Raw genomic sequence first — 56,989 nt, 5'->3', positions numbered from 1 at the left:
GTTCGCTGACTATAGACCTGCATTGCCGGAGGCTGCCAGCACAGTGATGGCTCTAGACTGATGTCGAACTATGGTCTTTGCCGCCAGTAGCGCTAAACTCGAGATGGCTGTCTTTCTTGTCCACTCTGGCTGGAATCATAAAATGAAAAATAATAATAGCCCGCTACGCCACTTACCCTGGCTGCTGCTGGCAGTCGTAGGAGCGTGCGCCCTGGGCGTAGTGGCATTGCGTCGAGGCGAGGCGATCAACGCCTTGTGGATCGTTGTCGCAGCCGTCGCTATCTATCTTGTCGCATACCGCTACTACAGCCTGTTCATCGCTAACAATGTGATGCAACTCGATTCGCGTCGGGCTACACCTGCCGTAATCAACAATGACGGTCTGGACTACGTGCCGACCAATAAACACATTCTTTTCGGCCACCACTTCGCGGCCATCGCCGGCGCGGGACCGCTGGTCGGTCCGGTGTTGGCGGCGCAGATGGGTTACCTGCCCGGTACGCTGTGGCTGATTGCCGGCGTGGTGCTGGCCGGTGCGGTTCAGGACTTCATGGTCCTGTTCATGTCTACCCGCCGCAACGGCCGTTCCCTGGGCGACATGGTCCGTGAAGAAATGGGCCGTATCCCCGGGACCATCGCGCTGTTCGGCTGCTTCCTGATCATGATCATCATCCTCGCGGTGCTGGCGCTGATCGTGGTCAAGGCCCTGGCCGAGAGCCCGTGGGGCATTTTCACGGTGATGGCGACCATCCCGATCGCGATGTTCATGGGCGTCTACATGCGCTACATCCGCCCGGGCCGTATCGGTGAAATCTCGGTGATCGGCGTGGCGTTGCTGCTGGGTTCGATCTGGCTGGGCGGGCAGATCGCCGCTGACCCGGTGTGGGCCAAGGCGTTCAGCTTTACCGGGGTCCAGATCACCTGGATGCTGATCGGCTACGGTTTCGTGGCAGCCGTGTTGCCGGTGTGGCTGATTCTGGCGCCGCGTGATTACCTGTCCACGTTCCTCAAGATCGGCACCATCGTCGCCCTGGCGATCGGCATTCTGATCACCATGCCCGTGCTGAAAATGCCGGCATTGACCCAGTTCATTGACGGCACCGGGCCGGTGTGGAAGGGCGGGCTGTTCCCGTTCCTGTTCATCACCATTGCCTGTGGCGCAGTGTCGGGTTTCCATGCGCTGATTGCTTCCGGCACCACGCCGAAGCTGCTGGATAACGAAGTCAACGCTCGCTACATCGGTTACGGCGGCATGTTGATGGAATCCTTCGTGGCGATCATGGCGATGGTGGCCGCTTCGGTGATCGAACCGGGCGTGTACTTCGCCATGAACAGCCCGGCCGCGGTTGTCGGCGGTGATGTGGTGGCGGTAGCGACAGCGGTCAGCAACTGGGGCTTTGCCATCACGCCGGAAGCGTTGCAAGCGGTAGCCAAGGACATCGGTGAAACCACCGTCCTGGCCCGTGCCGGCGGTGCGCCGACCCTGGCGGTCGGTATCGCGCAGATCCTGCACAGCGTGCTGCCGGGCGAAAACACCATGGCGTTCTGGTACCACTTCGCGATCCTGTTCGAAGCACTGTTCATCCTCACCGCGGTCGACGCCGGCACCCGTGCCGGGCGTTTCATGCTGCAGGATTTGCTCGGCTCATTCGTACCGGCGCTGAGACGCACCGAGTCCTGGACCGCCAACCTGATAGCCACCGCCGGTTGCGTGGCGATGTGGGGCTACCTGCTGTACCAAGGCGTGATCGATCCACTGGGTGGCATCAACACCTTGTGGCCGCTGTTCGGTATCTCCAACCAGATGCTGGCCGGTATCGCGCTGATGCTGGCAACCGTTGTGCTGATCAAAATGAAACGCCAACGCTATATCTGGGTCACCATGCTGCCAGCCGTTTGGTTGCTGATCTGCACCACCACTGCAGGCTTCATCAAGCTGTTCGACGCCAACCCGGCGATCGGCTTCCTGTCGCTGGCCAAGAAGTACAGTGATGCCCTGGCCAGCGGTCAGATCCTCGCTCCGGCCAAGAGCATCGAGCAGATGCAGCACGTGATCTACAACGCCTACACCAACGCAACGCTGACCGCGCTGTTCCTGTTCGTGGTGTTCAGCATCCTGTTCTATGCGCTCAAGGTCGGTATTGCCGCCTGGGGCACCAAAGAACGCACGGATAAAGAATCGCCATTCCAGGCTCTGCCGGATGCGTAACCTGAGGATTGCACCATGTTCAATGACCTGAGCCGCCTCGGTAAATACCTCGGTCAGGCCGCGCGCCTGATGGTCGGCATGCCCGACTACGACAACTACGTCGAGCATATGCAAACCAAACACCCGGACAAACCGGTGATGAGTTACGAGGCGTTCTTTCGGGAGCGCCAAGAGGCTCGTTACGGCGGCAAGGGTGGACCGAAGTGCTGTTGATGTACGCGGTTTAGGTAACACACCACTGTAGGAGCAGGGCTTGTCGGCGAAGGCGATCTTCAAGATGCTTTCGCCGGCAAACCTGGCTCCTACAGTTTTTTTGCGTCCGGGAGATCTTATTTTGTTAGCGCCAATCCCTGTCACGATCCTCAGCGGCTTTCTCGGCGCTGGCAAAACCACCTTGTTGCGCCACCTGCTCAAAGCCGAGCACGGCCTGAAAATCGCCGTGATCGAAAACGAGTTCAGTGACGCCGGCATCGACACCCAACTGTTGGGCGACGAGCCAGTGCAAGTGATGACGCTGTCCAACGGCTGCGTCTGCTGCACCATCCACACCGATTTGACCAAAGCGCTGTATCTGCTACTGGAGCGCCTGGACAGTGGCGAAATCGCCTTTGACCGCCTGGTGATCGAATGCACCGGTCTGGCCGACCCGGCCCCGGTGGCGCAAACCTTTTTTATCGATGAAGAGCTGCGCGAGCGCTACATCCTCGACGGCATCATCACCCTGGTGGACGCGGCTCATGCCGAACTGCACCTGACCCAGACCATTGCCCAGGCGCAGATCGGTTTTGCCGACCGCTTGCTGGTGAGCAAACGCGATCTGGTGGATGAGCCGACCTTCACCGCCCTCAGCGAGCGCCTGACCCGGATCAACCGTCGCGCGCCGATTCGTGTGGTCGACCACGGCAAGATTGATCTGGCCGAATTGCTCGATGTGCGTGGCTTCAACCTCAATGCCGACCTCGGTGGTGGCGTGAGTTTGCGCCCGGTGAGCAAGGCGCCCTCCATCGATCGCATTTCCAGCCTGGTGCTGCGTACCGACAAACCGCTGGATATCGACAAGCTCAGCGAGTTCATGAACGAACTGCTGGAAGACCATGGCAAGCAATTGCTGCGCTACAAAGGCGTTTTGAACATTCTTGGTGAGCCGCGGCGCATGGTGTTCCAGGGCGTGCTGAAACTGTACGGCTTCGATTGGGATACCGAGTGGGCGGACGATGACACGCGCGAAAGCGTGATCGTGTTTATTGCCGATGAGTTGCCGGAGGAGAAGATTCGCGAGGGGTTTGCGCGGGTTGCGGCGCAGTAAGCCCCGACATTTTCAGCGGGCCCGATGCCGTCGTCGCAAGCAGGTCGAATCGTCGCACCGTCGCTCCCACAAGGGGATGCATTTCCAGTGTGGGATCGATCCTGCTCGCGATGGCAATCTACCCGGCAACACGATTCTGGCTGAGTACTGATCCGGAGTGCAGCAGTACCTCCTCAAGATGATCCAGATGCCGGTGCATCAACATTTCGGCCATCACCACATTCCCACGTTCCACCGCATCGACAATCCCCATGTGCTCCTGCCATCCGCAATAATCACCGGTCTGAGCGTCATACTGCGCAATCGCCAATGAAGTCAGCGGCACCAGACTGCCAAGAAAATGCGCCAGCGGTGCATTTCCCGCCATTTCGGCCAGTTGCAAGTGAAACTCCCCCGATAACCGGATCGCTGGACCACGCTCCTTGCATTGGCGTTCGCTTTCGATCAAGGCTCGCAGGCGCTTCAGGTTTTGCGCACGAGGTTGCTGGCAGGCAAGTTTCACTAGCGTGACTTCGGTCAGACGGCGAGCATGTAGCGTCTGACGGGTCTGTTCGGCATCGGGATCGGCGACCCGGGGGCGATGATTGGTCCGCAGGATGATGATCTGCTGATGGGACAGCTGCGTCAGTACTCCACGAATGTCACTGCGCCTGGCACCGAACATCTGCGCCAGGCTTTCTTCGGTAAAGCGACTGGCCGCATTGATGCGCTGTTCGAGAATGGCGTCGAAGATTCGCGAATAGAGATCATCCGCCGGCGGACGAAAGGGCAGGGCAACAAGCGTTTGTGGTGAGGCGAAGCTGTTCATGGCCTGTCTCCAGTTCGAAGAGGGGGTCAACTGCCGAGGTGGTCGTCCGGGATATTCAATTCGATGCCCATCCGTTGACCTTCCCGAAGGATGTGCCGACGCATTTCGGCGCTGGCCTGGGCGCTGTTTTTGCTGCGGATCGCTCGTACCATGGCTTCGCTTTCTTCAAGGCGCTCAGCCAAGTGCTCCGGAGAATTGCGCAGCACGTCGGCGCTTTGCTTGAGGGCATTGCTGGTCTGCTGCACCACGCTCTGGAAAATCGGGTTCGAGGTCAGGGTGAACAACTCTTCGTGGAACGCGATGTAGGCGTTCACACCGGCCTCGCTGTCATTGGCTTCCAGGGCCTCGCGCATGTCCATCAGGGTCAGGCGCAGTTGCCCGACTTCCTTGCTGCTGATGGACTGCGCCACCAGGCCGACGATGAACGGTTCGAGGGTGTAGCGCAGTTGCAGCACGTCTTCCAGGCTGGCCCCGGCGACTGCGCTGTCGTGGCTTTGGCTGTCGCTGAGATTGGCCTCCAGCACCACCACGCCTTTGCCCGGCATCGAGCGCACCAGGCCGAGGGTTTCCAGCACGATCACCGCTTCGCGCAGGCTTGGGCGGCTGATGCCCAGTTGTTCGGCCAGTTCACGCTGGCCCGGCAGCATGTCGCCGGAACGCCACTGACCGCGAGCCAGCGCGGCCCGTAGTTTTTCTACCACTGAATTTACGACGGTTGACGAGGTAATCACTGTTCGCTCCAAATCGCGATAAATGTGCCTGCCCGTGGGCAGGCACACGCTGTTTAAAATTCCTGCTGATGTGCCGGGACCACCGGTTTTCTCGGCTGGAAGGTATAACCCACCTGGCCGGACAGCACTTTGTTTGCCCGTTGGATATCGATGTCCTTTTCCCAGCGAGCAATGGCCACCGTGGCGACGCAGTTACCAATCAGATTGGTCAGCGCCCGACCGATGCCCATGAACCAGTCCACCGCCAGCACCAGCACCAGGCCCACCACCGGAATTGCCGGGATCGCCGTCAGGGTGGCGGCGAGAATCACCAGCGCCGAGCCGGGAATCCCGTGGGCGCCTTTGGAGGTGATCAGCGACACCAGCAGAATCGTCAGCAGGTCAGTCATGGCCAGCGGCGTGTCGGTGGCATTGGCGATGAACACGATGGCCAGGGTCAGGTAGATCGAAAAACCGTCAAGGTTGAATGAGTACCCGGTCGGAATCACCAGGCCGACCGTGGAGCTGCCGATGCCCAGATGCTCAAGCTTGCGCATGATTTGTGGCAGCACGGCGTCGGAAGAAGCGGTGCCCATGACGATCAGCAGTTCTTCACGCAGGTACTTGAGCAGTGGCCACATCCGCAGGCCCGAGAGGCGCATCACCAGGCCGAGAATCAGCGCCACGAATGCCGCGCAGGTCAGGTAAAACAGGCCGACCAGGCTGCCCAGGTGTTGCAGCGAGTCCAGGCCATATTTGCTGGTGGTGAAGGCGATGGCGCCGAAGACGCCGATCGGCGCCAGGCGCACGATCATGCCCATGATGCGGAAGATCACATGGCTCAGCTCGTTGATCAGCCGGGAAATACCCGACGCCGCTTCACCCACCAGATTCAGCGCGCTGCCGAACAGCACCGAAAACAGCAGGACTTGCAGGATGTTGTTGTCGGCGAAGGCGCCGATTACCGAGGTCGGAATCAGGTCCATCAGGAACTGCGTGGTGGTGTGCATGTGCTGACCGCGCTGGGCGATGTCGCCCATGTCGGCGGCGGAGAGCTGCTCCAGATGAATGTTCGCGCCGCTGCCGATGCCGGTTGTGAAGGCGAACACCAAGCCGATCACCAGGGCGATGGTGGTCAGTATTTCGAAGTAGATGACCGATTTGAGGCCGATGCGTCCGACCTTCTTCAGGTCACCGGCACCGCTGATGCCGCTAACCACCACGCAAAACACGATCAGGCCAATAAGCATCTTGATCAGTTTGATGAAGCCGTCGCCAAGGGGTTTGAGTTGGGCGGAGTATTCGGGAAGGGTCAGCCCGCAGACGATGCCGAGCACCAGTCCGAGAACCACTTGAAGGAAGATTGAACGCGAGCACCATCTGAGCATGGGAGGAATCCTGGTCGGTGTCCTGGCTGCCGTGCGCCAAGCGCATCAGATTCAGGACTTAATTATTGTGGTCTTACCGGTATGTCCAGTGCAGGCGCAGTCTACGCTGGATTTTTTCAGGATTACAAGGGGACGCAGCAAAATTGGCATGACCGGTCTGACCAGTGGTGCCGACCCCAATTGATCTTTATGGCGGACGAAAAAAAACCGGCCATCACTGGCCGGTTTTTTCATTGCTGCGGTTTAGCGGGGCAATTAAGCGCCGTACACCGGCAGTTTCTTGCAGATGGCCTTGACCTTCTCACGAACGGCGTCGATCACCGCTTCGTTGTTCAGGTCAGCCAGGATGTCGCAGATCCAGCCGGCCAGCTCTTTGCACTCGGCTTCCTTGAAGCCGCGAGTGGTCACAGCCGGGGTACCGAAACGCAGGCCGGAGGTGACGAACGGGGAGCGTGGATCGTTCGGTACCGAGTTCTTGTTCACGGTGATGAACGCTTTGCCCAGTGCCGCGTCGGCGTCTTTACCGGAGATTTCCTGCTTGATCAGCGACAGCAGGAACAGGTGGTTCTGAGTACCGCCCGACACCACGTCGAAACCGCGCTCGATGAACACGCCGGCCATGGCCTGGGCGTTTTTCACCACTTGTTGCTGGTAGGCCTTGAACTCAGGCTGCAGCGCTTCCTTGAAGCAGATCGCCTTGGCAGCGATCACGTGCTCCAGCGGGCCGCCCTGGGCGCCCGGGAATACTGCGGAGTTCAGCTTCTTCTCGATGTCGGCGTTGGCGCGAGCCAGGATCAGGCCGCCACGTGGACCGCGCAGGGTTTTGTGGGTGGTGGTGGTCACCACGTCAGCGAAAGGCACCGGGTTCGGGTAGACGCCAGCGGCGACCAGACCGGCCACGTGGGCCATGTCGACGAACAGGTAAGCACCAACCTTGTCAGCGATAGCGCGGAAGCGTGGGAAGTCCAGAACCTGCGAGTAGGCAGAGAAACCGGCCACGATCATTTTCGGCTTGTGCTCAACGGCCAGACGCTCGACTTCGTCGTAGTCGATCAGGCCATTGGCATCGATGCCGTACTGAACGGCGTTGTACAGCTTGCCGGAGGAAGAAACGCTGGCACCGTGGGTCAGGTGACCACCGTGAGCCAGGCTCATGCCCAGAATGGTGTCGCCCGCTTGCAGCAGGGCCAGGTAAACGGCGCTGTTGGCTTGCGAACCGGCGTGCGGCTGAACGTTGGCGTAATCGGCGCCGAACAGCTCTTTGGCGCGGTCGATGGCCAGTTGTTCGACGATATCGACGAACTCGCAACCACCGTAGTAGCGCTTGCCCGGGTAGCCTTCGGCGTACTTGTTGGTCAGTACCGAGCCTTGAGCTTCCATCACCGCAGGGCTGGTGTAGTTTTCCGAAGCGATCAGCTCAATGTGTTCTTCCTGGCGCTGAGCTTCTTGCTCCATGGCGGCAAAAAGATCGGCGTCGAACTTGGCAATAGTCAAATCACGGCTGAACATGGCGGTCCTCAAGGATCGGGGCAGAAAAGGGAGGCATTCTAACCCAACCGCTTTTAGATGGCATATGAAAGGACATCATGTCGCAGACAAGTGGGCTTCATGACGGGATCAGCGGTGATCGTGCGGGCCTCATCGCGGGCAAACCCGCTCCCACAGGGATCTTCAGTGGTCAAAAATCTTGGGTTCACCCAAAAAACTGTGGGAGCGGGCTTGCCCGCGATGGGGCCGTCCGCAGCACTCTGAAACTCAGTCGAACATGAACAACGCATCATTGCTGAACTGCGCTTCGAACCGGCCGGCCGGCATCGGGCGGCCGAACAGGTAGCCCTGAACCTCATCGCAGCCATGCTCGCGCAGGAAGTCGAGCTGTTCGTGGGTTTCCACGCCCTCGGCGATTACCGCCAGATTGAGGCTGTGGGCCATGGCGATGATCGCCCGGGCAATCTGCGCATCCTGCTCGCCCGACGGCAGGCCATCAACGAAGGTGCGGTCGATTTTCAGCACATCGATCGGGAATTGCTTGAGGTAGTTGAGCGATGAATAACCGGTGCCGAAGTCGTCGACCGCAATGCTCAGGCCGAGGTTTTTCAGTCCGGCGAGGATCTGCATCGCCTCGCTGACTTCACGCATCAGGATACTTTCGGTCAGCTCCAGCTCCAGGCACGCCGGCGGCAGGCCGGTTTCCCTGAGGATGGTGGCGATCCGCGTGCCGAGCTGCCCGTCGGAGAACTGCCGGGCCGAAATATTCACCGAGACCTTCGGCACCCGCACCTTGGCCTGGTGCCAGGTCTTGAGTTGACGACAGGCCTCACCGATCACCCAGTCGCCGACATCCACCACCAGCCCGAGCTCTTCGAGCACCGGAATGAAGTCCCCTGGCGGCACCAGGCCGCGGCGCGGATGGCGCCAGCGCAGCAGGGCTTCGGCGCCGGTCAGGCGTTTGCCGTCGCCGCTGAATTGCGGCTGGTAGTACAGCACGAATTCGTTTTGTTCCAGAGCGTGGCGCAAGTCGCTTTCCAGCTCCAGACGCTCCAGGGCGCTGGCGTTCATGTCGGCCTGATAGAACTGGAAGTTGTTCTTGCCGCGTTCCTTGGCGTGGTACATCGCGGTGTCGGCGTTCTTCATCAGCTGACTGAGTTCGCTACCGTCCTGAGGACTCAGGGCGATGCCGATACTGGCGGTGACGAAGAACTCGCGGCCTTCGAGCACGAACGGCTTCACCAGGCTGGCGAGGATCTGTTCGGCCACGTGAATGGCTCGGTTCAGCGCGATCTCGCGGTTGACCCGGGGTTGCAGCAGCAATGTGAACTCATCACCACCCATGCGCGCCACGGTGTCGTCATCGTCGACGCAGCCGAGCAGGCGCGTGGCCATTTCCTTGAGCATGCGGTCGCCGGCGGCATGACCCAGGGAGTCGTTGATCGGCTTGAAGTGGTCCAGGTCGAGGAACATCAGCACCACCCAGGACTTCTGCCGTTCGGCCGATTGCAGCGCGGTGTGCAGGCGATCCTGGAACAGCGTGCGGTTGGGCAGGTGGGTCAGGGCGTCGTAATAGGCGAGGCGGTGAATCCGTTGCTCACTGGCCTTGCGTTCGCTGATGTCGCTGAAGAAACACACATAACTGGCCAGATCGCCTTCGTCGTCGAGCACCGCCGTAATCCCGACCCAGGCCGGATAGTGCTCGCCGTTGCGACGCTTGAGCCAGACTTCGCCTTCCCAGGTGCTGTGCTGATGCAATTGCTTGAGCACGTAGCGCAGATGAGTTTCCTGCTGCTCGTCGACGGTGAGCATGTTCGGCAACTGATCGAGCACCTGGGACACCGCATAGCCGCTGACGCGACTGAAGGCCTCGTTGGCCTGGACGATGTAGCCGGCCGGGTCAGTGATCAGAATCGCCGAGGTCGAGTGCTCGAATACCGTGGCCGCCATGCGCAGGTCTTTCTCGGCCCGGCGTTGCTGGCTGATGTCGCGACCGACCCCGAGCACACCTTCGAAGGCGCCGTGTTCGTCCCAGACCAAAACCAGACGCAACTCGATAGGAATCTTGCGTCCGTCGGCCCGCAGGCAGTCGAACAAAAACAGTTGGGTCTGCACCTGAGTGCGCAGCAGTGTCAGTTGATCGGGTTTATCCAGCGCTTTGCTGACCCGGTCCATGAGGCTGTAGATGCCGCTCAGTTGTTGCGGGTTGGCGATGGTCGATTGCCAGCCGTTCTGGAATATCCAGTCGGCGTCGAAGCCCAGCACCGCTTGCACCGAAGGGCTGACGTAATTGAGCGCCATCTTGCTGTCAGTGGAGAAAATCACGTCGCTGATACTTTCGGCGAGCATCCGGTAGCGCTGCTCGCTGTCGCGCAGGGATTCACTGGCTTCGATCTGCTCGGTGATGTCCTTGGCCACACCGATGATGCGCGTGACCTGATCGTGCTTGTCCCGCGCCAGGGCCTGTTCGCGAATATCGAAACGCCGCCATTTGCCATCGCGATGACGGAAGCGCAGCTGGCACTGCAGCAATTGGGTGTAACCCGCCTGACGCTGGGACTGGCGCGAGCGGTGGTAGTAGTCGGCATCTTCCGGGTGCAAGAGGATTTCCCAGAAGTACTCGCCCATCTGGTGCAGCTCGGTGCGGTTGTAACCCAGCGTCTGCCCCAGGTGATGGTTGCTGAAGATCATCCGCTGGCTGATCACGTCTTGCACATACAGGTGATCCGGCACGGTACGCACCACATCGGACCAGAATCCTTCGCGCTCCAGCAGCGAAAGCTCAATGAGTTTGCGGCTGGTGATGTCGCTGATGCTCAGGATCACCGCTCTATGGTCGGGCTGATCTTCCGGCAGGCGCAGCACGAGCCACAAGTGCTGGTCGCGGCCATTGGCGTCCTGAAGCTTGATTTCCAGCTCAAGCTGTTTCTGCTGGTGGAGCACCGCTTCGAGCACTTGATTGCCGATGGCCGTGCAGTCCAGAGGGCAGCCGTTGATCAGTAGTTTCCAGGCCTGATCGCAGGAATTGACGTTGAGCAGTTGCAGGGCGACCTGGTTGACCTCGGTGATGCGCAGTTCCTGCAACAGTTGCTGGCGTTGCTCCGGTATCCCGAGCCAGGTTCTCAGCTGCTCGCTGCTGGTGAGTTGCGCCTTGTCGAAAAAGCTTTTGAGCCCGGACAGGTCCAGCACGCACAGGGCAACACCGGTGCCTTCGAAGATGTCCTGATAGCGTCGGCGGCCTTCATGCAGTTGGCGTTGGCGGCGACGAATGTTCAGCAAAGCGATGAACGGTAACAGTGAGAAGGCCAGGCCCAGCAGGCATTTGCCGATGAATGCCGGCAGCAGTTGTTCGATCACCCGTTGCCGGTCGAACAGCCCGCGCAGTTGCCAGTCGCTGCTGCTCAGGGGGACGATCAATACGCTGTTGGTCAGTTCGTCGGGTGTCAGCGCCGCGGGTTTGGCTGAAGGCAGGGCGTCATCGCGACTGATGATCTGATGATTGATGCGGTTTTCCACCAGCCACAGGGGGCGAAGGCCGGCGTCGCCCTGTTTGGTCAATGAAGAAAAAAATGTCGGTGTCAGGCGCAGGGCCCAGTAGCCGCGAGTGCTGCCGCTGGCCTGATGCAGGAGCAGGTGCACCACCGAGCCGTCATCGGCATTGCTGAAATAGTGGGCCTGGGCGCGACTGCGCTGGACCAGTTCGCTCAGGTAGTTGGCGTCCTGGCTGTCGACGGCGCTGTCACTCAGGACTTTCCCGGAGGGGCTGAGCAGCGCCAGGCTGCGCAGGTCGGGCAGCGACTGTTGCAGTTTGCGCAGCAATGTCTGCTGTTCGTCGGCGCTTTGCGGTTGTTCGACGATCGGTAGCAGATTAAGGGCGATCTGGGCGTTGAGCGCCATGTTGAGGCTGACTTGCGAAGCCAGGTCGGCGGTGTAGTTGATGGTGTACTGGCGCTGGTTTTTCTGGGTTTCGCGCAGTTGATCCAGCAACTGCCAGAACAGCAGTGCGAGCAGCAACAGCACGAGAGTCGCCAGCGCGCCCTTCAAGCTTCCGCGCAGGGGCGAGCCGAGCCCAGGGTTGAGCACGCTCGCGGACGGTGGCGGAGTGACATTGGACAAACTGTAATCCTGCGGTTTGGCTGGACTGGCGCGGCGTGCACTATAAGCCGGACGCCCGAAGGGCGGCTAGCATGCCTTGAGTTGTGGCGAAGTGCCAGCCCCGCTCGGCTGGACTGCCTTCTGTCAATGAGGTAGCTTTGCCGGTTACGCGGGAGCGTTCCAGCTCCTAGACTCAGGTTTTTTTCAGCGCGCACGCCTTGATACCCATCAAACGAACGACGCGCATGGCCTGGCCGGGCATCGCCTGCGCTCCAATCATTCATCAGTCACTGACCCTAGGTTCTCCATGGCTCAATACGTCTTCACCATGCATCGGCTGGGCAAAGTTGTTCCGCCGAAGCGGGAAATCCTGAAAAACATTTCGCTGTCGTTCTTCCCCGGCGCCAAAATCGGCGTCCTCGGTCTCAACGGTTCGGGTAAGTCCACGCTGCTGAAAATCATGGCAGGCGTCGACACCGAGTTCGACGGTGAAGCCCGTCCGATGCCGGACCTGAACATCGGCTACCTGCCGCAAGAACCGATCCTGGACCCGACCAAGACCGTGCGTGAAGTGGTCGAGGAAGCGGTCAGCGTGATCAAGGACGCCCAGGCGCGTCTGGACGAGGTCTACGCGGCCTACGCCGATCCGGATGCCGACTTCGACAAGCTGGCTGCAGAGCAAGCCAAACTTGAAGCCATCCTGCAGGCCAGCGATGGCCACAACCTGGATCGCCAACTGGAAGTCGCTGCCGATGCGCTGCGTCTGCCGGCCTGGGATGCCAGGGTTGAACATCTTTCCGGTGGTGAAAAGCGTCGTGTGGCCCTGTGCCGCCTGCTGCTGTCCGCCCCGGACATGCTGCTGCTCGACGAACCAACCAACCACCTGGACGCCGACTCCGTCGCCTGGCTGGAGCACTTCCTGCACGATTTCCCGGGCACCGTGGTTGCGATCACGCACGACCGTTACTTCTTGGACAACGTTGCCGGCTGGATCCTCGAACTCGACCGCGGCGCCGGTATCCCGTACGAGGGCAACTATTCGGGTTGGCTCGAAGCCAAGTCCGATCGTCTGGCTGCCGAATCCAAGCAGCAATCGGCTCACGAAAAGGCCATGAAGGAAGAGCTGGAGTGGGTGCGCAAAGGCGCCAAGGCCCGCCAGTCCAAGTCCAAGGCTCGTCTGCAACGCTTCGAAGAAATGCAATCGCAGGAATTCCAGAAGCGCAGCGAAACCAACGAGATCTACATCCCGGCCGGTCCACGCCTGGGCGACAAGGTCATCGAGTTCAAGAACGTCACCAAGGGCTACGGCGATCGCGTGCTGATCGACAACCTGTCGTTCTCCATGCCTAAAGGCGCCATCGTTGGCGTGATCGGTGGTAACGGTGCCGGTAAATCGACCCTGTTCCGCATGCTGATGGGCAAGGAAACGCCGGATTCGGGCAGCATCGAAGTCGGCGAAACCGTGCAACTGGCGTGCGTCGACCAGAGCCGTGAAGACCTGGATGGCAGTAAGACTGTGTTCCAGCAGATCTCCGACGGTTCCGACCAGATTCGCATCGGCAACTACGAGATCCCGTCGCGTACCTACGTCGGTCGTTTCAACTTCAAGGGTGGCGATCAGCAGAAGTTCGTCAAGGACCTGTCCGGTGGTGAGCGTGGTCGCTTGCACCTGGCCCTGACCCTGAAAGAGGGCGGCAACGTCCTGCTGCTCGACGAACCGTCCAACGACCTCGACGTTGAAACCCTGCGTTCCCTGGAAGAAGCCTTGCTGGACTTCCCGGGCGCCGCCATTGTGATCTCTCACGATCGGTGGTTCCTTGACCGCGTCGCGACTCACATCCTGGCGTACGAAGACGACTCGCAAACGGTGTTCTTCGAAGGCAACTACACCGAGTACGAAGCCGATCGCAAGAAGCGCCTCGGCGAAGCGGCCTCCCAGCCACACCGGGTACGGCACAAGAAACTGGCCTGATTTCAGGTTGGCTGCATAAAAAAACGGAGCCTTCGTTCGGGGGCTCCGTTTTTTTATGGGTTTTCAGTGGCACCGCGGTGTGGCCTTCGCGAGCAAGCCTCGCTCCTACAGCGAAGGCGCCATCGGACTCACCCGATCTCTATAGCCAGCACCTCAATCACCATATCCCCCACCGGCCGCTTCCACGACACTTCATCGCCTACGTGCGCACCCAGTAATGCCCGTCCCAGCGGTGAACTCCAATTGATCAGTCCATGGGCGGCATCCGCCTGGTCTTCTCCGACCAATTGCACGCGCTGTTCATGATCGTGCTCGTCGGCAAAGGTCACCCAATTGCCAATCTGCACTTTGTCGGTCGAGGAGGCTTGTGCGACCACCTGTGCGCTTTGCAGGCGCTGCTTGAAGTAGCGCCAGTCGCGATCGAGGTCGGCCTGGCGCTGCTTGTCGGCCAGGTCACCTTTGGCGCTTTCCTCGTCGAGCAGGCTTTGCAGCACGGCGACTTTCGCCTGAAGCTGCATGAGCCCGGCGGGTGTGACGTAATTGGGCTGCGCGCTGACCTGTCGTTCGACTGGCAGGTCGGCTTGCGCGGCAGCGTTATCTTCATTGACGAAGGCGCGACTCATGTTGTTCTCCCGTTATAGGGTTTGGGCCATGGTCGCGTGCTTTAAGTTTCGACGAATGTCTGTAAACGACTTATTGCGAGCGATAGGCTCGCGCGGCGTCCCGGTCTTTCTCTCGTTGCCAGGCCCTTTCGCGCTCATCCCAATGGCGTTCCCTGTACTCGTTGCGATCCTCGCTTTCCCGCATGGCCTGGCATTGACGCAAGCCATCGGTCCAGCCTTCTGCGTATTGCTTGTCCTTGAGGTAGCGTGGGACGTTTTTGCGAAATTCACCGGTGATTGCCCCGGCGGCTTGCCGGCCACTGCTGCAACCGTCATCGAAGCCATCGGCGAACGCCGGCGGATACCCTTTGGCGATCAGATCCTCGTGAGTCGACTGGCACCCTGTAATCAATAGCAACAACCCCAACACACCCACGCAACGCCACATCTCGGACTCCAGGGCCGTTCAACGGCCTATAGGGGAAGTCTAGAAGCGGATTTGTCGGATGGGAGTGAAAGAAGGGTCAAAAGATCAATAGTGATACCACTTCACTTCAAGCATCACTTCGTTTTCAGGTGATGCCAGGTGGCTGAATTCGCGTTGGGCACTCAGGCGCAGCCCGAGGTTGCGCGACAACTCCCACTGCTGATTCAGGCTCATGCTCCGGCGCACTTCGCCGTTGGTGAAGTAATCGCCCTTGGCTTCCAGGCTGAAATTCCCCAGCGGGTTTTTCCACAGCAGACCGCTGTTGAAGCCCGCTGCCGGGGCAATGAAGCCCGCGAAGTCGTTGTTGTGCTCCACGCGCACGGTGCCCAAGGCGAACCCGAGCATGTCGTCGCTCAGTTGCCAGGTCCCGCCACCACCACCGTTGACATGACTGACCAGGGTTTCCTCATCATGCTTGCCCGGCACACGCTCCAGGCCGCCGGTGACTTGCCACGACAGCGGCTGCAACAGCGCGTTGCGCGGGGTCAGGGAGCGGATGGTCGCCAGGTCCAGTTGCTGCAGCTGCCAGTGATTGCCTTCGTATTGGCGCAGCTTCATCTGCAGGATTTCGATCTGCGCGCCAAGGGGGAAGCTTTCGGCGTTGTCGTTGAGGTCGTGGTAGGCCATGCGCAGGCCATATTCGCCGAAGGCTTGGTCACCCCGGGTGCCGATGCCGGCCTGCCAGGTGCGGGACTCGTGGCCATCCTCGGGCAAGCCTGGTCGCGCAATGTCCAGTTCAGGAGGCGGGTTCTGATTGATCGCGCGCAGCAATTCGAAACTACGCTGAGCCCGTTGCGGGTCACGTTCCTGGCCGTTGGCGCGATAACGCTCCAGACGATAGGCCGCGTCGATGATCAACGCCTGACGCTCGCGCGGTTGCGCCTTGAACGCCGGTTCCTGCAATTGCTTCTGATCGGCGCTGATTTTCAGCACCCACTGCTGCTCTTCATCGGTCAACGGCTGCGCGCGGCTCAGCAGTTCACGCTCGCGGGACGGGCGATATTCGATCGACTCCACCAGCCCGGCCTGTTTCACCGCTTTGACGGTGTCGGTGGGAATGGCGGTCAACGGGAACTGATCGGTCAGCTTCAGGCCCGGCCGCGCCACCTGCAGCAGCTCAAGCAGGCGATAGGAGCAGTTTTCATCGAAGAAGAAGTAGTCGAACTGGATCTGCTTGAGCTCCCAGACATGCTCGACCATGCGCTCGGTTTCCTGCTGGGTCAGGTTCAGGCGGTATTCCCACAGGTCGCGGTTTTCGAGGCTACGGTATTCCGAGAGTTTTTCCTGATAGGGCACCAGTGCAAACAGCCCGGGATAACCACCCATCAGGCCTTTCCACGCGTACAAAATGCTGTTGTCCGACCCTTCGATGTAGGCGCCGAAGTTGATCGCGTAACTGAGCAGCGAGGTCTTGTCGCGCTGCACATCGGCCTGATCGATGCGCAGCAAGGTATGGCCGAACATCGACGACGGGCTGTTCAGGTAGGCGGCCGGGAAAATCATCACCGCACTGTGGGGCGAAACGTCCTTGAACCATTGCTTGAATTCAGCACAGTCCAGCGACGGCAGATCCGTCAGGTCAAGTTGCGCCTTGAGCCAGCGAGTACGGGCCGGATAGACGCATTGCGCATGCTGCTCGCCGGCACTGGCCGGGGCATACAGCGCCTGTACGGTCGCCGCCAGTTCGCGGTCGGGGTGTTCGTTGCCGTCGGGGGCGAGAAAGAATTTCTTGTCGCTGACATAGCTGCGCCAGCCACCGAGCTTGGCGGTTTCGTAATGACCCAGGGAAATCCAGAAGGGGTCGTTGGCCAGTTGCTGCAAACGTTGATTGTCGATGTGGGGCGCGGCGGACAGCGGGGCGCAGACACAGAGCGCCAGCCAGGCAAGGCGTTTGAGCATAGTGAGCAACTTAAGTCGAAAGAAACAAAGACCCAAAGAGGCAGGCCAAAAGGGCCGGGGTCAAAAAAATAAAACCCGCTCCCCAAAGAGAGCGGGACGGGTCGAGCTTAAGCTTGAGTGGCGTACTTGGCCAGACGAGGATCGTTCTTCAATACGGCCAGGGTATTGGTATGCACGTCTTCAGCGGTCACGTCAGCCTTGCTGAAAATTTGCTGGAAGTGTTGATGAGTCACGGCGGCGAAGTGCGCACGGTCTTCCGGCGCCACGCCCAGTACCACGGCGTAAGTGGTCAGCGCTTCGCCCTGACCTTTAGCCATGTCTTCGGACAGCTCGTTCATCATGCCATTCATGGCAATCCAGGATTTGCCGCCATAGGTCAGCGCCGCATTGGTCGAGCAACCGTTGGTGCCGGAGGTCATGCCGAAAGTTGCATTACCGGAGGTGCCGTTGGTGGTGGATGCCAGGAAGTGTGCCGGGGTGCCACGCTGACCTTCGAACAGCATGTTGCCCCAACCGCAGTCCGGACCGCCTGGCGCCTGAGCCATGGCGTTGATGGATACAACGGTGAAGAGAGTACCAAGAAGAATCCGTTTCATAGCTATGTTCTCTTTGTGTGCATACCAATGGACAGGGTGCTGGCCCCTAATGGTGCCAGTGGGCCGGTTATTCGTTCCAGCCGCGCAGTTTGGAGTTTAGGCAGGTTCCAGGGGTTCCGTGATTTTTTGCGAAACATTCCCTGAAAACCTTGATTTTGACCCGCGCGGCCCGTGGATGGGGGCTTGTCTAAGCTTTGGCTTGAGGTGCGCCTTGCCAGTGGGTACGGGCAGCGCCAGAATGCCGTTATCTGCCCCGCCTGATGTAAGGAAGCCCGATGCCTGATCCTGTTGCTGCCAGCTTGCGTCTAGCGCCTGAAGCGCTGACCCGTCCGTTTTCCGCTGAACAGTTCAGCTTCTCTACCACCAATGATCTGGAGCCCTTCCGCGGTGTGCTTGGCCAGGAACGTGCGGTCGAAGCCTTGCAGTTCGGTGTGGCCATGCCGCGCCCCGGTTACAACGTGTTCGTCATGGGCGAGCCCGGCACCGGCCGGTTTTCGTTCGTCAAACGCTACCTCAAGGCCGAAGGCAAACGCCTGCAGACCCCGGCCGACTGGGTCTACGTCAATAATTTCGATGAGCCTCGCGAGCCTCGCGCCCTGGAATTGCCGTCGGGCACCGCCGGGGCTTTTATCGGTGATATCAACGGCTTGATCGACAACCTGCTGGCGACCTTTCCGGCAGTATTCGAGCACCCGTCCTACCAGCAGAAGAAAAGCGCCATCGACCGTGCGTTCAACCAGCGTTATGACCGTGCGCTGGATGTGATCGAGCGTCTGGCGCTGGAGAAAGACGTCGCGCTCTACCGCGACAGCAGCAACATTGCCTTCACCCCGATGAGCGAAGGCAAGGCCCTGGATGAGGCGGAATTCGCCCAGTTGCCGGAAGCCGAGCGCGAGCGTTTTCACGATGACATTTCCGGGCTCGAAGAGCGGTTGAACGAAGAGCTCGCCAGCCTGCCGCAATGGAAGCGCGAGTCGAGCAATCAGCTGCGCCAGCTCAACGAAGAAACCATCACCCTGGCCTTGCAGCCCTTGCTGGCGCCGCTGTCGGAAAAGTATGCGGAAAACGCAGGGGTTTGCGGTTACTTGCAAGCGATGCAGGTGTACCTGCTCAAAACGGTGGTCGAGCAACTGGTGGATGACAGCAAGACCGACGCCATCGCCCGTAAATTGCTTGAAGAGCAATACGCCCCGAGCCTGGTGGTCGGGCATCCGCACAGCGGCGGTGCGCCGGTGGTGTTCGAGCCGCACCCGACCTACGACAACCTGTTCGGCCGCATCGAATACAGCACCGATCAGGGCGCGCTCTACACCACCTATCGGCAGTTGCGACCGGGTGCATTGCACCGGGCCAACGGCGGTTTCCTGATCCTCGAAGCGGAAAAAATGCTCAGCGAGCCATTCGTGTGGGATGCGCTCAAGCGTGCCTTGCAATCGCGCAAGCTGAAAATGGAATCCCCGCTGGGTGAGCTGGGCCGTCTGGCCACCGTGACGCTGACGCCGCAACACATTCCGTTGCAGGTCAAAGTCGTGATCATCGGCGCCCGGCAGCTCTACTACACGCTGCAAGACCTCGATCCGGACTTCCAGGAGATGTTCCGCGTCCTGGTGGATTTCGACGAAGACATTCCGATGGTCGACGAAAGCCTGGAGCAGTTCGCCCAGTTGCTCAAAACCCGTACCTCGGAAGAAGGCATGGCGCCGCTGACCGCGGATGCGGTGGCGCGTCTGGCGACTTACAGCGCACGTCTGGCCGAGCACCAGGGACGTTTGTCGGCGCGAATCGGCGATCTGTTCCAACTGGTCAGCGAGGCGGATTTCATTCGTGACCTGGCGGGTGACGAGATGACTGACGCCGGGCACATCGAGCGTGCGCTCAAGGCCAAGGCTACCCGTACCGGGCGCGTTTCGGCGCGGATTCTCGATGACATGCTGGCCGGGATCATTCTGATCGACACCGATGGCGCGGCGGTCGGCAAGTGCAACGGGCTGACGGTACTGGAAGTCGGCGATTCGGCCTTCGGGATACCGGCGCGGATTTCCGCCACGGTGTATCCGGGCGGCAGCGGCATCGTCGACATCGAGCGCGAGGTCAACCTCGGCCAGCCGATTCACTCCAAAGGCGTGATGATCCTCACCGGGTACCTGGGCAGCCGCTATGCCCAGGAGTTCCCGTTGGCGATTTCCGCAAGCATCGCCCTGGAGCAGTCCTACGGTTACGTCGACGGCGACAGCGCATCGTTGGGCGAGGCCTGCACGCTGATCTCGGCCTTGTCGAAAACTCCACTCAAGCAGTGCTTTGCGATTACCGGTTCGATCAACCAGTTCGGTGAGGTGCAGGCGGTAGGCGGGGTCAACGAGAAGATCGAAGGCTTCTTCCGGCTCTGCGAGGCTCGCGGCCTGACGGGCGAGCAGGGAGCGATCATTCCTCAGGCTAACGTCGCCACGCTGATGCTCGACGAGAAGGTGCTGGCGGCGGTGCGCGCGGGGCAGTTCCATGTCTACGCGGTGCGCCAGGCCGACGAAGCCCTGAGCCTGCTGGTCGGCGAGCCGGCCGGTACGCCGGATGAGAATGGCGACTTTCCCGAGGGCAGCGTCAACGCGCGGGTGGTGGAACGCTTGCGGGTGATCGCGGAAATGGTCAGCGACGAAGACCTCAAGGAGGCCGAAAAAGAGTTGGCGCAGGAAGCCTTGCTGGAAGTCAAACCGGCCTGAGTCAATCTCGAAACTGAGGAGGCTCCCTGTGGCGAGGGAGCTTGTCGGACCGCCGCACCGCCCCGTTCGGCTGCGTAGCAGTCGTCAAATCGGCGATGAGGTCTGTCTGATAAATTTCGGGGCCGCTTCGCAGCCCAACGGAGCAAGCCCCCTCGTCACATCTCTGGCGTCAATATTTGCACGGCGACCACTCGGCGCCTTCTGGCTGCGGGCCGCGTGCGAGCTGAACTTTTCTTCTATTCTCTGCTCAAGGATATCGACAGTTATCACTGGATCGAGACAGCCTTCCCGTGGAGGCTGAATACCGGATCTACCGAGGGTCGCCGCCATGTCGCGCAACCTCTGCCTCACCCGTCAATGCCTGGGCCTTGTGACCCGTATCGAATGTGCTATCCGCCCGCTGGCGGGAGATACGGGCATGTGGACCTTGCTTTTTGCCGCCGGAATGGCCGGCGAGCAACCTTCAGCCATCAAGGCTCAAGGCCCGTTCCGTGGGCCGGTCGTGGCTGAATCGATCCTCGACACCATCGTCGAAAGTCTGACCCTGCATGGCTACGAGCTGGCCGATGACCCGCAAATCTGGTGCCTGCACCTGCAAGCCCAGTTGCGAGAGATCAACGGTGGCCGTTTCCACAACCTTGCCGGTCCCGGGTTTCGACCTGAAGGCTGATCCAGGCTATTGATCCAGGTTACCTGGCTCGGTCTTGTCGAGTTTGACCTCGAAACCGTATTGCACGGTGGTGAGGTTGGTTCGCTGATAAGTTTCCAGACGTGTGGGCTGGCCGTAGAAGTAATGCACTGCGAATAACCCCGGACCTTGCGCGTTCGCGTCGTGACTGACCGAAAGAATCTCCTTCAGATAGTTGCCACTGTCGTCCTTGGCGAAAAAGCGCCAGTCCTGGTCGGGGAACAGCTTCAGATCAACCACCAACTCATTCCCTTTGAGCGCCAGGCCCTTGGGCAGTTGGTGGGCGTCGTAGGTTTGCTTGTCGACAGTCGCCAGGAACAGCGGCATGGAGCCGACCGCGTAGGCCGGAGTTTCTGCAAACAGATTCAGATCGTAGGTGATGCTGCCGCGTAGCGGGTCGACCTGATACGCCTCCGGTGGCAGCTCGATCGGCCCATCGCGCCGGCCATTGCTGTCTTGGGTAAAGAACGTCACGGGACTTTCGCCGGGATTGAACGAGGTGCCGAGCAATTCATCATTGAAACTTCTGGGGTGATCGAAATCGATGCGTGCGGCGCTCGGGTCTTCGATCGACTGGCTGATACTGATGCTTTTTTTCAGTTGGTTTTCGTCCAGCGTCGCACCCTTGAGCCAGGTCGCAGCCTGGTCGTCGTATACCACCACGGGCAATGTCAGTGGCTGGATGGCTTTTTCCGTCGTGTGCGGGTCGAAGCGGCGTACTGGCAGGTCCAGGTTCTTGCGGGTCACCGTGACCGCCGAGAAGTCCAGCAAGCTGACTTCGAGCGTGTCGATCGGTCCGTTGAAGTACACCTTGGCGTACTGTCGGGTTTGTTGTTTTTCAAAGGCACGCTGGTCGTCCTCGAGCTGTTTTTCGAACGCTTCGCTCCAGGCTTTCTGCTGTTGCATTTGCGCCAGTTGTTTTTGATAGAACGCAATTTGCGCGGCGGTTTCATGGATCGCGCCCGAGCGCGAGAGGAATTGTCCGGTGGTGTCCCTGGCCTGAACGATCAGCGGGTTGGGCGGTGTATCGCGAACCTCGGGGGCCGGTGGTGCGCTGTTACTGAATTCGATTTCGGCATGGTTTTTTTCAAGCTTCAGCAGCGTGACACTAAGGTTGTCATTGGTGCGCGTCTGGCCGACGTCCTTTTTGGTCAGGTCGAAGCTGTAGATTCGGCGTGGGGCGATGACCTCCACCTTGCCTTGCAGACTCACCGGTTGTGGCAGGTGTTTCTTGTCCACATCCAGGCCTTCAATGAAGGGGTAGGTCACCGTCAAATCATCGGGGTTGGTCAGGTTGGAGCTCGACGGGCTCAGCTGAATGCCGGGATCGGTTTCCGACCATTCCGGCTGAAACGCGATGACGCGCTTGTTGCTGAGGGTCACCGATTGCCATTCCAGGTCATGAGGGAAAAGGAATGCGCCAGGGGTGTTGAAGTGGAGGGGGAATACCGGTTGCAGATCGGTCAGGTAATCCGAGCTGGACTCCTTGTGCAGCACGAACAGCCCGTTGATGTAAGTGTCGACCAGCGCCTGGGGCGTGGGGTAGTGCTTGAATACGGCGAGGGCATCTTCGCCGTATTCGGTGACCACCGGTTTACTGTCGAGCTTGAGTTGCGCACGCTCGAGCAGCAGCAGTGAACCGCCGAGTTCGGTCACGACGTCCTTGAGTTTCGGATCCTTGATCGCCTCCAGAGACTTTTCGAACTGCGCGGTCTTTTCTTCGAGGCTGACCTGGCGTTTCTCATCGCTGGGTGAACAACCACCGAGCAGCAATGCGAGGCAAAGTCCGGCACTCGTTAAGGGCAATCGCACATCCATTTCCAGTTTTCCTGTCCGATGTCGCTGACCTGTCATTGATCTGGACACTAGCAGAAAAACTTTGTCACACACACGCAGGTTGCGGATTTTCCGGCGGTTTCTGGGTGTAACAGGCGGCTGTTATACTCGCCGCCATTTCCAGCCCCTTGTGTGAGACTCAATGGAACGCTTTATCGAAAATACAATGTACGCCTCCCGCTGGTTGCTGGCGCCGATCTATTTCGGTTTGTCGCTGGGCTTGCTGGCGTTGGCACTGAAATTCTTCCAGGAAGTCATCCACGTCATCCCTAACGTGTTCTCGATGGCCGAGTCGGATCTGATTCTGGTGTTGTTGTCGCTGATCGACATGGCGCTGGTAGGCGGCTTGCTGGTGATGGTGATGATCTCCGGTTACGAGAACTTCGTTTCCGAACTGGATATCGACGACAGCAAGGAGAAGCTCAACTGGTTGGGCACCATGGATTCGTCTTCGTTGAAGATGAAGGTCGCGGCTTCCATCGTGGCAATTTCGTCGATCCACTTGCTGCGGATTTTCATGGACGCCAAGAACGTCGATCCGGAGCATTTGCAGTGGTACGTGATCATCCACATGACCTTCGTGGTGTCGGCGTTTGCCATGGGTTATCTGGACAAGCTGACCAAGCACTGATCCGCCCTTACTTGCTCCACCGCACCGCCCGTCTGTTGCGAAACAGACGGGCGGTGTCGTTTGTGGCTTGTACTTTGGCGCGTCGAGGCATATCCCTGTAAGAACCCTGGCTCTCCACTGCGTGAGGTGCGCTCATGAACCTGCAAGAGTTGTATGCGTATGCCATCGCCGGAAAGATCGATGAGTTGAATCTGATCTCGATGGAAGGCGTGTTCTACGTGCTGGAGGCTCGGATGCATGGTGAGGCGCATCCAGTGCTCGATGCTCATGGTGAGACATTGCAGCTGCGCTCGGTCGAGCATGCGCGTGAAGTGCTTCACGCCTGTCCCAAGCCATTCAACGTTGTATATACCTCGGCCCATGATGAAATGTGCGGTACCAGCGCCGAGGAAAGTCCGAAATTACCGAGCACCTTCCGTTCTGCGTAACAGGGCTGACGCCGCTCATCAACGTGGCGGCATCTGTGCTAGTCTGCTCGCCCTTTTGATTCCGGGCGCTCCGGGATGCGCTGTGCACGCACGGCAAGTTCCAGGGCCGTCCGCACAGCGGAGCAGTGTCATGTCCGAAGTAAATCTGTCCACCGATGAAACCCGCGTCAGCTACGGCATTGGCCGTCAGTTGGGCGACCAGCTGCGTGACAATCCGCCACCGGGCGTGAGCCTGGACGCAATCCTGGCGGGTCTGACCGACGCGTTCGCCGGCAAGCCAAGCCGTGTGGGTCAGGAAGAAATGTCCGCCAGCTTCAAAGTGATCCGCGAGATCATGCAAGCTGAAGCGGCTGCCAAAGCTGAAGCTGCTGCTGGCGAAGGTCTGGCTTTCCTGGCTGAAAACGCCAAGCGTGAAGGCATCACTACTCTGGCTTCGGGCCTGCAATTTGAAGTGCTGACTCAAGGTGAAGGCGCCAAGCCAACCCGTGAAGATCAAGTGCGCACTCACTACCACGGCACTCTGATCGACGGCACTGTGTTCGACAGCTCCTACGAGCGCGGCCAGCCTGCAGAATTCCCGGTAGGCGGCGTTATCGCTGGCTGGACCGAAGCCCTGCAACTGATGAACGCCGGCAGCAAATGGCGTCTGTACGTGCCGAGCGAACTGGCTTACGGCGCTCAAGGCGTTGGCAGCATTCCGCCGCACAGCGTACTGGTATTCGATGTCGAACTGCTCGACGTTCTGTAATCCCGGTGTTGGAGCTGGCCCGCTCCTGCAGGGCCAGCTCCGGCATTTTTACAAATGATCTTCATACCTCGAACTTGGTATTCAGGTCATGACTCGGGCGCAACGCCCGGGCATAGCAAAACAGAAACAGATTGCGCACCAGTTCCTTGAGCACCACCGGCTCGCTGGAACTCAGGCCGTTGACGTCCAGATCACCCTGATCCTGCAGCTCGTTCAAGGCTTCTTCTTCAAGCACCGCACAGACTTCCCCGGTTTCCCGATGCAGGATTCTGAGGTAGGGATGTGGGCGGTCCAGCCAGGCATCGATCAAATAAGTCATGGGTCTCATCTCCATTGATTGGGTTCAATGAGAATAATTCCTATTCATTAAATAGCAAGGGCCTATTGGCGGTTTGCGTTTTTTATCGGGTAAGGATTGCGTAAGGTCAAAACGGCTGGCGTTTGGCTATTGCGAGGAGTGCTGGGTGAGGCGGGAAGGGCAAAGCACCATCCCACGCAGGGCGCGGGATGGAATACAGCGGGCTCAGACTTTTCTGACGAACTCGGATTTGAGTTTCATCGGGCCGATGCCGTCGATCTTGCAGTCGATGTCGTGGTCGCCATCGCACAGGCGGATGTTCTTGACCTTGGTGCCGACCTTGACCACCAGGGAAGTGCCTTTGACCTTGAGGTCCTTGATCACGGTGATGGTATCGCCGTCCTGCAGCACATTGCCGACCGAGTCCTTTTTCACGGTATCGTCGGACGCTACTTCGGCTTCGCCAGTGGCGGACCACTCATGGGCGCACTCCGGGCAGATCAGCTGTGCGCCGTCTTCGTAGGTGTATTCGGAATTGCATTTCGGGCAGGGTGGCAACGTGCTCACTAAAGCTCCTTGGATTCAGGATGGCTAAAAAGCGCACATTATATAGGGATTTATCGCAGGAGGGGGCGAACAGCAAAAGATCGCAGCCTTCGGCAGCTCCTTGGTGTACCCATGTGGAGCTGCCGAAGGCTGCGATCTTTTGAATTTGCTATGAATATCAGTGCGTGCGAGCGACCGCAAATTCACTCAATTCCACCAGCGCATCGCGGTATTCGCTGGCGGGCAGGGCGCCGAGGCACTTGATCGCACGGGCCACGTAGTCGCGAGCCAGTTGCGCGGTGTAATCCAGCGAGCCGGAAGCTTCGACCGCTTCGCGAATGCTTTCCAGGTCTTCGATGCCACCTTTCTGGATCGCCTGACGAACCAGTGCGGCCTGCTCCGGAGTGCCTTCGCGCATGGTGTAGATCAGCGGCAGCGTCGGCTTGCCCTCGGCCAGATCGTCACCGACGTTCTTGCCCAGGGTCTCGGCATCGCCACGGTAGTCCAGCAGGTCGTCGACCAGTTGGAAGGCCACGCCCAGGTGATCGCCGAAGGTGCGTAGCGCTTCGCTCTGTTCCAGCGAGGCGCCGGCCAGGGCTGCGGCGCTGTGGGTCGAAGCCTCGAAGAGCATCGCGGTTTTGCCGCGAATGACTTCCATGTAGGTTTCTTCGGTGGTGCTGGCGTCGCGGACCTTCGACAGCTGCAACACTTCGCCTTCAGCGATGATGCGCGTGGCTTGCGAAAGGATCTTCATTACCGGCATGGAGCCCAGTTCGACCATCATTTCGAAAGAGCGCGAATACAGGAAGTCGCCCACCAGCACGCTCGGCGCGTTGCCCCACATGGCATTGGCGGTCGAACGGCCACGGCGCATGCCGGACATGTCGACGACGTCGTCGTGCAGCAGGGTGGCGGTGTGCAGAAACTCGATGGTCGCGGCCAGCAGGCGCAGGTCATCGCCTTCGCGGCCCAGTGCCTTGCCGCACAGCAGCACGAGCAAGGGACGCAGGCGTTTGCCGCCAGCCGAGGTAATGTAGTCGCCGATTTTCGATACCAGCGGCACTCGGGAAGTCAGCTGCTTCTTGATGATGCCGTCGACGGCGCTAAAATCGTCCGCCACCGCGCGGTAGAAAGCTTGGGGTTGCATCAGCGACAGTTGCTCCAGAAGGGTTGCGCGGCATGCTAGGACCCACGTCCGGGCCTGTCAAGGCGCGATGGACGGCCACTTGCAACGCCAGAGTAGCTTGCGTACAATCGCGCACCCTGAACTTCCTGGGCAGCACCTGCCTTACGCAATTGCAAACAGGCCTTCCAGCCTTATGCAGCCATGCCAGCCAATACCTCTTCTTATAAAGAGCTGGGTGAGCAGGATTATCGGAGAAATACCATGTCTTATGCAGTAATCGTTACTGGTGGCAAGCAGTACAAAGTTGCTCCAGGTGAATACCTGAAGATCGAAAAACTGGAAATCGCTACCGGCGAATCCGTAACTTTTGATCGCGTTCTGTTGGTTGCCAATGGCGACGACGTGAATATCGGCGCTCCAGTTGTTCCTGGCGCTACCGTTGTGGCTGAAGTGATCTCCCAAGGTCGTCACGATAAAGTCCGCATCATCAAGTTCCGTCGCCGTAAGCACCACATGAAGCGTATGGGCCACCGCCAGTGGTACACCGAGATCAAAATCACCGGTATTCAGGCTTAATCAGCCTAATTCCTCACTAGGAGAATTGAACTCATGGCACACAAAAAAGCTGGTGGTAGTACCCGTAACGGTCGCGACTCAGAAGCCAAACGCCTTGGCGTGAAGATGTATGGCGGCCAGGTCATCAAGGCCGGTAACATCATCGTGCGTCAGCGCGGCACCCAATTCCACGCTGGCTACGGCGTTGGTATGGGTAAAGATCACACCCTCTTCGCGAAAATCGAAGGCGTGATCAAGTTTGAAGTAAAAGGCGCCTTCGGTCGTCGTTACGTGAGCGTCGTCGCAGCTTAATTGCGCGATCGCTGGAAAAGCCCTGTCTTGCGACGGGGCTTTTTCGTTTGTGGGGTGAGTCTCTTGCAAAGCTGTTTGTGATGGGCTCCAGCGCTGTATTGGCGGTCGTTGATTGAGGTCGCTGCGCTCATTTTTGCAAGAGTCTTATGTCTTGGTTGTTTTTCGGCTCGTCCGTATGGCGAGAGGCGTTTTGTTATGAAGTTTGTTGATGAAGTATCGATTCGAGTAAAGGCCGGCGACGGTGGCAACGGTTGCATGAGTTTCCGTCGAGAAAAATTCATCGAAAACGGCGGCCCGAACGGCGGCGATGGTGGTGATGGTGGTTCCATCTACATGATGGCCGACGAAAACCTGAACACCCTGGTCGACTACCGTTACACCCGCCACTTCGATGCCGAGCGCGGTTCCAACGGTGGCAGCACCGACTGCACCGGCAAAAAAGGTGAGGATCTGATCCTGCGGGTGCCGGTAGGTACCACAGTGATCGACTCTGCCACCCAGGAAGTCATTGGCGACCTGACCAAGGCCGGCCAGAAGCTGATGGTGGTTCAGGGCGGCTGGCACGGTCTGGGTAACACTCGTTTCAAATCCAGTACCAACCGTGCGCCGCGCCAGACTACGCCGGGCAAGCCGGGTGAGCAGCGCGACCTGAAACTGGAAATGAAGGTGTTGGCGGACGTCGGTCTGCTCGGTTTGCCGAACGCCGGCAAAAGTACCTTCATTCGCTCGGTGTCGGCCGCCAAGCCGAAAGTCGCCGACTACCCGTTCACCACATTGGTGCCGAACCTGGGTGTGGTCAGTGTCGATCGCTGGAAGAGCTTCGTGGTCGCGGATATTCCGGGCTTGATCGAAGGTGCTTCCGACGGCGCGGGCCTGGGGATTCGCTTCCTCAAGCACTTGTCGCGTACGCGTCTGCTGCTGCACCTCGTCGACATGGCGCCGCTGGATGACACCAGTGCGCCGGATGCCGCTGAAGTGATCGTCAGCGAGCTGACCAAGTTCAGCCCGTCCCTGGCCGAGCGTGATCGCTGGCTGGTACTGAACAAGTGCGACCAGATCCTTGAAGAAGAGCACGATGCTCGCGTCAAGGAGATCGTTGATCGTCTGGAGTGGACCGGTCCGGTCTATGTGATCTCGGCGATCGCCAAGCAAGGCACCGAGCGTCTGTGCCACGACATCATGCGTTACCTGGAAGATCGCGCCGATCGCCTGGCTAACGACCCGGCCTACAAGGAAGAGCTGGCTGAGCTCGATCAGCGCATCGAAGATGAAGCGCGCGCCCAGTTGCAGGCGCTGGACGATCAGCGTGCTCTGCGCCGCAGCGGCGTGAAGTCGGTCCATGACATCGGTGACGACGATTGGGACGAAGAAGATGTGGATGACGAAGACGGTCCGGAAATCATTTACGTGCGTGACTGATTCGTTGCGATAAACTTAAGCGCCGCTCACTGGAGCGGCGTTTTAGTATCTGGAAATCGACTGTTGGTCACGAAGAACCACGAATAACGTCACGGGCAGTGCCAGGTCGCGCTGCCCTCAAGCTAAGGTTGAAGATGATGCGGAGCAAGGTGACAGGTGCGCAGCGTTGGGTCGTGAAGATCGGCAGCGCTTTGCTGACGGCGGACGGCAAAGGCCTGGATCGCGCAGCAATGGGTGTCTGGGTCGAGCAGATGGTTGCCCTGCATGAGGCGGGCGTTGAACTGGTGCTGGTGTCCTCCGGGGCAGTGGCGGCGGGCATGAGCCGTCTGGGCTGGACCTCACGACCCAGTGCGATGCACGAGTTGCAGGCGGCTGCCGCCATCGGTCAGATGGGGTTGGTGCAGGCCTGGGAGTCGAGCTTCGCCGAACATGGTCGGCATACCGCACAGATTCTCCTGACTCACGACGATTTGTCCGACCGCAAGCGCTACCTGAATGCTCGTAGCACCCTGCGTGCGCTGGTCGAGTTGAAGGTGATCCCGGTGATCAACGAAAACGACACCGTGGTCACTGACGAAATCCGTTTCGGCGACAACGACACGTTGGCGGCGCTGGTGGCGAATCTGGTCGAAGCCGATTTGCTGGTGATCCTCACCGATCGCGATGGCATGTTCGATGCTGATCCGCGCAACAATCCCGACGCCAAGCTGATTTATGAGGCGCGGGCCGACGATCCGGCGCTCGATGCGGTAGCCGGTGGTACTGGTGGTGCGCTGGGGCGTGGCGGCATGCAGACCAAGCTGCGCGCTGCGCGTCTGGCGGCGCGCTCTGGTGCGCACACCATCATCGTTGGTGGGCGTATTGAGCGAGTGCTGGATCGCCTCAAGGCTGGCGAGCGCATCGGCACTTTGCTGTCGCCTGAGCGCGGCATGCTGGCGGCCCGCAAACAGTGGCTGGCCGGGCATCTGCAGACTCGCGGCACGCTGGTGCTGGACGCGGGGGCGGTGACTGCGCTGTCTCAGGGCAACAAAAGTTTGCTGCCGGTAGGTGTAAAGCTGGTCCAGGGCAGCTTCCGTCGCGGCGAAATGGTGGTCTGTGTGGCGCCGGACGGTCGTGAAATCGCTCGTGGCCTGGCTAACTACAGTGCTCTGGAAGCACAAAAAATCATCGGTCAGTCGTCTGAGGCGATTATCGGTCTGTTGGGTTACATGGCGGAGCCGGAGCTGGTTCACCGGGATAACCTGATTCTGGTCTGAAGGAATACCTGAATGCGTGTGGCAAAAGGATTATTGGGCTTGTTGTTGGCGATGCCGTTGCTGGCCTCGGCCGAGGAAATTGGCCAGGTGTCGACGGTGTTCAAGTTCGTTGGCCCGAACGACCGTATTGTTGTCGAGGCGTTTGATGATCCGAAAGTGGAGGGCGTGACCTGTTACTTGTCGCGTGCCAAGACGGGTGGCGTGAAAGGTGGTCTGGGATTGGCCGAGGATCGCGCCGAGGCGTCTATTGCATGTCGCCAGGTCGGGCCGATCAGCTTCAAGGGTGAGCTCAAGGATGGCGAGGAGGTGTTCAAGGAGCGCACCTCGCTGGTATTCAAGACTATGCAGGTAGTGCGATTCCTCGACAAGAAGCGCAATACCCTGGTGTATCTGGTCTACAGCGATCGCTTGATCGAGGGCAGTCCGCAGAATGCAGTGACGGCAATTCCGATTCTGCCGTGGACGCACGCTCAGTAAGATAACGAAGGTCCAGGTGTGGGGGTGAGTCTGCTTGCTCCCACATTTTTTTGCATTGTATTTAATAAATCGCAGGCAATAAAAAACCGACCCTGAGGTCGGTTTTTTAACGAGCGCGTCGCTTAGGCAGCAGCGGCAACGTTCAGGGCCTTGACGTGGCCATTCAGGCGGCTCTTATGGCGAGCAGCTTTGTTCTTGTGGATGATGCCTTTATCGGCCATACGGTCGATAACTGGCACGGCCAGAACGTAAGCAGCTTGAGCTTTAGCAGCGTCTTTTGCGTCGATGGCTTTAACTACATTCTTGATGTAGGTACGAACCATGGAACGCAGGCTGGCGTTGTGGCTGCGACGCTTCTCAGCCTGTTTTGCACGTTTTTTGGCGGAAGGTGTGTTGGCCACCGTCGAGCTCCTCGAAAGACTTTTTAGGAAATAGCAAACAAAATAGGCCGCGAATCATGCCGATGAGTTGATGTCTTGTCAAGGGCGGAAGAGACGTTCCGCTAAGTGGCCGGTTCCGGCCCCATGAAAACTACTGCGCTCGGCAATACAGCGTTGAAAGCAGACTCGAAATGCTCATTGACTAAAGTCAACTCCGCTTTCTCGCCTGCTTTCGCCTTGTCTTGCCTTTGCTCGCTACGTTTTCAAGGGGACGGTGCGCTGGATATTTCTTTCCGGCGCGCGACCTGTAAACTCGCGAGCTTTGGCTCTGTGCTGTTGCGGCGCGGAGTATCGCATAAGTGGGCGCGTTGTTCGCCTGCTGTTTATCGACAGGCACAAACTCTTTCAATGAATCTGCTCAAATCGTTGGCCGCTGTCAGCTCTATCACGATGCTTTCCCGGGTGTTGGGGTTTGTTCGTGACACTCTAATCGCCCGTGCATTTGGTGCCGGAATGGCGACCGACGCCTTCTTTATCGCCTTCAAACTGCCCAATCTGCTGCGGCGGATCTTCGCCGAAGGGGCGTTTTCCCAGGCCTTTGTGCCGATTCTTGCCGAATACAAAAGCCAGAAGGGTGAGGAGGCAACGCGAACCTTCATTGCCTACGTCTCAGGCCTGCTGACACTGGTACTGGCGCTGGTCACTGCGTTGGGCATGCTCGCCGCCCCCTGGGTTATCTGGGCCACGGCACCGGGTTTCGTCGATTCTCCGGAAAAATTCCAGCTGACCACCGATCTGCTGCGGGTCACTTTCCCTTATATATTGCTGATCTCCCTGTCATCGCTGGCCGGGGCGATCCTCAACACCTGGAACCGCTTCTCGGTGCCGGCCTTCGTGCCGACCCTGCTCAATGTCAGCATGATCATCTTTGCGGTATTCCTGACGCCGTATTTCGATCCGCCGGTGATGGCGCTGGGCTGGGCCGTTCTGGTGGGTGGGCTGGCGCAGCTGCTCTATCAACTGCCGCACCTGAAAAAAATCGGCATGCTGGTACTGCCGCGTTTGAACCTGCGCGATAGCGGTGTCTGGCGGGTCATGAAACAGATGCTGCCCGCGATCATCGGCGTTTCGGTGAGTCAGATTTCGCTGATCATCAATACTATTTTTGCCTCGTTTCTGGTGGCCGGCTCCGTGTCCTGGATGTATTACGCCGACCGCCTGATGGAATTGCCATCCGGCGTGCTGGGTGTGGCGCTGGGCACGATTTTGTTGCCGACCCTGGCCAAGACCTATGCCAGCCAGGATCGCCACGAATACTCGCGAATCCTCGATTGGGGGCTGCGCCTGTGCTTCATGCTGGTGTTGCCGTGTTCCCTGGCGCTGGGGATTCTGTCTGAACCACTGACGGCTTCACTGTTCCAGTATGGCCAGTTCAGTGCTTTCGATGCGGCCATGACTCAACGCGCGTTGATCGCTTATTCCGTCGGCTTGCTGGGGATTATCGTGATCAAAGTGCTGGCGCCGGGCTTCTATGCGCAACAAAACATCCGCACTCCGGTGAAAATCGCGATTTTCACCCTGATCGTCACTCAGCTGTTCAACCTGGTGCTGATCGGTCCGCTGGCGCACGCCGGCCTGGCCCTGGCCATCAGCGCGGGTGCCTGCATCAACGCCGGTTTGCTGTTTTATCAATTGCGCAAGCAGCAGATGTATCAGCCGCAACCGGGTTGGGCGAAGTTCGGGCTCAAATTGCTGGTGGCGGTAGCGGTGATGTCTGCAGTATTGCTGGGTGCGATGCACTTTATGCCGGCCTGGGGGCAGGGGCCTATGCTTGAGCGGCTGCTGCGTCTGGGTGCATTGGTGATCGCAGGCGTCGTGGCGTATTTCGGCATGTTGCTGTTGATGGGCTTCCGTTTGCGCGACTTCAATCGCAAGGCCTTGAGCTGAAGACGTTATCTCGATAATCATGGGCGAACCGGCAGTTTTGTCGGCTCGATTACTTTGGGTTACGGTGTTGCCTGTCGTCGGCCGCCGGGTGTGGTTATAATCGACCACTTTATGAGCAAGAAGCGCGTTATGCAGCTGGTTCGAGGTCTCCACAACCTGCGCCCCCAGCATCGGGGCTGTGTCGCCACTATTGGCAACTTTGACGGTGTTCACCGTGGCCACCAGGCTATCCTGGTCCGGCTGCGAGAGCGTGCGCTCGAGTTGGGCGTGCCCAGCTGCGTGGTGATTTTCGAGCCGCAGCCGCGGGAGTTCTTCGCTCCGGACACCGCCCCGGCCCGTCTGGCCCGCTTGCGGGACAAACTGCAGCTGCTGGCCGAAGAGGGTGTCGACCGGGTGTTGTGCCTGGCTTTCAACCATCGCCTGAGCAAACTCAGCGCCAGAGAGTTCGTCGATACCATTCTGGTGGACGGCCTCGGGGTGCAGCATCTGGAAGTCGGTGACGATTTCCGATTTGGCTGCGACCGGTTGGGGGATTTCGACTACTTGCAACAGGCCGGCGTCCTTCAGGGCTTTACCGTCGAAGCGGCGCAGACCGTCGAGCTGGACGGCATTCGTGTCAGCAGCACTCAGGTCCGCAATGCCCTGGCCGCTGCCGATTTCGCCTTGGCCGAGCAACTGCTCGGTCGCCCGTACCGGATTGCCGGTCGGGTCCTGCATGGCCAGAAGCTGGCGCGCCAGTTGGGTACGCCCACGGCCAACGTGCAACTCAAGCGTCGTCGTGTGCCGTTGAGCGGGGTTTACCTGGTCAGCGTCGACATCGATGGCAAGACCTGGCCAGGCGTCGCCAATATTGGTGTGCGGCCAACGGTCGAAGGGGATGGCAAAGCTCACCTCGAAGTGCACCTTTTAGATTTTGCCGGCGATCTGTATGACCGGCGTTTGACGGTGGTTTTCCACCACAAGCTGCGTGAAGAGCAGCGTTTCGCCTCTCTGGAGGCGCTTAAGACGGCGATCAATGCGGATATCGCCGCCGCCCGTGCCCTGTCGCACCTAGCGCCAATCGCTAATGAAGAGCCTTAAATGACCGACTATAAAGCCACGCTAAACCTTCCGGACACCGCCTTCCCAATGAAGGCCGGCCTGCCTCAGCGCGAACCGCAGATTCTGCAGCGCTGGGACAGCATTGGCCTGTACGGTAAGTTGCGCGAGATTGGCAAGGATCGTCCGAAGTTCGTACTGCACGACGGTCCTCCGTACGCCAACGGCACGATTCACATCGGTCATGCGCTGAACAAGATTCTCAAGGACATGATCATCCGCTCGAAAACCCTGTCGGGTTTCGACGCACCTTATGTTCCGGGCTGGGACTGCCACGGCCTGCCGATCGAGCACAAAGTCGAAGTGACCCATGGCAAGAACCTGGGCGCCGACAAGACCCGCGAACTGTGCCGTGCCTACGCCACCGAGCAGATCGAAGGCCAGAAGTCCGAATTCATCCGTTTGGGCGTGTTGGGCGACTTCGCCAACCCGTACAAGACCATGGACTTCAAAAACGAGGCCGGTGAAATCCGCGCCCTGGCGGAAATCGTCAAGGGTGGCTTCGTGTTCAAGGGCCTGAAGCCTGTGAACTGGTGCTTTGACTGCGGTTCGGCCCTGGCTGAAGCGGAAGTCGAGTACGAGAACAAAAAGTCCGCGACCATCGACGTGGCCTTCCCGATCGCCGACGAAGCCAAGCTGGCTGCCGCGTTCGGTCTGCCGTCGTTGGGCAAACCTGCTTCGATCGTGATCTGGACCACCACTCCGTGGACTATCCCGGCCAACCAGGCGCTGAACGTTCACCCGGAGTTCAACTACGCCCTGGTCGACGTCGGCGACAAGCTGCTGGTACTGGCTGAAGAATTGGTCGAGTCCTGCCTGGCCCGCTACAGCCTGGAAGGTTCGGTGATCGCCACCACCACCGGTAAAGCGCTGGAACTGATCAACTTCCGTCACCCGTTCTACGATCGCCTGTCGCCGGTTTACCTGGCCGACTACGTTGAGCTGGGCGCGGGCACCGGCGTGGTTCACTCCTCGCCAGCCTACGGCGTGGACGACTTCGTGACCTGCAAGAAGTACGGCATGGTCAACGATGACATCATCAATCCGGTGCAAAGCAATGGCGTGTATGTGCCATCGCTGGAGTTCTTCGGCGGCCAGTTCATCTGGAAGGCCAATCCGGCCATCGTCGATAAACTGACCGAAGTCGGCGCGCTGCTGCACACCACCACCATCGAACACAGCTACATGCATTGCTGGCGTCACAAGACCCCGCTGATCTATCGCGCCACCGCGCAGTGGTTCATCGGCATGGACAAAGAGCCAGCAGCGGGCGACACCCTGCGCAAACGCGCGATCAAAGCCATCGAAGACACCAAATTCGTCCCGGCCTGGGGCCAGGCGCGCCTGCACTCGATGATCGCCAACCGTCCGGACTGGTGCATCTCCCGTCAGCGCAACTGGGGCGTGCCGATCCCGTTCTTCCTGAACAAGGAAAGCGGCGAACTGCACCCACGCACCGTCGAACTGATGGAAATCGTCGCCCAGCGCGTCGAAGTCGAAGGCATCGAAGCCTGGTTCAAGATGGACGCCGCTGAGTTGCTCGGTGACGAAGCGCCGCTGTACGACAAGATCAGCGACACCCTGGACGTCTGGTTCGACTCGGGCACCACGCACTGGCACGTCCTGCGCGGTTCGCACCCGATGGGCCACGAGACCGGCCCTCGCGCCGACCTGTACCTGGAAGGCTCGGACCAGCACCGCGGCTGGTTCCACTCGTCGTTGCTGACCGGTTGCGCCATCGACGACCACGCACCGTACCGCGAGCTGCTGACCCACGGTTTCACCGTCGACGAATCCGGTCGCAAAATGTCCAAGTCCCTGGGCAACGTGATCGCGCCGCAGAAGGTCAACGACACCCTGGGCGCCGACATCATGCGTCTGTGGGTAGCGTCTACCGACTACTCGGGTGAGATGGCGGTTTCCGAGCAGATCCTGCAACGCAGTGCGGACGCCTACCGGCGCATCCGTAACACCGCGCGTTTCCTGCTTTCCAACCTGACCGGTTTCAACCCGGCCACCGACCTCCTGCCGGCCGAAGAAATGCTCGCCCTGGACCGTTGGGCCGTGGATCGCACGCTGTTGCTGCAACGCGAGCTGCAGGAACACTACGGCGAATACCGTTTCTGGAACGTTTACTCCAAGATCCACAACTTCTGCGTGCAGGAGTTGGGCGGTTTCTACCTGGACATCATCAAGGACCGCCAGTACACCACTGGCGCCGACAGCAAGGCCCGTCGTTCGTGCCAGACTGCGCTGTTCCACATCTCCGAAGCGCTGGTGCGCTGGATCGCGCCGATCCTGGCGTTCACCGCCGACGAGCTGTGGCAGTACCTGCCGGGCGAGCGTAACGAGTCTGTGATGCTCAACACCTGGTACGAAGGCCTGAGCGAACTGCCGGAAGGCTTCGAGCTGGATCGCGCTTACTGGGACCGGATCATGGCGGTCAAGGTTGCGGTCAACAAGGAAATGGAAATCCAGCGTGCAGCCAAGGCCGTCGGTGGCAACCTGCAAGCCGAAGTGACGCTGTTCGCCGAAGACGCGCTGAGCGCCGACCTGGCCAAGCTGAGCAACGAACTGCGTTTCGTGCTGATCACTTCGACCGCCAGTGTTGCGCCATTGGTGCAGGCACCGGCCGATGCCGTGGTCACCGAAGTCAGCGGCCTGAAGCTCAAGATCGTCAAGTCGGCTCACGTCAAGTGCGCCCGCTGCTGGCACTGCCGTGAAGACGTCGGTGTGAACCCGGAACATCCGGAAATCTGCGGTCGTTGTGTCGACAACATCAGCGGCGCGGGCGAGGTTCGTCACTATGCCTAATGCGGCTGGCCGTTTCGGACGGCTGAGCTGGCTCTGGTTGAGTTTTCTGGTCCTGGTCATTGACCAGGCCAGCAAGTTCTACTTCGAAGGCAAGCTCGAGATGTACCAGCAAATCGTGGTGATCCCCGATTTGTTCAGCTGGACCCTGGCCTACAACACCGGGGCGGCGTTCAGCTTCCTGGCTGACGGCTCAGGCTGGCAGCGCTGGTTGTTTGCCTTGATCGCGGTGGTGGTTAGCGCGGTGCTGGTGATCTGGCTCAAGCGCCTGGGGCGCAACGACACCTGGCTGGCGATTGCGCTTGCCTTGGTGCTGGGTGGCGCGCTGGGCAATCTGTACGACCGCATTGCCCTGGGGCATGTGATCGATTTCATTCTGGTGCATTGGCAGAACCGCTGGTATTTCCCGGCGTTCAACTTTGCTGACAGCGCCATTTCTGTCGGTGCCGTAATGCTCGCGCTGGATATGTTCAAAAGTAAGAAGACCGGAGAAACCGTTCATGACTGAACAGGTATTGGCTGAACAACGTATCGGCCAGAACACGGAAGTCACCTTGCACTTTGCATTGCGCCTGGAGAACGGCGACACCGTCGACAGCACTTTCGACAAAGCCCCGGCGACCTTCAAGGTCGGTGACGGCAACCTGTTGCCAGGCTTCGAGGCCGCGCTGTTCGGCTTCAAGGCCGGCGACAAGCGCAGCCTGTCCATCGAGCCGGAAAACGCCTTTGGCCAGCCTAACCCGCAAAACGTGCAGATCATCCCGCGCTCGCAGTTCCAGGACATGGAACTGTCGCCAGGATTGCTGGTGATCTTCAATGATGCGGCCAATACCGAGCTGCCAGGCGTGGTGAAGGAATTCGATGACGCGCAAGTGACCATCGACTTCAACCACCCGCTCGCCGGTAAGACCTTGACCTTTGACGTCGAGATCATCAACGTCAAAGCGTTGTAACTGACCGAATACGGTCACCTGTAGGAGCAGGGCTTGCTCGCGAAGGCGTCATCACATTCAGCATCAATGTTGACTGACACACCGCTTTCGCGAGCAAGCTCTGCTCCTACAATGATCTAACTTCTTGCGCGCAAGACACGAGGCACAGCATGCAAATCAAACTCGCCAACCCCCGTGGCTTCTGCGCCGGCGTGGACCGGGCGATCGAAATCGTCAACCGCGCCCTGGAAGTCTTCGGGCCGCCGATCTATGTGCGCCACGAAGTGGTCCACAACAAATTCGTCGTCGAAGACCTGCGTGCCCGTGGGGCGATCTTCGTCGAGGAACTGGATCAGGTGCCGGATGACGTGATCGTGATCTTCAGCGCCCACGGCGTTTCCCAGGCCGTGCGTACCGAAGCCACAGGTCGTGGCCTGAAGGTGTTCGACGCGACCTGCCCGCTGGTGACCAAGGTGCACATCGAAGTCGCGCGTTACAGCCGCGACGGCCGTGAATGCATCCTTATCGGTCATGCCGGTCATCCGGAAGTCGAAGGCACCATGGGACAATACGATGGCAGCAATGGTGGCGCGATCTATCTGGTCGAAGACGAGAAAGATGTCGCCGAATTGCAGGTGAACAACCCTGAAAAGCTGGCTTTCGTTACCCAGACCACCCTGTCCATGGACGACACCAGTCGCGTGATCGACGCCCTGCGTGCGCGTTTTCCGGCGATCGGCGGTCCGCGCAAGGACGATATCTGTTATGCCACGCAAAACCGTCAGGACGCCGTCAAGCAACTGGCGGACGAATGCGACGTGGTGCTGGTGGTTGGCAGCCCGAACAGCTCCAACTCCAATCGTCTGCGTGAACTGGCCGAACGCATGGCCACCCCGGCCTATCTGATCGACGGTGCCGAAGACTTGCAAAAGAGCTGGTTCGACGGTGTCGAGCGTATTGGCATCACGGCCGGTGCCTCCGCTCCGGAAGTGCTGGTACGTGGCGTGATCCAGCAATTGCAGGCCTGGGGTGCCACGGGTGCCGATGAACTGGCCGGTCGCGAGGAGAACATCACCTTCTCCATGCCTAAAGAGCTGCGCGTGCGTTCGCTGCTGTAATACTTTTCGCCTTTCGACACAGCGCCTGCTCAGCCTTACGGTTGGCCAGGCGCACTCGACCGCTCGCCGCCAGCACCACCTGGAGCTGGCTGACCGGCTCGCGAGCCGAGCAAATATGTAGTGTCCCTGCCTGAAATGCCCGCCCGGGCATCAGCGGTTGGCCCAGACTGCTGAACCGCACGAAACGCCTGACCCACCAATTGCCGACAATCGGCGTCCGCGCATCACCTGCGCGCTCGACCAGTAGCGGATTGCTGCTGTCCTCTGGCCCTTTGCCGCTGATGTCCAGAATGATCCGCCAGCCCTGGCTCCAATCGCCGTTGATGCCATGAATGACCACGTTCTGGTTGCGGGTTATGGCCAGGGTTCTGGCCTGGCGGATCCCACTGATCAGCGACTCGGCCGACTGCTCCCGATGATTCGATTCCGTCAGTGCAGCGAACGCCGGACTGACCAAGTGCAGAACAATCCCGACAATCGTCAGTCCCATGAGCAGTCCGATCAGGCTGAAACCTTGCTGATGCATGTCATCTCCCTCCATGGAGTGCTGCGGCCCGCGCGATCCTTGCGCGAGTAATGGCAAAACAACCGTACATCTGTCGGTCGAATGTTCTAGCGTGTAGAAGCAGGTATAGCCGACGGCAACGGAGGGCACTGATGGATCATCGTACAAAAGGTTTCACGCTGATCGAGCTGCTGGTCACGCTCGCGGTGTTTCTGATCCTGATTACACTGGCCGTTCCGGCGTTCACCCGCTCGGTGCAAAGCAACAAGGCCGACACCGAGGTCGGCGACTTGCAACGGGCACTCAATTACGCACGGCTTGAGGCGATTGATCGGGGCTTCACCACTCGGGTTCGCCCGACGGCCGGCGGCAGTGTCTGGACCGGCGAGCTGAGCGTTTATGACGGTACTGGCAATCCGGCCAATGTATTGCGGGTTGTTCCAGCGATGAGCAGCGGAGCAACTCTAACGCTAACCTCAGGAGTGACCGCGATTGATTTCAACAATCTCGGCGGCTTGGCAGCGCCGTCCACGGCGGTGGTGATCAGTTATGTGCTGGGGGCGCAAAGCAGGACGCTGAATGTGTGTTTGAACGGACGAATTCTATTGGGTGGAAGTTGCGGATGAGGGGTTGGAGCAAGCGTGCACAGGAGGGCATGACGCTGATCGAGGTATTGGTCGCGTTGTTGGTGCTGGCTGTGGGTCTGTTGGGCGCGGCGGCGATTCAGCTCAATGCGCTGAAGTACACCGACAGCTCACGGATGACCAGCCAGGCGAGTTTTATCGCCTACGACATGATGGACCGCATTCGCGCCAATTCCGGCGCCGATTACACCGTCACGCCGCCGACCTCGGGCAACTTGAGCGTGGCCCGGGATCAGGACCTCTACGACTTCACCACCAATATCGTCAATTTCGGCGGCGCCACGGCCACCGGCAGCATCGTCCGCAACCAGCGGGTATACACCATCACCATTACCTGGGACGACTCCCGGGCCGCCAATATCGCCGATTCGCGCCGCAGTTTTGTCCTCACCAGCCGTGCCACCGTTGATCCGGTGACGACACCATGAACAGAACCAGCAGAGGCTTCGGTCTGATCGAATTGCTGATTGCCCTGGCGTTGAGCCTGATCGTGGTCCTGGGCGTGGCGCAGATTTTCATCGCCGCCAAAAACACCTACGTCAGCCAGAACACAGCTGCCGGCATGCAGGAAGATGCGCGGTTCGTCCTGAGCAAGATGATTCAGGAAATTCGCATGGTCGGCATGTTTGGTTGCCTGGGTACGATTACCGACGCCAGCTCGGCGGGGGATTTCAATGCCAGCCTGCTCACACCGATCAGTTGGGACAATGCCAACCTCAAATTGACTCTGGTCACCGCAGATGTCGGCGGCAGTGGCGGAGTGCCGACCTGGACGGTGGTTTCCGACTGCCGAAATACTGCGACGGCCTACACCGGTTTACGCACGCCGGCATCGGGGCAGTTGGCGTTTCCAATCCGGCGGCTGGTCTACAGCTTCAGCAACAACCAACTGCTGATGGGCTCCGGCACTGGCACGCCGACTCAGGCGGTGCTGGTAAACAACGTCAGTGCCTTTGGCGTGAGCTTCGGCATCGCCAGTTCGGCCACGGATACAGCCGCCTCCAGTTACAGCAGTAATCCGTCCGATCCGGCGCGAATCCGCAGTGTGAGGCTGACGCTGACCCTCACCGACCCGAACAACCGGGTCCGCAATCAAACCTTCAACGTAGTTGCCGCCTTGCGCAACCGGTTGCAATGAGGGGAGGGCCGATGAGTCGTGCGTCCATGACATCTCACGCCCAGCGCGGCATGGCGCTGTTGGTCAGCCTGGTGTTTCTCCTGGTGCTGACATTGATCGGTCTCTCGTCGATGCAGAGCGCCACGTTGCAGGAGAAAATGACCAGCAGCGTGATCCTGCGCAACCAGTCGTTCCAGGGCGCGGAAGCGGCGTTGCGGGTCGGTGAAAGCGCGGTGCAACTGAACTCCTACTCGTTGCCGGTCTGCAGTGGCACCAGCCAGTGCGCACCGCCGGCCGAGGCGTCGGTCATCACCGCCGCCGGGTTCAACTCCACCTCGGGGGTGAACTGGATCGCCTCCGGTAGCGGCTTTTATGGAGTGCAGAACATCGGCACTACCCTGACTGCCGTGAATGTGCCGAGCAACACGTCGGCAACCCTTTATCGGGTGACCGCCGTGGGCATCGCGGGCAGCTCGCGCAGTGTGGTGGAGAGTATTTATGCGAAGTACTGAGACCCGCACAGGCTGGCGCCATTGGTTACTGCAGCTGCTCTGCGGCGCGGTCTTGAGCCTTTACCTGGCAGCGCCGACCTACGCCTTCACGCCCTCGGATTCTCCGCTGTTGAGCGCCGCCGCCGTGCCTGCCAATGTGATGCTGCTGCTCGATGACTCGGGGAGTATGAACAACATTATCTGGGCGGCCGGCTTCGACCCGACGGTCGCACGCACCCCGGTGACGATTTGCCTCTCCAATGGTTCGTGCAACAAAGGCCGCGACCTGGACATGACCGATAACAATATCGCCTTGTCGAGTTTGAATCATGGAACATGCTCGAAGGCCGGATGGTACGGTTTTTATAAAAACAGTCTTCTCGGTCTGGATTCGCTTTGCCTGAAGCTTCCCGATCCGGTGGGAAGCGAGGACACGCGGTATACGGCGAATTATTTGTCCTACCTGATCAGCCTGGCCAACAACACTGACCGGGACTTCACCGACGGCTCGATCCCCAACGATTACCGGATGAACGTGGCGCGCAACGTTTCCAAGACGTTGGTGGCCAATAACCGTTCGCTACGCATCGGCCTGTCGACGTTCAACCTGGCGGTCGGTAACCATAAGAATGACGGCGGTTACATCGCCCGCTCGATCAGCGATTTGTCGGCGGTCAGCGGCACTGTGACTCAGGCTCAAGCCGATACCAATTACAACGCACTGATCGCCGGGATCGACGAGTTGAGTGCGCAAGCCAATACGCCGCTGGCGGAAGCCTATTACGAGATCACTCGTTATTTCCGTGGCATGGCGCCGTACAACAACTCGACGCCCGACACCTATACCAGTCCGATTCAGTACCGTTGCCAGAAAAACTACGGGGTGGTGATCACCGATGGTCTGCCGACCTACGACCGAACCTTTCCGACCGATGATCCGCTGGGTGGCAGCCAGTTACCGAACTGGGACGGGATCAGCAGTAACGATGGTACCGATCCCTCAGGCGACGATGAGGGCGACACCCTGTACCTGGATGACATTGCCAAGTTCGCCTTCGATATCGACATGCGTTCCACGGGAACCGATGCCGCGGGTAAAAGCTGGAACGCCCTGGATTTTCCCAAGCAGAACATGAACACCTATACCGTGGGTTTCACCGCTGCAAACCAGATGTTGGCGGATGCCGCGACCTATGGGCAGGGCAAGTACTACCAGGCGAGCGACAGTGCGGGACTTAACAATGCATTGTCTGCAGCCTTGAGCGACATCACTTCCAAGGCCGGCTCAGGTGGCAGTGGCGTGGCCAGCGGCACGACCCTGACCAGCGACTCGAGCTATTTCCAGACCAGCTACGATCCCAAGGACTGGCGGGGTACGATCAAGTCCTTTGGCTTCACGTCGACGGGCGCGGTTAACACCGCCGCTGTGCTATGGACGACCGACACCACCATCGTGCCCGGCGCCACTGCGCCGATCTACCAGTCCTGGAACACGCAAACCAACGCCGCGGTCACCCTGGCTTACAGCAATTTCTCTGCGGCGCAGCAGACCGCCCTCAACCAGGGGCTGCCTGCTGGCATCAACGGCAACGATCTGGTGGAGTGGAGCAAGGGCATCAACAAAACCGGGCTGAAAGTTCGCAGTGTATTGCTCGGCGACATCATCAATTCGCCACTCGTGCTGGCTTCACCCACGGACAAAACCGCGTCCGATCTGGTGGCAGACACCAGCTACAGCACTTACCTGACCACCAAAGCCGCCAACATGAATGCCAGCCTGGTGGTGAATGCCAACGACGGTTTTGTAAACATCATCAACTCGGCCAACGGTGTCAGGCGTTATGCCTACATGCCCTCCAGCGTGCTGCCATCGCTGAACGACATCGCCGATCCCGCTTACATCAACGGTGTGAGCCACAAGTTTCTGGTCGATGGTCAGGTCGGCGTGTTTGATGCCCAGCTCAATAGCGCCTGGAAAACCCTGGCAATTGGCGGTACGGGGGCGGGCGGCAAAACCTTCTATGCGCTGCAATTGTTCGACGCATCGGCCGGTAACGAAACTAAAGCGCTGTGGGAAATCAGTGCACCGGCCACGGCCAGCACAGCGAACGTTTTCAATGATCTGGGTTATGCCTATGCGCGCCCCGAAGTGGCACGCTTGGCCGATGGTCGCTGGGCCGCGTTTATCTCCAACGGCTATGGCAGCAACTCCGGGGTGGCAGCGTTGTATGTGGTGGATATTCGCGACGGCTCGCTGATCAAGAAAATCGTGGTCGACAGTACCGAAACCACCAACGGCCTGTCGTCGGTGAAGCTCAGGGTCAACTCGCAGAATGTGGTGCAGGCTGCCTACGGGGGCGATCTGAAAGGGCGGTTGTGGAAGTTCGATTTGAGTGGCACCACCCCTGACACCTGGGGCGTGGCGTTTTCCGGCAAGCCGTTGTTCACCACTGCAGGTGGCGCGACCCAGCCGATTACCGCGCAACCGTTGCTGGCGGATCACGTGTTGGGCGGCAAGGAGGTGTTTTTCGGCACCGGCAAATTCAATGAGGTTGCCGACAAGACCAATAAGGATCTACAGGCGTTCTACGCGGTATGGGATGCCGAGGGGGGCGCAGGACAAATCACCGTTTCCAGTTTGCAGGCGCAGGCGGTGACCGGCGTGTTTTCGGGCAGTACCGGGCAATTCATCACCACCAGCCAGAACGAGGTGACCTACCCGGCCAAGAAAGGCTGGTACCTGCCCCTGGTATACAACAACGTGCTGACGGGGGAGCGGGTGATCTATCAGGCCAGTCTGGTATCGGGGCGAATTGTTTTTACCACGCTCAGTGTGGATACCGTGGACCCCTGTGCCAGCTTCGGTAGCGGCAAACTGGTCGAACTCGATGCGTTCAGCGGTAAGATGCTCAATTACGCGGTACTCGACACCAATGCCGACGGGGTGGTCGATGGCAACGACACGATTTCCAGTGGGGTGATCTTCACCGGTGGTATCCCGACCCTGAACGCGGTCGTCAATGACGCAACCCGCAAGATTGTGAACGACTCCGGTGGTGGCGTGACCACTCTGGTGGAAAAATCCGGTGGCGGCAGCGGCCGTCGCATCATGTGGCGACAAATACAGTAAGTGAGAGTGAGGCATGCGCAGATCCAACCGAGGTTTTACCCTGATCGAAATCATGATCGTGATTGCGATCATCGGGATCGTCATCACCATTGGCTATCCGAGCCTCACCGAGTACGTAAAAAAGGGCCGCCGTACTGAAGTCGCCGGGTTGCTTTCCGAGCAGGCGCAGATCCTCGAGCGTTTCTATTCGAAGAATAATGTCTACACCAATGCCACCGGCCTCAGCGCCGGCAATGATTTCTACACCATCACCCCGACCCTGACCGATCAGACCTTCCTGCTGACGGCAACACGCAAGGCCGGTTCGACCATGGCCAGCGACAAGTGCGGTGATTTCACTCTCACCAATACCGGCGTCAGGAGTATGGTCAATGCCGCGTCCGGCCTGGCCACCAAGGATTGCTGGGGTCGCTGAGTTCCTTTTTCGGGCGCCTTTTGCGCCCTCTGTCTATTGAACGGTTGGATCAGAACATGAGCAGTCAACAGCAAGTGGTGATTGTCGGTGGCGGGGTGATTGGCCTGCTGACGGCGTTCAATCTCGCGTCCGAAGTGCAGAGCGTGGTGCTGCTGGACCGCTCGAACGTCGGTCAGGAATCTTCCTGGGCCGGTGGCGGGATCGTTTCGCCGCTCTATCCATGGCGCTACAGCCCGGCGGTCACTGCACTGGCTCATTGGTCCCAGGATTTTTATCCACAACTGGCCCAGCGTTTGTTCGCTGCCACCGGTGTCGATCCTGAAGTGCACACCACCGGGTTGTATTGGCTGGACCTGGATGACGAGGCCGAAGCACTCGCCTGGGCCAAACGGGAGAACCGTCCGCTGCGGGCTGTGGATATCTCTGCGGCCCACGATGCAGTGCCGGTATTGGGCGCCGGTTTTTCGCGGGCGATCTACATGGCCGATGTGGCCAATGTGCGTAATCCACGGCTGGTGAAGTCCCTCAAGGCCGCCTTGCTGGCGTTGCCGAACGTGACGATCCATGAACAATGCGAGGTCAGCGAATTTATCCGGGAAGGTTCTGTGGTGGTCGGGGTACAGACCTCGATGGGGGCCATTCGGGGTGATGAGGTGGTTTTGACAGCGGGGGCCTGGAGCGGTGACTTGCTGAAAAAGCTGGGCCTGGAACTGCCGGTCGAACCGGTCAAGGGACAGATGATTCTCTACAAGTGCGCAGCGGACTTCCTGCCGAGCATGGTCCTGGCCAAGGGGCGTTATGCCATTCCCCGGCGCGACGGGCACATCCTGATCGGCAGTACGCTGGAGCATGAGGGTTTTGACAAGACGCCAACCGACATGGCGCTGGAAAGCCTGAAGGCATCGGCGGTGGAATTGATTCCGGCATTGGCGGATGCCGAGGTGGTGGGGCATTGGGCGGGGTTGCGGCCCGGGTCGCCTGAAGGAATCCCCTATATCGGTCGGGTGCCGGGATATGACGGGCTCTGGCTCAACTGCGGGCATTACCGTAACGGGCTGGTGCTGGCGCCGGCGTCATGTCAGTTGTTTGCCGATGTGATGCTGGGGCGGGCGCCGATTATCGACCCTGCGCCGTATGCGCCAGTCGGACGAATCTGACAGAAGAGCTGTTAACGGTTCAATCCAGCCCCAATTTCTTCAGCCTGTAACGCATCGACCGAAATGACAGATTCAATCGCTGGGCCGCCGCCGTGCGGTTCCAGCGGGTTTCTTCCAGGGCCTGGAGGATGAGTTTGCGTTCGACGTTTTCCAGATAGGCTTCCAGATTATCGATCTGTGTCAGGTCTGGCACGCCGCCGTCCGGGTTGCAGTTGCCTTCTGCCAGGCGCAGGTCGCTGGCTTCGATCTGTTTGTTCTCGCACAAGGTGTGAGCCCGTTCGAGCATGTTCTCCAATTCCCGCACGTTTCCAGGAAAGCGATAGTTTTTCAGCGCTTCGAGGGCTTGTGGGTGGAGTTTTGCGGGGGGCTGGCCAGTGCTGGCCGCCAGTCGCTTGAGCATATTGTTGGCCAGAAGCTCAATGTCGTCGCGGCGTTCGCGCAAGGACGGTACTCGCAGCTCGATCACGTTCAGGCGGTAGTACAAGTCCTGGCGAAAGCGTTCGGCGGCGACTTCGGCATCGAGGTCTTTGTGAGTGGCGCAGAGGATGCGCACATCGACCACGGTTTCCTGCTGGCCACCGATGCTGCGAACGGCTTTCTCCTGTATGGCCCGCAGCAGTTTGACCTGCATTGCCAGCGGCAGGTCAGCCACTTCGTCGAGGAACAACGTACCGCCATGGGCTGCCTGGAACAGCCCAGGCTTGTCTTCGATGGCGCCGCTGAAACTGCCTTTGCGATGGCCGAAAAACTCGCTTTCCATCAATTCCGACGGGATTGCCCCACAGTTCACCGGGACGAACGGTCGGCTGGCGCGCGGGCCTTGGTCGTGGATAAGTCGAGCGACCAGTTCCTTGCCGCTGCCGGACTCGCCACTGATGTAGACCGGGGCTTGGCTGCGGGCCAGTTTGTCGATTTGTTTGCGCAGGTTGCGCATTGGCAGCGAGTCTCCCAGCAGCCGACGGTCGATGCCGCTGCTGGTGCCGCCTGGCGCTGGCAAGCTCAGGGCGCTGATGACCAGTTCGCGCAGACGGGTGAGGTCGACCGGTTTGGTCAGGAAGTCGAAGGCGCCGGCCTTGAGGGCGTTTATTGCTGTTTCCAGGCTGCCGTAGGCGGTGATCATCGCCACCGGCACTTGTGCATAGCGCTGCTGGATGTGCTGCACCAGCGCCAGACCGGTGCCGTCAGGCAGGCGCATGTCGGTCAGGCACAGGTCGAACGTATCCCGAGCCAGTAGCGCCTGCGCTTCTGCGAGGTTGCGTGCGCTGAAGGTGTCGAGTTTCATCCGTCCCAGGGTGATTTCCAGGAGTTCGCGGATATCCGGCTCGTCGTCGACGATGAGGATTTTTTGCCGTGGGCTCGTGTTCAACTTTGTTTCCGTCCGTGAGCAAAGGTGATGCGAAAGCAGCCGCCGCCTTGGCGTGATTTGAAGTCTAGGCGGGCTTGATTGCTTTCGCACAGCTCACGGGACAGATAAAGCCCCAGGCCAGTACCCTGGCTGCTGGTGGTGAAGAACGGTTCGAACAAGTGAGTACGTTGGTCCGGTGCAACGCCAGGGCCATCGTCCAGGACTTCCAGGGTCGGCAACTGGCTGTCCGGGTCGATAAACAACTCAAGCCAGGCCTGCGCCCGATCATGCTTGAGGGCGCTATGGCGCCAGGCATTGCGCAACAGGTTATCGAGAATCTGGGTCAGCTGATCCGGATCCATCAGGGTTTTGAAGTCTCCCAAGCCGATGCGCAGGTGAATCTGCTGATGTTCTTTCGAGCCTTCGCGGGTTTCGGCGACGAAATGCTCCAGCCACGGCTTCAAATCGAGCCGTTGCGGCACGGTTTGCTGGCGACGGGACAATTGCAGGACGTTTTCGATTACCCGATTCATGCGCTGAGATTGGTCTTGAATAATCTGGGTCAGACGCCGGTCCGCACCGTTCAGTTCCTCGGATTCCTGCAGTAACTGCGCGGCATGACTAATGGCGCCCAGTGGATTGCGGATCTCATGGGCAATCCCGGCGGTCAGGCGACCGAGGGCGGCGAGTTTCAGTTGTTGGGCCTGTTGGGCGATTTGGGCGAGGTCTTCGAGAAAAACCAGCGTCTGGTGGTGCGGGCTTTGGTCCAGGGCAATGAAGCTTGGTTGCAGCTCGAGGCCGTTGCTGGCGATCTGCAGGCTTTGCGGGCGCAACGTTGGATTGTTGAGCCACAGTTGGAGCCGCTCGACCAACGGTATCGAGTAATCGTCGATCAACTGGCCGTCCAGTTTTTCCTGCCCCAGCAAGGTCAAGGCGCTGTGATTGGCCAGTTGCACCCGCCGCTGGTTGTCGAGCACCAGAATGCCTGTGCGCATGCGTTGCAGGATCAGTGCGTTGAGGGCTTCGAGACCGAGCACTTCACTGGCCCGCTGTTCGGCCAGGGTTTCGCTGACCTCCAATCGTCGGGTCAATCCCTGCACCAGCAGCGCCGCGGCAAAACACAGGGCGCCGAGGGTGCCGATTTGCAGGTAATCACTGGGGCTGGCGGGGTGGTTGAAGCTCAGGATGAAGCTCAAACCCACGATGCCAAGGGCACCGACCGCTGCGATCAGCAGACCGACACGCCCGCGCAGCAAGGTATTGCTGATGGCTACTGAGACGATCAGCAAATTGCCGATGGCACTGGCCATGCCGCCCGCGGCATAGAACAGGCCGCACAGCAGCAGGACATCGACCAGCGCCAGGCCGAACAGCTGCGCGGGGCGTCGGGTGTTCCCCAGAAAGACCACCAGCAGGATATTCAGCACCAGGTACAACCAGCTGCCGTTGCGCAGCAGGTCGTCATTGGCGAACTTCAGCAACTGGTTGTCCATGTTGCTGGAGATCAACAGCACCAGGGTGATGCCGACGCTTAAGCGGTAGAGGTGATAGAGGCGCAGCAGTCGCTGGGCCTGTTTGTTGCCTGGGCTGGGCGTCTCAGCGATCACTTGAGCCCGGGCCTTGCTCAAGGTGAGCCTGGCTGCAATACCACTGTTGTTCGAGTTTCAACGCGCGGTCGCGGGGCAGGTGTACGCCGCAATGAGCACAGCGAACCATGGGTGGAGCATCTTGCTCGCGCGGCATATTGGCGACCGACGTCGGGCCCTTGAACTTGCGCCAGAACCATACGGCAGCGGCAATCAGGGCGATCCAGAACAATAGACGAAGCATGGTGAGCTGCTTTTTGATTAATGAATTGGCAGTTTAGCCAAGGACGGGTCAAGCGCACAGCGCAATACGTTCACCCAAAAATCCGGCAATAAAAAAGGCGCCTCGAAAGGCGCCTTCCCGGTACAACATCTCTATGTCAGTCGAACAGGCCGAAGGTCATGTGGCTGAACCAGGAACGGTCGGTGTTGCTGGACTCGGGTTCCGGTTCTTCGATCACATCGCCGTTTTCATCTTTAGGCTTGAGCTCGTTCGGAATCGCGTCCTTGGCATCCTGGAACTGCTTCTGCACATCCTGGTTGGCGCGGGTTTCGCCCGGCGGCAGTGGCGGACGGGATTCGATCAGGCCCAGGGTGGCCTTGCTCAGCCACGAACGGTTGTCGGCTTCGGCTACCGATGGCACGAACTGACCGTTCACCAGGCTCGGGTGGTTCGGGTAGTTGAGTTTCAGGGTTTCGAGACTGGTCGCAGCCAGTTCGTCCAGGTGCAGGCGCTGGTAGGCTTCGGTCATCACCGCCAGGCCGTCACCGACCGATGGGGTTTCCTGGAAGTTTTCCACTACATAACGGCCACGGTTGGCGGCGGCAACGTAGGCCTGACGGGTCAGGTAGTAGTCGGCAACGTGGATTTCATAGGCCGCCAGCAGGTTGCGCAGGTAAATCATGCGCTGCTTGGCGTCCGGCGCGTAGCGGCTGTTCGGGTAGCGGCTGGTCAGCTGGGCGAACTCGTTGTAGGAGTCGCGGGCAGCGCCCGGGTCACGCTTGGTCATGTCCAGTGGCAGGAAGCGCGCCAGCATGCCGACGTCCTGGTCAAAAGAGGTCAGACCCTTGAGGTAGTAGGCGTAATCGACGTTCGGGTGCTGCGGGTGCAGGCGAATGAATCGCTCGGCAGCGGACTTCGCAGCCTCAGGCTCGGAGTTCTTGTAGTTGGCGTAGATGAGCTCGAGTTGAGCCTGATCGGCATAGCGACCGAACGGATAACGCGACTCCAGGGCCTTCAGCTTGGCTGTGGCGGCGGTGTAGCTATTGTTGTCCAGATCGTGCTGAGCCTGCTGGTACAGCTCGACTTCGCTCAGGTTTTCGTCTACGACTTCCTTCGATGAGCAAGCAGCGGTCAATGCGAGGATGGCGATCAGCAGCAGGTGTTTCACTTGCATGGCGGCTTGCGTCCCTATGACGGCCGCTGTCTTGGGCGGGGCCGTCCTGTTATGATGAGTGCCCCGTTGAAAAGCCTCGGGGCAAAAGACGCCGTATTTAACCACAAGCGCGCAGCCGAAACCAAAGGCTGTGCCGACGCCTAGTCTGAGCATGTCCGATAAAATTGAACTTCGCGCAGAGGTGCCGTCCGAATTGGGCGGCCAACGCCTCGATCAAGTCGCCGCACAATTATTCGCTGAGCACTCGCGCTCGCGCCTTTCCGCCTGGATCAAAGACGGCCGCCTGACTGTGGATGGGGCGGTTATCCGCCCGCGAGACATCGTTCACGGTGGCGCCATTCTTGAATTGACTGCCGAGCAGGAAGCTCAGGGCGAATGGATCGCTCAAGACATCGAGCTGGACATCGTCTATGAAGACGACGACATCCTGGTGATCAACAAGCCTGCGGGCCTGGTGGTGCATCCGGCCGCCGGTCACGCCGACGGCACCTTGCTCAACGCCTTGCTGCACCACGTGCCGGACATCATCAATGTGCCCCGCGCCGGTATCGTGCATCGCCTGGACAAGGACACCACCGGTCTGATGGTGGTGGCCAAGACCATTCAGGCGCAGACACAGCTGGTCACTCAATTGCAGAGCCGCAGTGTCAGCCGGATCTATGAGTGCATCGTAATCGGTGTGGTGACGGCCGGCGGCAAGATCAACGCACCGATCGGTCGTCACGGCCAGCAGCGCCAGCGCATGGCGGTGATGGAAGGTGGCAAGCAAGCCGTCAGTCACTACCGCGTGCTCGAGCGTTTCCGCTCCCACACTCATGTGCGAGTGAAGCTGGAAACCGGTCGTACGCACCAGATTCGCGTGCACATGGCGCACATCAACTACCCGTTGGTCGGAGATCCTGCCTACGGCGGTCGTTTCCGTATTCCACCGGCCGCCAGCGTGACCATGGTCGAATCCCTGAAGAATTTCCCGCGTCAGGCGCTGCATGCGCGGTTCCTGGAGCTGGATCATCCGACCACCGGTAAACGCATGAGCTGGGAATCGCCACTGCCGGATGACTTCGTCTGGTTGCTGTCGCTGCTCAAGCAAGACCGCGAGGCGTTCATCGGATGACCTGGCTGACGCCTGACTGGCCCGCGCCGGCCAGCGTCAAAGCCTGCGTTACCACCCGTGCGGGCGGCGTCAGTCTGGCGCCGTTCGACAGCCTCAACCTGGGCGATCATGTCGACGACAGCCCTGAAGCCGTCGCCGAAAACCGCCGTCGTCTCACCGATCGTTTCTCGATTCAGCCGGCCTGGCTGCAACAGGTTCACGGCATTGTCGTGACCCAAGCGGACCCAAACCTGGTAGCCACTGCCGACGCCAGCTGGACGGCAACACCCGGTATCGCTTGCACAGCGATGACCGCCGACTGCCTTCCTGCGCTGTTTTGCGACCGTGCCGGCACCCGCGTCGCTGCCGCCCATGCCGGTTGGCGCGGGCTGGCGGCGGGTGTGCTGGAAGCGACCCTCGACAGTCTGGCTGTACCGCCCGAAGACGTACTGGTCTGGCTCGGCCCGGCCATTGGCCCTCAAGCCTTTGAAGTCGGCCCGGAAGTGCGCGAAACCTTCGTCCAGCAATTGCCTGAAGCAGCCAAAGCCTTCGTGCCGAGCCAGAATGCCGGCAAGTTCATGGCCGACATCTATGAACTGGCGCGTTTGCGTCTGGCCGCTCGCGGTGTCACCGCTGTTTATGGCGGTGGTTTCTGCACAGTGACCGATCCACGTTTCTTTTCTTACCGCCGCAGTCCTCGCACCGGCCGGTTTGCCTCCCTGATCTGGCTCGAACGCTAGACTTCTCTGATCTACATCAACTGCACGACGCTTGAATCTCCCAGAATCGACCACATCTATAGCGGTATCTGGCAGGTTTCTTTATTCGGGATGTTTATAGGTCCGGCCTGCTCAAAAGGAAGGTGAACCCATGCGTATAGACCGTTTAACCAGCAAGCTGCAGTTAGCCCTGTCCGACGCCCAGTCCCTGGCTGTCGGCCTCGATCATCCGGCCATTGAACCGGCGCATTTGATGCAGGCCATGCTTGAACAGCAGGGTGGTTCGATCAAACCCCTGCTGATGCAGGTGGGTTTCGACGTCAACAGCCTGCGTAAAGAACTGACCAAAGCGCTCGATCAGCTGCCGAAAATCCAGAACCCGACCGGCGACGTGAACATGTCGCAGGATCTGGCACGCCTGCTCAACCAGGCCGATCGCCTGGCTCAGCAGAAGGGTGACCAATTCATCTCCAGCGAACTGGTGCTGCTCGCCGCGATGGACGAGAACAGCAAGCTCGGCAAATTGCTGCTCGGCCAGGGCGTGAGCAAAAAGGCGCTGGAAAACGCGATCAACAATCTGCGCGGCGGTGAGGCGGTTAATGACGCCAACCAGGAAGAGTCTCGGCAGGCGCTGGATAAATACACCATCGACCTGACCAAGCGCGCCGAAGAGGGCAAGCTCGATCCGGTGATCGGCCGTGACGATGAAATTCGCCGCACCATTCAGGTACTGCAACGCCGCACCAAGAACAACCCGGTGCTGATCGGTGAACCTGGCGTGGGTAAAACCGCCATCGCCGAAGGCCTGGCTCAGCGCATCATCAACGGTGAAGTGCCGGACGGTCTCAAAGGCAGGCGCCTTTTGTCCCTGGATATGGGGGCATTGATTGCCGGTGCCAAATACCGCGGCGAGTTCGAAGAGCGCCTCAAGTCCCTGCTCAATGAACTGTCGAAGCAGGAAGGGCAGATCATTCTGTTCATCGACGAGTTGCACACCATGGTCGGCGCGGGCAAGGGCGAAGGCTCGATGGACGCGGGCAACATGCTCAAACCGGCATTGGCTCGCGGTGAGCTGCATTGCGTCGGTGCGACCACGCTCAACGAGTATCGTCAATATATAGAGAAGGACGCGGCCCTCGAGCGGCGCTTCCAGAAGGTCTTGGTGGACGAGCCGAGCGAAGAAGACACCATCGCCATCCTGCGTGGTCTGAAAGAGCGCTACGAAGTTCACCACAAGGTGGCAATCACCGACGGTGCAATCATCGCCGCGGCCAAGCTCAGTCATCGCTACATCACGGACCGCCAGTTGCCGGACAAGGCCATCGACCTGATCGACGAAGCCGCCAGCCGCATCCGCATGGAAATCGATTCCAAGCCGGAAGTGCTGGACCGTCTGGAGCGTCGCCTGATTCAGCTGAAGGTGGAATCCCAGGCGCTGAAGAAAGAAAGCGACGACGCGGCGAAGAAACGTCTGGAAAAATTGCAGGAAGAAATCGCCCGTCACGAGCGTGAGTATTCGGATCTCGAAGAGATCTGGAACTCGGAAAAAGCCGAGGTCCAGGGTTCGGCACAGATCCAGCAGAAAATCGAACAGTCCCGTCAGGAACTGGAAGCCGCGCGCCGTAAAGGCGATCTGAACCGCATGGCCGAGCTGCAATACGGGGTGATCCCGGACCTGGAGCGCAGCCTGCAAATGGTCGACCAGCACGGCAAAAGCGAAAACCAGTTGTTGCGCAGCAAGGTGACTGAAGAAGAGATCGCTGAAGTCGTGTCGAAATGGACCGGCATCCCCGTGGCGAAAATGCTCGAGGGCGAGCGCGAAAAACTGATGAAGATGGAAAGCCTGTTGCACCAACGTGTGATCGGTCAGGACGAAGCAGTGATCGCCGTCTCCAACGCAGTGCGGCGTTCCCGTGCCGGGTTGTCCGATCCGAATCGCCCGAGCGGTTCGTTCATGTTCCTCGGCCCGACCGGTGTCGGTAAAACCGAGTTGTGCAAGGCGCTGGCCGAGTTCCTCTTTGATACTGAAGAGGCGATGGTACGGATCGACATGTCCGAGTTCATGGAGAAGCATTCCGTGGCTCGTCTGATCGGCGCGCCACCGGGCTACGTGGGCTATGAGGAGGGCGGTTACCTGACCGAGGCGGTGCGTCGCAAGCCTTATTCAGTGATCCTGCTGGATGAGGTCGAGAAGGCCCACCCGGATGTGTTCAACATCTTGCTGCAAGTGCTTGAAGATGGCCGTTTGACCGACAGCCATGGCCGCACGGTGGATTTCAAAAATACCGTGATCGTCATGACCTCCAACCTGGGCTCGGTACAGATCCAGGAACTGATAGGGGATCGCGAAGCGCAGCGTGCAGCGGTGATGGATGCGATTTCCACGCACTTCCGGCCGGAGTTCATCAACCGGGTCGACGAAGTGGTGATCTTCGAGCCACTGGCTCGGGATCAGATCGCGGGCATTACCGAGATCCAGTTGGGTCGCCTGCGTAGCCGTCTGACCGAGCGCGAGCTGAAGCTTGAGCTGAGTCCGGAAGCGATGGATAAGCTGATCGCCGTCGGTTACGACCCAGTCTATGGCGCACGGCCGCTCAAACGGGCGATCCAGCGCTGGATCGAGAACCCGCTGGCACAGCTGATTCTATCGGGTCGTTTCATGCCCGGAGAGACCGCCAAAGGTGTGGTGGAGCACGACGAAATCGTCTTTGTCTGATCCCCAGTGGCAACAAAATGAAAGAGGCCTCGCATTGCGAGGCCTTTTTTTCGATAGGCTGTTGAACTCAAAGGAAAATGCTTGTAAAGTGCGCCCCGCAGTAAGTCACCCCGAGAGGGTTTCTGCTCCCCAAGCAGGAATCTGAAATAAGTTGCAAATCATTAACTTGAAAGCAATTTAGGGGGTTGACAGAGGTGCTTAAGATTGTAGAATAGCGCGCCTCAGACACACGAACGCAGCGATGCGAACGAGTCGAAGAGGTGAAGCAAGCTTCACAGTTGTAAATTGAAATATGTAGTTCCGTGATAGCTCAGTCGGTAGAGCAAATGACTGTTAATCATTGGGTCCCAGGTTCGAGTCCTGGTCACGGAGCCAATTTCAAACCGGGGTATAGCGCAGTCCGGTAGCGCGCCTGCTTTGGGAGCAGGATGTCAGGAGTTCGAATCCCCTTACCCCGACCATTTTTGGGTCGTTAGCTCAGTTGGTAGAGCAGTTGGCTTTTAACCAATTGGTCGTAGGTTCGAATCCCACACGACCCACCATTTTTGAAACCAGTTAACGCTGGGATCGAATCTTAAGATCAGACGCCAAAAGCTCTGTTCGCAGAAGGCGCCTTTCAAAGGTGCCTTTTTTTTACCGGGGTATAGCGCAGTCCGGTAGCGCGCCTGCTTTGGGAGCAGGATGTCAGGAGTTCGAATCCCCTTACCCCGACCATATTAAAAATCCTCGTATCGAAAGATACGGGGATTTTTTTTGTCTGCGAAAAAGCAGATCGCTTCAAGTCATCGTACAACTTGCCGATAACGAGCTAACGGGGCACGGACAGGGCCTCGACTCCAGCCAATAAAAACAAAGGCGCTCGTTATGTTTCTTCGTCAGCTGAATATTGCCCCTCGCGCCGCGCTGGGTTTTGCCTTGATCGCGGTACTGGTGGCATTGCTCGGGGTATTTGCACTGGGGCAGATGTCGAGCATTCGCGACAGCGAGGTGGCGGTGGAGGCCCAATGGTTGCCGAGCATTCGCGGCGGTGACGAGATCCGCGAGCTCATGTTGCGCATCCGTACCATTTCCCTGCGCATGGCCTTGGATCAAGATCCGAAGAACATCGCCACTTACCGCAGCCAAATGGACACGCGCGACAAGGAATTGAGCGAGAAAATTGCCGCTTATGACAAATTGGTCACCACCCCTGAGGGCCAGGAGTTGTATGACCAGTTCAAAAAAACCTTCGCCGCCTACGGCAGCGGCATCGCCCAATCCTTCACCCTCGCTGAGCAAGGGAGGCGTGACGAGCTGACCAAACTACTGCTGGTCGACATGAAGACTGTTGTCGACGGTTCGGGCAAACAGCTCAACGATCTGGCGGAACTGTTCACCCGGCTAGTGGCCGCCGAGAGCCGGAAATCCCAAGAGCACTATGCCACCTCCCGGATGATCGTCAGCCTGTTTATTGCCCTCGCGGCGCTGGCCACGGTCGGCCTTGCGATGCTGTTGACCCGTAGCATCGTCAAACCCTTGGCAGAGGCGTTGAACGCTGCGGAGAACGTGGCACGAGGCGATCTGACCCGCCCCATCGAGACCCATGGCAACGACGAAGTGAGCCGCTTGCTCAAGGCGCTGGCGACCATGCAACACAACCTGCGTGACACCTTGCAGGGCATCAGCGGTTCGGCGGCGCAATTGGCGACGGCAGCCGATGAATTGAACGCGGTCACCCTCGACAGCACCCAGAATCTGCAACAGCAGAACAACGAGATCGAACAAGCGGCGACAGCCGTCACCGAAATGACCACC

50 protein-coding genes, 4 tRNA genes and 1 pseudogene (1 of these 55 cut by a window edge) are annotated in these 56,989 nt (G+C 59.4%); 36 read left to right on the top strand and 19 right to left on the bottom strand.

Annotated elements, in window-relative coordinates; translation table 11 throughout:
- Window positions 1-142 precede the first annotated feature (142 nt).
- The 3 genes from FFH90_RS26680 to yjiA all read left to right on the top strand — a co-directional run bounded on the left by FFH90_RS26680 (window position 143) and on the right by yjiA (window position 3,515).
- Complete coding sequence (locus FFH90_RS26680; RefSeq protein WP_064620488.1) at window positions 143-2,209, top strand: carbon starvation CstA family protein; 2,067 nt, start codon at window positions 143-145, stop codon at window positions 2,207-2,209.
- 15 nt (window positions 2,210-2,224) lie between these two features.
- Window positions 2,225-2,422: a YbdD/YjiX family protein gene (locus tag FFH90_RS26675; protein ID WP_007937254.1), complete on the top strand. Its 198-nt coding sequence runs from the start codon at window positions 2,225-2,227 to the stop codon at window positions 2,420-2,422.
- Window positions 2,423-2,543: 121 nt separating this feature from the next.
- A complete protein-coding gene (gene yjiA, locus FFH90_RS26670) occupies window positions 2,544-3,515 on the top strand; it encodes a GTPase (RefSeq protein ID WP_026286390.1) in 972 nt (323 codons plus the stop codon).
- A gap of 118 nt (window positions 3,516-3,633) precedes the next feature.
- On the opposite strand, the gene FFH90_RS26665 is transcribed toward yjiA, so the two are convergent.
- The 5 genes from FFH90_RS26665 to FFH90_RS26640 form a co-directional block, all read right to left on the bottom strand.
- A complete protein-coding gene (locus FFH90_RS26665; protein ID WP_111454235.1) occupies window positions 3,634-4,323 on the bottom strand; it encodes a GntR family transcriptional regulator in 690 nt (229 codons plus the stop codon).
- 26 nt (window positions 4,324-4,349) lie between these two features.
- The gene (locus tag FFH90_RS26660) at window positions 4,350-5,054 is read right to left on the bottom strand and encodes a FadR/GntR family transcriptional regulator (protein WP_018925864.1); all 705 of its coding nucleotides are present in this window, start codon (window positions 5,052-5,054) and stop codon (window positions 4,350-4,352) included.
- A 53-nt stretch (window positions 5,055-5,107) separates the two neighbouring features.
- Entirely contained in the window at window positions 5,108-6,421 is a 1,314-nt protein-coding gene (locus FFH90_RS26655; protein WP_138866335.1) for a C4-dicarboxylate transporter DctA, read from the bottom strand.
- Between the two features lie 255 nt (window positions 6,422-6,676).
- A complete protein-coding gene (gene glyA, locus FFH90_RS26645) occupies window positions 6,677-7,930 on the bottom strand; it encodes a serine hydroxymethyltransferase (RefSeq protein ID WP_018925867.1) in 1,254 nt (417 codons plus the stop codon).
- 246 nt (window positions 7,931-8,176) lie between these two features.
- On the bottom strand, window positions 8,177-12,025 hold the full coding sequence (locus FFH90_RS26640) for a bifunctional diguanylate cyclase/phosphodiesterase (protein ID WP_138866333.1): 3,849 nt from the start codon (window positions 12,023-12,025) through the stop codon (window positions 8,177-8,179).
- Between the two features lie 286 nt (window positions 12,026-12,311).
- On the opposite strand from FFH90_RS26640, the gene ettA reads away from it, so the two are divergent.
- Entirely contained in the window at window positions 12,312-13,976 is a 1,665-nt protein-coding gene (gene ettA, locus FFH90_RS26635) for an energy-dependent translational throttle protein EttA (protein ID WP_138866332.1), read from the top strand.
- A gap of 128 nt (window positions 13,977-14,104) precedes the next feature.
- Here the strand turns inward: ettA and FFH90_RS26630 are convergent, their stop codons facing one another.
- The 4 genes from FFH90_RS26630 to FFH90_RS26615 form a co-directional block, all read right to left on the bottom strand.
- A complete protein-coding gene (locus FFH90_RS26630) occupies window positions 14,105-14,599 on the bottom strand; it encodes a GreA/GreB family elongation factor (RefSeq protein WP_018925870.1) in 495 nt (164 codons plus the stop codon).
- 70 nt (window positions 14,600-14,669) lie between these two features.
- Entirely contained in the window at window positions 14,670-15,026 is a 357-nt protein-coding gene (locus FFH90_RS26625; RefSeq protein WP_064620471.1) for a hypothetical protein, read from the bottom strand.
- Between the two features lie 84 nt (window positions 15,027-15,110).
- The gene (locus FFH90_RS26620; RefSeq protein ID WP_111454238.1) at window positions 15,111-16,964 is read right to left on the bottom strand and encodes a DUF4105 domain-containing protein; all 1,854 of its coding nucleotides are present in this window, start codon (window positions 16,962-16,964) and stop codon (window positions 15,111-15,113) included.
- A gap of 107 nt (window positions 16,965-17,071) precedes the next feature.
- Complete coding sequence (locus FFH90_RS26615) at window positions 17,072-17,560, bottom strand: DUF3015 domain-containing protein (RefSeq protein ID WP_018925873.1); 489 nt, start codon at window positions 17,558-17,560, stop codon at window positions 17,072-17,074.
- A gap of 275 nt (window positions 17,561-17,835) precedes the next feature.
- Between FFH90_RS26615 and FFH90_RS26610 the strand changes: the two genes are divergently transcribed.
- Together FFH90_RS26610 and FFH90_RS26605 are read left to right on the top strand one after the other, a co-directional pair.
- Window positions 17,836-20,274 (top strand): Lon protease family protein, encoded by a 2,439-nt coding sequence (locus FFH90_RS26610; RefSeq protein ID WP_018925874.1) that lies wholly within the window; start codon window positions 17,836-17,838, stop codon window positions 20,272-20,274.
- A gap of 328 nt (window positions 20,275-20,602) precedes the next feature.
- On the top strand, window positions 20,603-20,944 hold the full coding sequence (locus FFH90_RS26605; protein ID WP_019581273.1) for a hypothetical protein: 342 nt from the start codon (window positions 20,603-20,605) through the stop codon (window positions 20,942-20,944).
- Between the two features lie 6 nt (window positions 20,945-20,950).
- On the opposite strand, the gene FFH90_RS26600 is transcribed toward FFH90_RS26605, so the two are convergent.
- On the bottom strand, window positions 20,951-22,780 hold the full coding sequence (locus FFH90_RS26600; protein WP_138866331.1) for a hypothetical protein: 1,830 nt from the start codon (window positions 22,778-22,780) through the stop codon (window positions 20,951-20,953).
- Between the two features lie 160 nt (window positions 22,781-22,940).
- Here FFH90_RS26600 and FFH90_RS26595 point away from each other — a divergent pair, with 160 nt between their 5' ends.
- From FFH90_RS26595 to FFH90_RS26585, 3 genes are all read left to right on the top strand, one after another.
- A complete protein-coding gene (locus FFH90_RS26595) occupies window positions 22,941-23,429 on the top strand; it encodes a TIGR00645 family protein (protein ID WP_007938436.1) in 489 nt (162 codons plus the stop codon).
- Between the two features lie 134 nt (window positions 23,430-23,563).
- The gene (locus FFH90_RS26590) at window positions 23,564-23,857 is read left to right on the top strand and encodes a DUF6482 family protein (protein ID WP_138866330.1); all 294 of its coding nucleotides are present in this window, start codon (window positions 23,564-23,566) and stop codon (window positions 23,855-23,857) included.
- 130 nt (window positions 23,858-23,987) lie between these two features.
- Window positions 23,988-24,605 carry an FKBP-type peptidyl-prolyl cis-trans isomerase gene (locus tag FFH90_RS26585; protein WP_007938433.1) on the top strand — a complete coding sequence of 206 codons (618 nt, stop codon included), beginning with the start codon at window positions 23,988-23,990 and terminating at the stop codon, window positions 24,603-24,605.
- A gap of 61 nt (window positions 24,606-24,666) precedes the next feature.
- Here FFH90_RS26585 and FFH90_RS26580 read toward each other — a convergent pair whose 3' ends face one another.
- The 3 genes from FFH90_RS26580 to FFH90_RS26570 all read right to left on the bottom strand — a co-directional run bounded on the left by FFH90_RS26580 (window position 24,667) and on the right by FFH90_RS26570 (window position 26,596).
- Window positions 24,667-24,924: a hypothetical protein gene (locus FFH90_RS26580; RefSeq protein ID WP_018925879.1), complete on the bottom strand. Its 258-nt coding sequence runs from the start codon at window positions 24,922-24,924 to the stop codon at window positions 24,667-24,669.
- Between the two features lie 204 nt (window positions 24,925-25,128).
- Window positions 25,129-25,470, bottom strand: coding sequence for a zinc ribbon domain-containing protein YjdM (locus FFH90_RS26575; RefSeq protein ID WP_018925880.1), 342 nt, complete (start codon window positions 25,468-25,470; stop codon window positions 25,129-25,131).
- Window positions 25,471-25,627: 157 nt separating this feature from the next.
- Window positions 25,628-26,596, bottom strand: a complete 969-nt coding sequence (locus FFH90_RS26570; protein ID WP_018925881.1) for a polyprenyl synthetase family protein — start codon at window positions 26,594-26,596, stop codon at window positions 25,628-25,630.
- A 240-nt stretch (window positions 26,597-26,836) separates the two neighbouring features.
- Here FFH90_RS26570 and rplU point away from each other — a divergent pair, with 240 nt between their 5' ends.
- The 5 genes from rplU to FFH90_RS26545 all read left to right on the top strand — a co-directional run bounded on the left by rplU (window position 26,837) and on the right by FFH90_RS26545 (window position 30,594).
- On the top strand, window positions 26,837-27,151 hold the full coding sequence (rplU, locus tag FFH90_RS26565) for a 50S ribosomal protein L21 (protein WP_007901869.1): 315 nt from the start codon (window positions 26,837-26,839) through the stop codon (window positions 27,149-27,151).
- A 33-nt stretch (window positions 27,152-27,184) separates the two neighbouring features.
- Window positions 27,185-27,442: a 50S ribosomal protein L27 gene (rpmA, locus tag FFH90_RS26560; RefSeq protein WP_003228360.1), complete on the top strand. Its 258-nt coding sequence runs from the start codon at window positions 27,185-27,187 to the stop codon at window positions 27,440-27,442.
- A 195-nt stretch (window positions 27,443-27,637) separates the two neighbouring features.
- Window positions 27,638-28,861: an Obg family GTPase CgtA gene (gene cgtA / locus FFH90_RS26555; protein ID WP_018925882.1), complete on the top strand. Its 1,224-nt coding sequence runs from the start codon at window positions 27,638-27,640 to the stop codon at window positions 28,859-28,861.
- 137 nt (window positions 28,862-28,998) lie between these two features.
- Entirely contained in the window at window positions 28,999-30,117 is a 1,119-nt protein-coding gene (gene proB / locus FFH90_RS26550) for a glutamate 5-kinase (protein ID WP_007938428.1), read from the top strand.
- A 12-nt stretch (window positions 30,118-30,129) separates the two neighbouring features.
- Entirely contained in the window at window positions 30,130-30,594 is a 465-nt protein-coding gene (locus FFH90_RS26545) for a CreA family protein (protein WP_018925883.1), read from the top strand.
- Between the two features lie 122 nt (window positions 30,595-30,716).
- Here the strand turns inward: FFH90_RS26545 and rpsT are convergent, their stop codons facing one another.
- Window positions 30,717-30,995, bottom strand: coding sequence for a 30S ribosomal protein S20 (gene rpsT, locus FFH90_RS26540; protein ID WP_007901883.1), 279 nt, complete (start codon window positions 30,993-30,995; stop codon window positions 30,717-30,719).
- A gap of 387 nt (window positions 30,996-31,382) precedes the next feature.
- Here rpsT and murJ point away from each other — a divergent pair, with 387 nt between their 5' ends.
- From murJ to ispH, 6 genes are all read left to right on the top strand, one after another.
- A complete protein-coding gene (gene murJ / locus FFH90_RS26530) occupies window positions 31,383-32,921 on the top strand; it encodes a murein biosynthesis integral membrane protein MurJ (RefSeq protein ID WP_028938881.1) in 1,539 nt (512 codons plus the stop codon).
- A 129-nt stretch (window positions 32,922-33,050) separates the two neighbouring features.
- Window positions 33,051-34,001 carry a bifunctional riboflavin kinase/FAD synthetase gene (gene ribF / locus FFH90_RS26525; RefSeq protein ID WP_018925885.1) on the top strand — a complete coding sequence of 317 codons (951 nt, stop codon included), beginning with the start codon at window positions 33,051-33,053 and terminating at the stop codon, window positions 33,999-34,001.
- A complete protein-coding gene (ileS, locus tag FFH90_RS26520; protein WP_064620459.1) occupies window positions 34,002-36,833 on the top strand; it encodes an isoleucine--tRNA ligase in 2,832 nt (943 codons plus the stop codon).
- On the top strand, window positions 36,826-37,338 hold the full coding sequence (lspA, locus tag FFH90_RS26515; RefSeq protein ID WP_138866329.1) for a signal peptidase II: 513 nt from the start codon (window positions 36,826-36,828) through the stop codon (window positions 37,336-37,338). Before ileS ends, lspA begins: the two co-directional genes overlap by 8 nt.
- Window positions 37,339-37,345: 7 nt before the next feature.
- Entirely contained in the window at window positions 37,346-37,783 is a 438-nt protein-coding gene (gene fkpB, locus FFH90_RS26510) for an FKBP-type peptidyl-prolyl cis-trans isomerase (RefSeq protein ID WP_177318289.1), read from the top strand.
- A gap of 149 nt (window positions 37,784-37,932) precedes the next feature.
- The gene (gene ispH / locus FFH90_RS26505; RefSeq protein ID WP_064620456.1) at window positions 37,933-38,880 is read left to right on the top strand and encodes a 4-hydroxy-3-methylbut-2-enyl diphosphate reductase; all 948 of its coding nucleotides are present in this window, start codon (window positions 37,933-37,935) and stop codon (window positions 38,878-38,880) included.
- Here the strand turns inward: ispH and FFH90_RS26500 are convergent.
- On the bottom strand, window positions 38,849-39,406 hold the full coding sequence (locus FFH90_RS26500; protein ID WP_138866328.1) for a GspH/FimT family protein: 558 nt from the start codon (window positions 39,404-39,406) through the stop codon (window positions 38,849-38,851). The two genes, ispH and FFH90_RS26500, sit on opposite strands and share 32 nt — an antisense overlap.
- A gap of 131 nt (window positions 39,407-39,537) precedes the next feature.
- On the opposite strand from FFH90_RS26500, the gene FFH90_RS26495 reads away from it, so the two are divergent.
- From FFH90_RS26495 to thiO, 7 genes are read left to right on the top strand one after another with little or no spacing between them, the layout of a single operon-like run.
- Window positions 39,538-40,011, top strand: a complete 474-nt coding sequence (locus FFH90_RS26495) for a GspH/FimT family pseudopilin (protein WP_018925890.1) — start codon at window positions 39,538-39,540, stop codon at window positions 40,009-40,011.
- Complete coding sequence (gene pilV / locus FFH90_RS26490) at window positions 40,008-40,457, top strand: type IV pilus modification protein PilV (RefSeq protein ID WP_026286393.1); 450 nt, start codon at window positions 40,008-40,010, stop codon at window positions 40,455-40,457. Before FFH90_RS26495 ends, pilV begins: the two co-directional genes overlap by 4 nt.
- On the top strand, window positions 40,454-41,167 hold the full coding sequence (locus FFH90_RS26485) for a PilW family protein (protein WP_018925892.1): 714 nt from the start codon (window positions 40,454-40,456) through the stop codon (window positions 41,165-41,167). The genes pilV and FFH90_RS26485 overlap by 4 nt, the downstream gene beginning before the upstream one ends.
- Window positions 41,168-41,178: 11 nt before the next feature.
- Window positions 41,179-41,658, top strand: coding sequence for a PilX N-terminal domain-containing pilus assembly protein (locus FFH90_RS26480; protein ID WP_138866327.1), 480 nt, complete (start codon window positions 41,179-41,181; stop codon window positions 41,656-41,658).
- Window positions 41,645-44,767, top strand: coding sequence for a pilus assembly protein (locus FFH90_RS26475; RefSeq protein ID WP_138866326.1), 3,123 nt, complete (start codon window positions 41,645-41,647; stop codon window positions 44,765-44,767). The genes FFH90_RS26480 and FFH90_RS26475 overlap by 14 nt, the downstream gene beginning before the upstream one ends.
- A gap of 13 nt (window positions 44,768-44,780) precedes the next feature.
- Window positions 44,781-45,182 (top strand): type IV pilin protein, encoded by a 402-nt coding sequence (locus FFH90_RS26470; RefSeq protein ID WP_019581258.1) that lies wholly within the window; start codon window positions 44,781-44,783, stop codon window positions 45,180-45,182.
- A 56-nt stretch (window positions 45,183-45,238) separates the two neighbouring features.
- Complete coding sequence (thiO, locus tag FFH90_RS26465) at window positions 45,239-46,339, top strand: glycine oxidase ThiO (RefSeq protein WP_138866325.1); 1,101 nt, start codon at window positions 45,239-45,241, stop codon at window positions 46,337-46,339.
- 19 nt (window positions 46,340-46,358) lie between these two features.
- Here thiO and FFH90_RS26460 read toward each other — a convergent pair whose 3' ends face one another.
- The 4 genes from FFH90_RS26460 to FFH90_RS26445 all read right to left on the bottom strand — a co-directional run bounded on the left by FFH90_RS26460 (window position 46,359) and on the right by FFH90_RS26445 (window position 50,667).
- On the bottom strand, window positions 46,359-47,705 hold the full coding sequence (locus FFH90_RS26460; RefSeq protein ID WP_019650972.1) for a sigma-54 dependent transcriptional regulator: 1,347 nt from the start codon (window positions 47,703-47,705) through the stop codon (window positions 46,359-46,361).
- Window positions 47,702-49,291, bottom strand: a complete 1,590-nt coding sequence (locus FFH90_RS26455) for a PAS domain-containing sensor histidine kinase (RefSeq protein WP_064620435.1) — start codon at window positions 49,289-49,291, stop codon at window positions 47,702-47,704. The genes FFH90_RS26460 and FFH90_RS26455 overlap by 4 nt, the downstream gene beginning before the upstream one ends.
- Complete coding sequence (locus FFH90_RS26450; RefSeq protein ID WP_007938406.1) at window positions 49,281-49,514, bottom strand: PP0621 family protein; 234 nt, start codon at window positions 49,512-49,514, stop codon at window positions 49,281-49,283. The genes FFH90_RS26455 and FFH90_RS26450 overlap by 11 nt, the downstream gene beginning before the upstream one ends.
- A 136-nt stretch (window positions 49,515-49,650) precedes the next feature.
- Window positions 49,651-50,667: an outer membrane protein assembly factor BamD gene (locus FFH90_RS26445; protein ID WP_086945903.1), complete on the bottom strand. Its 1,017-nt coding sequence runs from the start codon at window positions 50,665-50,667 to the stop codon at window positions 49,651-49,653.
- Between the two features lie 151 nt (window positions 50,668-50,818).
- Between FFH90_RS26445 and rluD the strand changes: the two genes are divergently transcribed.
- The 9 genes and pseudogenes from rluD to FFH90_RS30790 all read left to right on the top strand — a co-directional run.
- Entirely contained in the window at window positions 50,819-51,781 is a 963-nt protein-coding gene (gene rluD / locus FFH90_RS26440; protein WP_007901932.1) for a 23S rRNA pseudouridine(1911/1915/1917) synthase RluD, read from the top strand.
- Entirely contained in the window at window positions 51,778-52,500 is a 723-nt protein-coding gene (pgeF, locus tag FFH90_RS26435; RefSeq protein WP_064620427.1) for a peptidoglycan editing factor PgeF, read from the top strand. The genes rluD and pgeF overlap by 4 nt, the downstream gene beginning before the upstream one ends.
- A gap of 130 nt (window positions 52,501-52,630) precedes the next feature.
- Window positions 52,631-55,195 carry an ATP-dependent chaperone ClpB gene (gene clpB, locus FFH90_RS26430; RefSeq protein ID WP_018925901.1) on the top strand — a complete coding sequence of 855 codons (2,565 nt, stop codon included), beginning with the start codon at window positions 52,631-52,633 and terminating at the stop codon, window positions 55,193-55,195.
- A gap of 299 nt (window positions 55,196-55,494) precedes the next feature.
- Window positions 55,495-55,570, top strand: a tRNA-Asn gene (locus FFH90_RS26425).
- Window positions 55,571-55,579: 9 nt separating this feature from the next.
- A tRNA-Pro gene (locus tag FFH90_RS26420) sits at window positions 55,580-55,656 on the top strand.
- A 5-nt stretch (window positions 55,657-55,661) separates the two neighbouring features.
- Window positions 55,662-55,737 (top strand) — tRNA-Lys (locus FFH90_RS26415).
- Window positions 55,738-55,832: 95 nt separating this feature from the next.
- Window positions 55,833-55,909, top strand: a tRNA-Pro gene (locus FFH90_RS26410).
- Window positions 55,910-56,059: 150 nt separating this feature from the next.
- Window positions 56,060-56,830, top strand: a pseudogene (locus tag FFH90_RS30795) (MCP four helix bundle domain-containing protein); the annotation flags it as partial.
- Window positions 56,822-56,989, top strand: partial view of a methyl-accepting chemotaxis protein gene (locus tag FFH90_RS30790; protein WP_371924336.1) — the start only. The gene runs 696 nt beyond the window's last position; 168 of the gene's 864 nt are visible here — the first part of the coding sequence; its start codon is at window positions 56,822-56,824; its stop codon lies off the right edge, out of view. The pseudogene FFH90_RS30795 and the gene FFH90_RS30790, both read left to right, overlap by 9 nt.

Source organism: Pseudomonas sp. ATCC 43928 (assembly GCF_005938665.2).
Taxonomy (GTDB): domain Bacteria; phylum Pseudomonadota; class Gammaproteobacteria; order Pseudomonadales; family Pseudomonadaceae; genus Aquipseudomonas.
Note: the sequence above shows the minus strand (reverse complement) of the source record. Positions and strands in the feature narration are given on the sequence as shown.

What these genes read in the sequence shown, in the direction of transcription:
- FFH90_RS26680 (WP_064620488.1), top strand. Translation starts at nt 143, where the DNA reads ATGAAAAATAATAATAGCCCGCTACGCCACTTACCCTGGCTGCTGCTG.
- FFH90_RS26675 (WP_007937254.1), top strand. Translation starts at nt 2,225, where the DNA reads ATGTTCAATGACCTGAGCCGCCTCGGTAAATACCTCGGTCAGGCCGCG.
- FFH90_RS26665 (WP_111454235.1), bottom strand. Translation starts at nt 4,323, where the DNA reads ATGAACAGCTTCGCCTCACCACAAACGCTTGTTGCCCTGCCCTTTCGT.
- FFH90_RS26655 (WP_138866335.1), bottom strand. Translation starts at nt 6,421, where the DNA reads ATGCTCAGATGGTGCTCGCGTTCAATCTTCCTTCAAGTGGTTCTCGGA.
- glyA (WP_018925867.1), bottom strand. Translation starts at nt 7,930, where the DNA reads ATGTTCAGCCGTGATTTGACTATTGCCAAGTTCGACGCCGATCTTTTT.
- ettA (WP_138866332.1), top strand. Translation starts at nt 12,312, where the DNA reads ATGGCTCAATACGTCTTCACCATGCATCGGCTGGGCAAAGTTGTTCCG.
- FFH90_RS26630 (WP_018925870.1), bottom strand. Translation starts at nt 14,599, where the DNA reads ATGAGTCGCGCCTTCGTCAATGAAGATAACGCTGCCGCGCAAGCCGAC.
- FFH90_RS26625 (WP_064620471.1), bottom strand. Translation starts at nt 15,026, where the DNA reads ATGTGGCGTTGCGTGGGTGTGTTGGGGTTGTTGCTATTGATTACAGGG.
- FFH90_RS26620 (WP_111454238.1), bottom strand. Translation starts at nt 16,964, where the DNA reads ATGCTCAAACGCCTTGCCTGGCTGGCGCTCTGTGTCTGCGCCCCGCTG.
- FFH90_RS26615 (WP_018925873.1), bottom strand. Translation starts at nt 17,560, where the DNA reads ATGAAACGGATTCTTCTTGGTACTCTCTTCACCGTTGTATCCATCAAC.
- FFH90_RS26610 (WP_018925874.1), top strand. Translation starts at nt 17,836, where the DNA reads ATGCCTGATCCTGTTGCTGCCAGCTTGCGTCTAGCGCCTGAAGCGCTG.
- FFH90_RS26605 (WP_019581273.1), top strand. Translation starts at nt 20,603, where the DNA reads ATGTCGCGCAACCTCTGCCTCACCCGTCAATGCCTGGGCCTTGTGACC.
- FFH90_RS26600 (WP_138866331.1), bottom strand. Translation starts at nt 22,780, where the DNA reads ATGGATGTGCGATTGCCCTTAACGAGTGCCGGACTTTGCCTCGCATTG.
- FFH90_RS26595 (WP_007938436.1), top strand. Translation starts at nt 22,941, where the DNA reads ATGGAACGCTTTATCGAAAATACAATGTACGCCTCCCGCTGGTTGCTG.
- FFH90_RS26590 (WP_138866330.1), top strand. Translation starts at nt 23,564, where the DNA reads ATGAACCTGCAAGAGTTGTATGCGTATGCCATCGCCGGAAAGATCGAT.
- FFH90_RS26585 (WP_007938433.1), top strand. Translation starts at nt 23,988, where the DNA reads ATGTCCGAAGTAAATCTGTCCACCGATGAAACCCGCGTCAGCTACGGC.
- FFH90_RS26580 (WP_018925879.1), bottom strand. Translation starts at nt 24,924, where the DNA reads ATGACTTATTTGATCGATGCCTGGCTGGACCGCCCACATCCCTACCTC.
- FFH90_RS26570 (WP_018925881.1), bottom strand. Translation starts at nt 26,596, where the DNA reads ATGCAACCCCAAGCTTTCTACCGCGCGGTGGCGGACGATTTTAGCGCC.
- rplU (WP_007901869.1), top strand. Translation starts at nt 26,837, where the DNA reads ATGTCTTATGCAGTAATCGTTACTGGTGGCAAGCAGTACAAAGTTGCT.
- rpmA (WP_003228360.1), top strand. Translation starts at nt 27,185, where the DNA reads ATGGCACACAAAAAAGCTGGTGGTAGTACCCGTAACGGTCGCGACTCA.
- cgtA (WP_018925882.1), top strand. Translation starts at nt 27,638, where the DNA reads ATGAAGTTTGTTGATGAAGTATCGATTCGAGTAAAGGCCGGCGACGGT.
- proB (WP_007938428.1), top strand. Translation starts at nt 28,999, where the DNA reads ATGCGGAGCAAGGTGACAGGTGCGCAGCGTTGGGTCGTGAAGATCGGC.
- FFH90_RS26545 (WP_018925883.1), top strand. Translation starts at nt 30,130, where the DNA reads ATGCGTGTGGCAAAAGGATTATTGGGCTTGTTGTTGGCGATGCCGTTG.
- murJ (WP_028938881.1), top strand. Translation starts at nt 31,383, where the DNA reads ATGAATCTGCTCAAATCGTTGGCCGCTGTCAGCTCTATCACGATGCTT.
- ribF (WP_018925885.1), top strand. Translation starts at nt 33,051, where the DNA reads ATGCAGCTGGTTCGAGGTCTCCACAACCTGCGCCCCCAGCATCGGGGC.
- ileS (WP_064620459.1), top strand. Translation starts at nt 34,002, where the DNA reads ATGACCGACTATAAAGCCACGCTAAACCTTCCGGACACCGCCTTCCCA.
- lspA (WP_138866329.1), top strand. Translation starts at nt 36,826, where the DNA reads ATGCCTAATGCGGCTGGCCGTTTCGGACGGCTGAGCTGGCTCTGGTTG.
- ispH (WP_064620456.1), top strand. Translation starts at nt 37,933, where the DNA reads ATGCAAATCAAACTCGCCAACCCCCGTGGCTTCTGCGCCGGCGTGGAC.
- FFH90_RS26500 (WP_138866328.1), bottom strand. Translation starts at nt 39,406, where the DNA reads ATGCATCAGCAAGGTTTCAGCCTGATCGGACTGCTCATGGGACTGACG.
- FFH90_RS26495 (WP_018925890.1), top strand. Translation starts at nt 39,538, where the DNA reads ATGGATCATCGTACAAAAGGTTTCACGCTGATCGAGCTGCTGGTCACG.
- pilV (WP_026286393.1), top strand. Translation starts at nt 40,008, where the DNA reads ATGAGGGGTTGGAGCAAGCGTGCACAGGAGGGCATGACGCTGATCGAG.
- FFH90_RS26485 (WP_018925892.1), top strand. Translation starts at nt 40,454, where the DNA reads ATGAACAGAACCAGCAGAGGCTTCGGTCTGATCGAATTGCTGATTGCC.
- FFH90_RS26480 (WP_138866327.1), top strand. Translation starts at nt 41,179, where the DNA reads ATGAGTCGTGCGTCCATGACATCTCACGCCCAGCGCGGCATGGCGCTG.
- FFH90_RS26475 (WP_138866326.1), top strand. Translation starts at nt 41,645, where the DNA reads ATGCGAAGTACTGAGACCCGCACAGGCTGGCGCCATTGGTTACTGCAG.
- FFH90_RS26470 (WP_019581258.1), top strand. Translation starts at nt 44,781, where the DNA reads ATGCGCAGATCCAACCGAGGTTTTACCCTGATCGAAATCATGATCGTG.
- thiO (WP_138866325.1), top strand. Translation starts at nt 45,239, where the DNA reads ATGAGCAGTCAACAGCAAGTGGTGATTGTCGGTGGCGGGGTGATTGGC.
- FFH90_RS26450 (WP_007938406.1), bottom strand. Translation starts at nt 49,514, where the DNA reads ATGCTTCGTCTATTGTTCTGGATCGCCCTGATTGCCGCTGCCGTATGG.
- FFH90_RS26445 (WP_086945903.1), bottom strand. Translation starts at nt 50,667, where the DNA reads ATGCAAGTGAAACACCTGCTGCTGATCGCCATCCTCGCATTGACCGCT.
- rluD (WP_007901932.1), top strand. Translation starts at nt 50,819, where the DNA reads ATGTCCGATAAAATTGAACTTCGCGCAGAGGTGCCGTCCGAATTGGGC.
- pgeF (WP_064620427.1), top strand. Translation starts at nt 51,778, where the DNA reads ATGACCTGGCTGACGCCTGACTGGCCCGCGCCGGCCAGCGTCAAAGCC.
- clpB (WP_018925901.1), top strand. Translation starts at nt 52,631, where the DNA reads ATGCGTATAGACCGTTTAACCAGCAAGCTGCAGTTAGCCCTGTCCGAC.